This window comes from Streptomyces sp. NPDC005141, assembly GCF_053599975.1.
This window is the reverse complement of sequence record NZ_JBSFYW010000015.1, coordinates 113,109-158,199: the sequence shown is the minus strand read 5'-3', so window position 1 is coordinate 158,199 and position 45,091 is coordinate 113,109. Positions and strand designations below refer to the sequence as shown.

The window sequence follows — 45,091 nt, the reverse complement described above, 5'->3', positions numbered from 1 at the left end:
GCCGGGCCAGATGCGGCGACGCTCCGCGTCGCCATCATCAGATTCGCTTCACCCCCGGCGTGAACGCCGGGGCACTGCGAATGAATCCCGGTAGCAGCCCCACCGGGCGTTGCAGGTGACGCAACGCGTGTTGCCGTTGTTGCACTTCCGGGGTGTCGCACGCCAAGGTGGCTGTCACAGCCGAGGCAACCGATACCCCGAGGTGCAGGCATGAGCAGTGGTGCAGAGCCGTCGCGATGGGCGGGCGGCGGCTGGACCAGGCGCCGCTTCGTCGGCGCGCTGGCGGGAGCCGCCGCGATCACGACGGTCCCGGCGCCGGCCGCTCCGCGGGCGGACCCCGCCGTGGCGACGCCGCCCCCGAAGGCTCCGTCGGCCGGCCCCTCTCCCTCGGCGCCTCCGTCCGCGTCCTCGTCCCCGGCGTCCCGCTCCGGCCCCCGCCCGCTGTTCCTCGGCACGTACACCTCGGTCGACGGCGGCGGGAAGGGGATCGGTGTCGCCACGTACGACGCGGCGACCGGCGCGATCACCGGCGGCGGTGTCGTGACGGGCGTCGGCAACCCGTCGTATCTGGCGGTGCATCCGGACGGCCGCACGCTGTACGCCGCGGACGAGCGGACCGCGGGCGCGGTGACGGCCGTCCGTCTCCCGCGGACCGCGGTGCTCGGCACGCGGGCGACCGGTGGAGCGGGCCCGTGCCATCTGTCCGTGCATCCGAGCGGGCGCTGGCTGCTGAGCGCGAACTACGCCTCGGGGAGCGTCGGGGTGCATCCCGTCGACGCGTCCGGCGCGCTCGGCGAGCGCACCGATCTGGTGACGCACGCCGGCCCTGCGCCGGGTCCCGGCCAACAGGGCCCGCACGCCCACCAGTTCATCACCAGCCCGGACGGCGGCCACCTGCTCGCCGTCGACCTGGGCACCGACACGGTGTACACCTACCGTCTCGACGACGCCGAGGGCACCCTCACCGAGGTGTCGCGGGCGCGGACGGAGCCTGGCGCGGGCCCTCGTCATCTCACGTTCCACCCCGGCGGCAGGTACGCCTATCTCGCCAATGAGGTCGACAACACCGTGACCGTCTGCGGCTACGACCCGGCCACCGGTCGCCTCACCGTCGGCGAGCCGCAGTCCACGGGCACGGGCGGCGGGACGAACTACCCGGCGCAGATCCTGGTGACGTCGAACGGCTCGTACGCCTTTCTCGCCAACCGGGGCCACAACAGCCTGACGCGGTACGCGATCGAGGCGGACGGCGCCCGTCTGCGGCTGCTGGACACGGTGCCGGTCGGCGGCGACTTCCCGCGCCACATCGCCTTCTCCCCGGACGGACGTCTGCTGTTCGCGGCGAACCAGCGGTCGAGCACGGTCAGCGTCTTCCACGTCGACGGCGAGAGTGGTGAACTCCGGCGCGCGGGCGAGCCGTTCGCCTCACCCGTCGCGGTCTGTGCGCTGCCGCTGTAGGGCTCGCGGGCAGGAGGCCGCGCTCGCCTGCGTGAGCAGGACGTGCATGCGCTCGGTGAGCTGGGAGACGTCGTCGGCGGGTGCGTGGAACGGCAGGCGTACGTCGCCGTTGCCGCGCGCCCGCTCGATGCGCAGGGTCAGTCCGTGGCGGTCGACGGCCAAGGGCTGGACGCGCACCGCGCCGTGCAGGCTGTCCGGTTCGACGAGCCGGGTGAGCCGCTCGACGGCGTCCGGGTGGGCATCGGCGAGATGGGTGAGCAGCTGCGCCTCGGCGAGGGCGAGCGGGTCGGGCTCGGCGTCCGCCAGTTCGTCCAGGTCGACCACCACGGTCCCGCCGGGGCGGCGCAGCACCGCGCGGGTCGGGCGGAACGACAGATGTCCGTCCTCGGGGAGGAACCAGCCGGCGAGCCAGAGCCTGGCGCGGATCCGGTTCCGTACGGGAACCGGCGCGACATCGGCGAATTCCAGGACGGCGGACGGCTCTCCGCGCGGCGAGCAGATGGCGGCGGCGAGCAGCGCGCTGTCCTCCGGCGCCCGCAGGAGCACCCGGCCGTCCGCGGCGACGGTGTGCGCGCCGACGAACTCCTCCCGGCCACCCTCGGCGGTCACCGCGCAGGACCAGGCCGCGGCGAGCACCGAGCGGGCGTGCTCCGCCGCGGCGGGCGCGGCCGTCCAGGTGTGAGGGTCACCCATCAGTTCCTCCTTAGGTAAGGCTTGCCTAAGCTATCGAAGATCCGGGTGTACGCCAACCACGCCTCACCAAGACATCGGAACATCCGTCGGATCGCGGCCGTCGAACAGGCCGCCACTCAGGGCGCGATCGCTCCGAGCAGCGCCCGCGCACACAGGTCCCGCACCTGGGCGCGGGTCAGGTCCGCGCCCCTGAGCCACTCCAGGCACACGGCCGTGGTGAAGGCCAGCCACCCGCGGACCGCGATGCGGAGCTCGGGACGGTCCTCGGGTGCCCAGCCGAGTTCGGGATCCGCGGCCAGCGCCTCGAGGATCTGCAGCTCCTGGGCGGCCAGCGCCTCCCGGTAGACCCGGCGGACCGCCTGGTCACCGGCGGCGTCGGCGCGATGGAAGGCACGGAACCCGTGCGCGTGCTCCTCCACGTACCCGAGGAAGGTGTCCAGGCCCGCGCCGAGCTGCTCACGCACCGGAACGCCGGGCACCGCAGCCGTCAGCCGGAGCATCCGCCCGCTCTCCCGTTCGACCACGGCCGCGAAGAAGTCCCGCTTCGTCGGGAAGTAGTGGTAGAGCAGACCGCGCGAGACGCCGGCGATCTCGGCGACCTGCTCGATCCATACGTCGTCGTACGGACTCTCCGAGAACAGGCGCGCCCCGACCGAGAGCAGCTGCTCCCGGCGCTCCTCGGTGCTGAGCCGCCGCCGTGCGCGCTCTCCCTGCTTCCCGGCCATGCCCGCACTTTACTTGACGTCGGTTCAACAAGGGCAGCAGACTGAGTGCCGCTATTGAACTCGCGTACAACAGAGTCAACGCGCCCGGGAAACAAGGGAGATGGCGTCATGGCGGAGACGACGGAGGCCGCGCGGCCCAAAGGGTTCCGCAGCGCGGAGCTGGGCTGGCCGGAGCTGCACCGCATTCCGCACCCGCCGCGCCGCGTCCCCCTGGTCGGTGATCTGATCGGCGCCCATGTCCGTTCTCCGTTGCAGGACTCCATGAAGTTCGGGCGCATGCTCGGACCGATCTTCCGGCGCAAGGCCTTCCGCAACGAGATCGTCTTCGTCTGGGGCGCGGACCTCGCCGCCGAACTGGCCGAGGAATCGCGGTTCGCGAAGCACGTGGGCCTGGGCGTCGCCAATCTCCGTCCGGTGGCCGGGGACGGACTGTTCACCGCCTACAACCACGAGCCCAACTGGCAACTGGCGCACGACGTCCTCGCCCCCGGTTTCAGCCGCGAGGCCATGGAGGGCTACCACCCGATGATGCTGGCCGTGACCCAGCGGCTGACGGACCGGTGGGACCGGGAGCAGGCGGCGGGGCGGGCGGTGGACGTGCCCGGCGACATGACGAAACTGACGCTGGAGACGATCGCGCGGACCGGCTTCGGCCATGACTTCGCCTCCTTCGAGCGCTCCCGGCCGCACCCCTTCGTGAACGCGATGGTGGGCACGCTGACCTACGCCCAACGCCTCAACGTCGTCCCGGTACCGCTGGCCCCCCTCCTCCTGCGGGGCGCCTCCCGGCGCAACGCGGCGGACATGGCGTACCTCAATCGCACGGTCGACTCGGTGGTGGCCTCCCGCCGGGCGGGCGGCGGCGAGGGCGACCTGCTCGACCGCATGCTGGAGACCGCGCACCCGGAGACCGGGGAGCGGCTGAGCCCCGAGAACATCCGCCGCCAGGTGATCACCTTCCTGATCGCCGGCCACGAGACCACCTCCGGCGCCCTCTCCTTCGCCCTGCACTACCTCGCCCGGCACCCGGAGGTCGCCGCCCGCGCCCGCGCCGAGGTCGACCGCGTCTGGGGCGACACGGACCGGCCGGGTTACGACCAGGTCGCCAAGCTCCGCTACGTCCGCCGGGTCCTCGACGAGTCGCTGCGCCTGTGGCCGACGGCACCGGCGTTCGCGCGCGAGGCCCGGCAGGACACGAGGCTCGGCGGCGTCCATCCGATGCGGGAGGGGGCGTGGGCGCTGGTCCTCACCGCGATGCTGCACCGGGACCCGGACGTGTGGGGCGCCGACGCGGAGGCGTTCGACCCGGACCGCTTCGACGCGAAGGCGGTACGAGCCCGGCCCCCGCACACCTTCAAGCCGTTCGGCACCGGGGCGCGCGCCTGTATCGGCCGCCAGTTCGCGCTGCACGAGGCGACGCTGGTCCTCGGACTGCTGCTGCGCCGCTACGACCTGCGGCCCGAACCGGACTACCGGCTGCGGGTGGCCGAGCGGCTGACCCTGATGCCGGAGGGCCTGCGCCTGCACCTCGAACGGCGCCCGCCCGGGATGCCGGAGCGGAAGGCGCCCCTGGCCCGTGCGGCCGACTGAGGCCCCGCGCAACGGGTCAGGGCGGGCCCCCGGCCGTGAGCCCCCGCTCGGCCCTCGCGGGTCCCCGGCCGAGAGCCGTCCCCTTCCCGGCCCGGACAGGCGCCCGCCCTCAGCCCTGTGAAGTCCAGTGGCCGGGGCGTTCCACCGATTCCGGGAGCCGGGTACCGGCGCTGCCGCGCGCCGCGTTCAGTTGCGGCTGGGTGAGGAAGAAGGCTCCGGTCAGATCGGCGTCGGTGAGGTCGGTGTCCCTGAGGTCGGCACCGATCAGATCGGCGCCGCGCAGATCGGCCCCGGTCAGATCGGCCGCGATGAGGTAGGCGCCGCGCAGACTCGCGCCCCGCAGGTCGGCACCCTTGAGGCGGGCGCCCATCAGGTCGGCGCCCCGGCGGTCCTTCTTCCTGCCCCGGCCGGTCCCCGCCCGTACGAGTTCGCTGGTCCGCAACAGCACTTCGTTGACCTCCTGCCGGTGCGCGCCCACATCCAACCGGCCCAGTTCCTCGGGGGTCTGCCGCGCGAGGCGTTCCGTCGTGGCGAGCAGGCGCCGGACGTCCTCGTGCACCGGCCGCGCCGCGGGGAGGGTCAGTGCCTCGTTCAGGTACCAGAGCAGTTCGTGGAGCGCGCGTACGACGGGGAACACGTCGAACATCTGCCGGGCGCGCTCCGGGGACCCCGAGCTCCAGTCCACGCCGCCGAAGGTCACCTGGGAGACCCGCTGGCCGGCGCCGAAGCAGTCGTAGACCGTGCAGCCCGTGAAGCCCGTCTCCCGCAGCCGGGTGTGGATGCCGCACCGGAAGTCGCTCCGCAGATTCGGGCAGGGCTTGCCCGCGTCCTTGTCGATCGCGAAGTCGGCCGAGCGGGCGAAGGGCAGGGCGACACAGCACAGTCCGAAGCACTGACCGCAGTCGGCTCGCAGTTCGAGGCGTGGGTCCGGGTCCGTGGTGCCGTGTTCTCGCATGTTCCCCAGCCTACTGAGCCGGGACGCACGCCCTGAACTGCGCCGACACCACGGCCCGACGCCCGCGCGAGGTGATCGGTACGTCTGGACGACCAGTTGAGCCACGCCACGCTCGTGCAGCGACCGGGCAAGAGCGGTGACGGCCAGGGCGTGCTCGGGTCCGGTGATCGCCTGGTCCAGGCGGAAGGGTCGGCCATTGGCGAGGTGTTCGATCAGGCGGGCGACGTGGGTGGCGTCGGGTTGGCGGCTCATCGCACCGAGGGCGAACAGGAGGCCTGTGCCGTCGCCGGTCCGCAGAAGGATGACCGGGCTGTCCGGTCGGCCGCGCAGGACGCTGTCCGCTGTCAGTTCGGGCGCTTCGCGGAGTACTCCGCCACCGCCGATGACGCCCGGTCATCTTCATCGATGCCATCCACGTGAAAATCCGCGACGGTGCGGTCGCCAACCGTCCGATCCACGTGGCCCTGCCGTCACCCCGGAGGGCCGCCGGGAAATCCTCGGCCTGTGGGCCGGTGAGGGAGGCGAGGGCGCAAAGCACTGGCTCCACATCCTGACCGAGATCAGAATCGCGGCGTGGGTGAAGTCCTCATGCTCGTCTGTGACGGCCTGAAGGGCCTGCCCGACGCGGTCGGGACCGTCTGGCCGGCCACGATCGTCCAGACGTGTGTGGTCCACCTCCTGCGGAACTCGTTCCGCTAAGGACTGTCCCGCAAAGATCTTGGCTCCGAGTATGGAGCAGCCTGAAGAGCGGGTGAGGTGCTCAGCCGGTGGTTCGTGAGGTGGCCAGGGAGTGGGCGAAGTCGGCGAGTGCGCGGAAGTCGTTCTCCCGTAGGCCGATCCGTGGGTTGACGTGGTGCAGGAGCCCGGGCCCTTGGTGGTGGGCGCTCATGTACGTCTGATCCAGCTCGCTCTGCTCGTCGCCCACCCAGGCGAAAGGACGGCCGTTGGCGTAGTTCACCAACGGTCCGGTCTTCCAGTGGACTCCATCAGGGCGTTCTTGGAGCAGGGCGTCGCCGAAGTCGACAAAGGGTAGTTCCGGAAGGCCGAGGACCGGTGCGATCCACCGGTTGGCGTCGTCCATCCATGTGGTGGCCCAGCACAGCTCGAAGCCCAGCCGCAGCAGGCTTCGTCCGTGCTCCGGGTTGAGCCAGACACGTAGGGGGCGTCGTCGGGACGAGAGGCCCCTGTTGTCCTCATGGGCGTCGTTCCGGGGAACTCTGAGTGTGGTGTAGCCGTCGGGGCGCCTCTCCGGCTGGGCCGCGTAAGGGTTGAGCGGTCCGTCCACGTCGAGGAACAGCAGCGGTTGGTTCACGGTTTCCCCCGGGTCTTGCTCACCGTGGACTGCCCCGATCAGCGTAGCTGTGGGATTGTCTCGGCGTTGGGTCGTCCTGCGTGATGATCACGCTGTGGCCAGTGTGATCACGGCATCGGAGCCGTCCTGGATAACCCCGTTTCGCGGGGCTGAGCCCGCGCTGCTTCGGCAAGCTGCTGACCACGCTGCGGCGTGATGGAGCAGATCTGGTCCACCGAGGCCGGCCGTGGAGCCTGCCGCTGGAGGACCGGGTGTTGCTGGTCACGGCCTATTGGCGTACCAATCTGACGTTGAGGCAGCTCGCTCCGCTGTTTGGCGTCTCGAAGTCCACGGCTGGCCGAGTCGTCAACCACCTCGGCCCCCTGCTCGCGCTCCGGCCCCGCAAGCGGTTCGCCAAGGACACCGTTCTCATCGTGGACGGCACCCTGGTCCCCACCCGCGACCACACCATCGCCGAGCGATCGAAGAACTACCGGTATTCCACCAACCATCAGGTCGTCATCGACGCAGACACCCGCCTGGTCGTCGTGGTCGGTCGACCGCTCGCCGGGAACCGCAACGACTGCAAGGCGTGGGAGAAGTCCGGTGCCAAGGCTGCCGTCGGCAAGACCCTCACGATCGCGACGGCGGCTACCCGGGAACCGGACTCGTCATCCCGCACCGTCGCGACCGCGGCCAGACCGAGCTCCCAGTTTGGAAAGAAGACCACAACAGGACCCACAAACAGGTCCGAGCCCGTGTCGAGCACGTCTTCGCCCGCATGAAGAAGATCTTTACGGGACACCCCTTAAGGCACGGTGAAGAGGACCTTGTCCTCGTCCGCGGCGGGGTCCGCCTGCTTGAGCCTGGCCCTGATGCTGGATCCGAGCTGGAGATCCAGGCCGTTGGTCGAGACGACCTTGGCCAGCACGGCGGGGTCGGCCAGGAACACTTTGCCCTCGCGCGGCCTGCCCCGCTCCGCGTCGGTGTCGATGACCGCGGCGTCGAACACCTCGCCCACGCGGTCCTTGAGCACCGCGGCCTCGACCAGGTCCACGGTCTGCCGGTCCGCCAGGCCGCCCTTCCCCCGTGCCGTGTCGCACGGGATGCAGGACAGGGCGTCGAGCACCCAGTTCGGCGGGGCCTTGTCCGCGCACGCCATCACGCACAGCTCACCGGTGTACCGGTCGACCAGGCGCCGCAGCGGAGCCGTGCAATGGGTGTACGGGGCCGCGATCGCTGCGTGCATCGTGTACGCCGGCTTCTGGTTGTCGCGGAAGACGGTGTACTCCGCCTTGAGCATCGTGCTCGTGGCCTCGGTGAGGAAGGCCATGTGCTGCTGGTTCTGGGGATCGAGCTTGCGGACCAGCGTGGCGTACGAGATGCCGGGCCGCCAGACGATGCCCAGGGCCTTCGCGATGTCGTGCAGGCGCTTGATCACGTTCTGATCGGCCTGCTCCTTCTGGGTCCGCAGGATGCCGGTACCCGTGTCGAGCATGATCTGGGCCGCGGACATCCCGGTCATGAGGGAGATCTGCTCGTTCCAGCCCTCGACCGGCAGCGTCGCCACGTAGCGCAGCCGGAACGATCCGTCCTCGAGGGTGACCTCCTGGTCCGGCAGATTCACCGAGATGCCGCCGCGCGCGATTTCGACGGCCTCCCGCAGCTCGCCGATCTCGCGCAGCAGGGCGAGGGACTCCTCCGCCGTGCCGTTCTCGATGGCCTGCTGGGCGCCGGCGTAGTCGAGCTGGGCCCGGCTTCGGATCATGGCCCGGCTCACGGACGAGTCGGTCAGATTGCCGTGGGCGTCGAGGTCGTGCTGCCACAACAGGGCGGGGCGGTCCTTGTTCGGCAGCAGGCTGGCCGCGCCCTCGGAGAGGACAGGCGGGTGCAGGGGCACCTTGAGGTCGGGGAAGTACAGCGTTTCGATCCTGTCGTGCGCCTCGATGTCCAGAGGGCTGCCCGCCCTGACGAAGGTCGCCACGTCCGCGATGGCGTAGTACACGCGGTAGCCGCCACCGGGCCGCCGTTCCAGGTGCATGGCCTGGTCGAGGTCCTTCGAGGTCGGCGGATCGATCGTGAAGAACGGCAGGTGGGTGGCGTCCTTGTCGGGCAAGCGCGCCTCACCCGCGGCCTTGTCGGCCGCTTTGAGTACGCGCTTGGGGAAGCTCAGGGGGACCTTCAGCTCCGCGCGGAGTTCCTCCAGCGCGGTGCGCAGAGCGTCCTGGGCCTCGGCAGACATGTGCATCGGGCGGCGTTGCATGCCCCGAGCGTAGGGCGGCGGTCACGAACCGGCGCGGCGAGCGGGGCCGGGCGGCGGAGGGGACCGGGGCGACGGCGGCCGCGCGGGGAGGGGACATCGCCGGAGGGCGCGCGACGACAGCTACGGCATCTCGCCGCGTTGTCGGATCGCCCGAATACGCCCACTATGAGGACGACCCTCCGCCTTGCGATGCACCGCATCTGACGCCGCGCGCTGATCCACCGCTACAACTTGCGAAATGGAAGGGTGCACGCGTCATCGCGGTGGCATCAGGCGCGCATGAAGCGTTCCTGAAGGAGCTGGGCGCCGACGAATTCATCGACTACACCAAGAACCGTCCCGAGGCACTCGTGAACGACGTCGACCTCGTCGTCGACGCCGTCGGTGGCCCCCACAGCAAGCGCTTCCTGCGCACGCTCAAGCGCGGTGGCTCTCAATTCCCGGTGTTCTTCGGCGAATTCGACGAAGAGGAGACGGCCAAGCTTGGCGTCACCGTCACCGGCACCCAGGTCCGCTCGAACAGCACGCAGCTTGCCGAACTGGGACGCCTACTCGACGCAAAAACGGTCCGAGTCGCGATCGACAGTATGTTCGAGCTCGCGGACGCGCGAGCCGCTCACGAACGCGCTGCCCGAGGGCATCTCCAGGGCAAGATCGTGCTCACGGTCGCTTAGCCCTGGCCATTCAGCGGGATGGGTCGAGTTGACGCCCCGACAGCGAAAGGTGCCGCCGGTCGGCCAGGATGTGATCGCTGAGGTCAAGGCCCACAGCAGACGTCCGAACGGATCGGCGAGGACCTGCACGTTCATGCCGTGGCGTTTGTGTTTCCCGGAGTAGTACGGGGTGTCGGCGGCGATCCGGTCGATCGGCAGCAGCGTGCCGTCCAGGATGACAAACGCCTTCGTCCGGGCCGTCGTCATCGCCTCGGCCAGGGTGGGAGCCAGTGTGGTCAGAACCTCGACAGCCTCGCGTATGTAGCGGTAGACCGTCGCGATCCCGATGCTGAACCCGGCAGCGAGCTGGGCATAGGTGTCACCGCACCGCCGGTGGGCCAGGGCGAGCAGGGCTTGACGCCCGGCCGCCTGCCGCCGCCACCGGGTACCGATCTCCCTGCGGCGGCCTGCGAGCTGCCCGGTCAGGTACCGCAGAGCGCGACTGGACAGGTCGATCGACGACGGGTGAACAAGCACGCGAAGCTCCTGGCGGTACGGGTGATCTTGGTTGAGAACCCGTCTACCAGGAGCTTCGCCGCTTCGCTGAACCGTCCAACTGTGCCGAGGCTCGATAGTTGTCACCGGCGGAGCCGAAAAGGCCGGCAGAAGGGCCGGGCCGAAGCAGCCTGGTTGTCACCTGGAAGGCAGGCTGCTTGTCACAGACGCTCGGTGCCTTTCGATCCCTGACCTCGTGGTCCGCCGGCGGCTCGGGCTCGACGGCCGTACCGGCATGGCGTGACGGCGCCGGTCACGAGGACGCGTATGCGCCTTCTCCCCGGGGTGGCGCGAACCGGAAGCGCGTCACCAGGGCACCTCTCCCTCGTCGTCGAAGAAGCGGCCCGTCGGCCCGTCGGCCGATACGGTGGCCAGCCGGATCGCGGCGGCTGCGCCCTGCTGGGGGGTGCGCACTCCCCGGAAGCCGTTGAGGTCGGTCGCCGTGAAGCCGGGGCAGACGGCGTTGATCAGGATGTGGGTGTCGGCCAGTTCCCTGGCGTACTGCACGGTGACGGCGTTGAGGAACGTCTTCGACGGAGCGTAGGCGATGGCGATGGGGCCCGTCTCGGCGCCAGGCGTGGTCTGGAGTGTGAGGGAGCCGACGCTGCTGGAGACGTTCACGATCCGCGGCGACGGTGAGCGGCGCAGCAGAGGGAGCAGGGCGTTGGTGACGCGGATGACGCCGATCACGTTGGTCTCCACGGCCGCCCGTACCCGGTTCACGTCGACCGTGGTGGGCTCCTGCGGTCCGCCGCCGGTGATCCCCGCATTGTTGACGAGCGCGTCGAGCCGCCCGGCCCGCTCCTCCATCAGCCGAGCCGCCGCGGTCACGCCGGCGTCGTCGGTCACATCCAGCGGCACGCCGAACGCGTCGGCTCCGGCCGCGCGCAGCTTGTCCACAGCGGCCTCGCGCCGCTCCTCGTTCCGTGCGCCGATTCCGACGGACCAGCCGAGGGCGCCGAGCCCGGCGGCGATCTCGTACCCGATGCCCTTGTTGGCCCCGGTCACCAGCGCGACCTTGTGGTGGTTCACGGTGTTCGTCTCACTCATGACATCGATACTTCTCCCCCTCCGGGCAGGGCGTCCAAGACCGACTGGGTGGACGGCGATACCGCCCGGGTATCGCTCCTGGCCGGTCCGGCTAGGCTGGCGGGGTGGAGACACGTGAGCTGCGGTACTTCGTCGCGGTCGCCGAAGAGCTGCACTTCGGCCGGGCCGCGCAGCGGCTCGGGATCGCCCAACCCCCGCTGTCGCGGGCGATCGGCGGGCTCGAACGGCGCCTGGGCACCCTCCTGCTGGAGCGCGGCAGCCGGGGTGTCGCCCTGACCGGGGCAGGGGCGGTGCTGCTCCGGGAGGCGCGGGCGGCGCTGGACGCCGTCGAGGCCGCCGAACGGCGCACCCGCCGGGCCGCCCTCGCGGCGACCGGCCGCCCCGCCGTGGTCCTGGCCGCGAAGGCGGGCGCCTCCGGTGAACTGCTGGCGAAACTCCTCGACGCCTACGCCGCCGAGCCCGGCGCCGTCGCCGTGGACGTCGTGCTGTGCGGGCCGGGCGAGCAGGCACGGTTGCTGCACGACGGCCGGGCCGACGTAGCCCTGCTGCATCGGCCGTTCGACGACACGGCCGGCTTCGACACCGAGGACCTGCACTCCGAGGGTCAGGTCGCGATCCTCCCGGCGGGCCACCCTCTCAGCGCCCGCCCCCACGTGCGGCTCGCCGAGATCACCGACCTTCCCGACCTGCCCCTGCCCCGCTGGCCTCGCCCTGACGGCACCTTCCCGGACGGCCCCGGACCGCAGGTGCGCGACCACACGCAACTCACCCAGCTCATCGCCCTCGGCCGCGCCTGCGCGGTCGTGCCGGAGTCGGGCCGCACCGGCCTGCGCGAGGACCTCACCGCCGTACCGGTCCCCGACGCCCCCCACGTCACCACGGTCATCGCCTGGCCCCCACACAGCCGCTCAACGGCGGTCGCGGGGCTGGTCCGCGCCGCCACTGCCCTGTGACCGACAGCGGTGAACGCCGGGACACCGTGCTGGATCTCGGGGACAGCGTCCGGTCTGCCATCAGCTCCCGACACATCGTGCGGTACGAGGTGACTGGCCTGCACCGGCGTTGCCGGAACCGCGCCCCTGGCACAGCCAGGCTCCGACGCGAAGTGACAACAAGCCTGCCTTGGTGACACCTATCGCGCCTCGGCTCACCAACACGCGGACACCATCGGCAGGTTGGAAAAGGCTCATTGCCTCTAAAGCCCCAGCACCTCGCCGTACTTGATGGCCCCGTGGGGCAGCGCGAAGCCGAAGGGGGTCAGCGACTTGCCCTGCGGGTACGTCTCCTCGGTGCTGCTCGGCACGAACCAGACGCCACCCGACGTGGGCTCACCGGCGTTCTCCCCGGGCGCGCTCACCGCGGTGTCCCACAGTCCGTCGCGGTTGTAGTCGCCGACGGCCACCCGGGCGCCGAAGCGGTCGCCGGCCTCGGCCGTGCCGGGCATGTTCGTGGTGCTCTGGCTGCGAGCCAGACCGCCGTAGAGGCCGTGCTCCGTGCCGTTCATGGTGACGAACCCGCCCGCGTCCTTGACGGTGCCCACGTCCTCGCCGGGCACGCCGATCACCAGTTCCGGACGGCTGTCGCCGTTCAGGTCGCCCGCGGCCAGCGCGGCGCCGAAGTCGTCGCCCTCCTCGGCGGTGCCGCCGACCTCCGGGTTCGACTGGGTGATGCACTCGCTCTCCGTGCCGAAGTTCGCGGTCTTCGAGCCCTTGAGCAGGAGCACCGCACCGCCGAGCCGGTCCTCGCAATGCGTGGTCTCCGACTCGGGGTTGGGCTGTACGAGGCCGACCGCGAGGTCGTCCGTGCCGTCCCGGTCGAAGTCGGCGGCGGCGAGCGAGCTGCCCCGGTCGGCGTCGGCGTACCACTGGGCCGGCTCGGCCCGGTCGTCCCAGCGCGTGATGAAGGTGCTGGAGTCCTCCAGACCCTGCCAGGTGGCGGCGAGGTCGTCCCGGCCGTCGCCGTCGAAGTCGCCGGTGGCCAGGTCGCGGGTGGCGCCGCCCATGCCGTAGCGGCGCAGGGTGGTGGTGGTCACCGGGTCGGCGGTGAGAGGGCCCGGGCGGAACCGGAGCGCGCCGTGCTCCTCGCCGTTCTCGCCGTACGCGAGGTCGGTGTCGCCGTCGCCGTCGTAGTCGCCCGTGGCGATGGTGCGGCCGATGCTGCTGTACTCGGACGTGCCCCTGGCCACGGTGAAGCCCTTGGCGTTCCACTGCGAGCCGTCCAGGACGGTGATGGTGCCCTCGTCCTTGAGCTGGTCGGAGGTGAGCGACTCGCCGCTCGCGCCGACGACAAGCTCGAAGACGCCGTCGCCGTTCACGTCGACGGGTGCCACGGAGGAGCCGAAGCGGTCGCCCGCCTCGGGCGTGCCGGGTATGCCGGCCTCGGCCTGGCTGATGACGCCGGTGGACTGGTACGGGCTCTGCGGGCCGCCGTAGATCACGCTGACATAGCCGGCCTTGGCCTTGCCGTTCACCGTGGCGTTGGGCATGCCGACCGCGATGTCCGCGTATCCGTCGCCGTTGAAGTCGAACCGCGGAGTCGTTGCGGCCGCGGCGCTCCCGGCGAGTGGCAGGGTCAGGCCGACGGCGGTGAGGGTTGCTGCGGCGGCGGTGGCGGCCAGGGTGCGTGCACGCACGGTGGAACTCCCGTAGTCGAAGGGGGTGTTGAGAGCGATGGCTCTCGGAGATGTGACTCACGAGGTGTACGAAGGGTTGTGTGAAGGCGGCGGAACGCGCGCGGAGCGCACCGGCCGGATCGCGTTCCGGCCCCGCCTGAAGGCCGGGATTCCCTGCGAAAATCCAGGGATGGATTCCACAGCGCTCCCCGGCCTCCCCGCTCCTCCCCCGCTGGGCGCGAGCGCCCTGCCGGCCGGGACGTACGACGGCTCGCTGGTGCTGGTCACCGGTGGCGGTACCGGGCTCGGGAGGGCGATCGCGGCGGAATTCGCCCGGCTGGGCGCCGATCTGCTGATCGTCAGCCGTCGCGAGCGGCATCTCGCGGCCGCCCGCGCGGAGTTGGCGAAGCTGGGCACCCGGGTGACGTCCGCCGTCTGCGACATCCGGGACCCGAAGCGCATCTCGGAGGTGTTCGACGAGAGTGCGCTGCCCGACGTGCTGGTCAACAACGCGGCGGCCAACTTCCCCGTCCCCACTGAGGACATGTCCCCCAATGCCTGGCAGGCGGTCGTCGACATCACCCTCACCGGCACCTTTCTGATGACCCGTGAGTTCGGGCGGCGGCATCTGACCGCCGGTACACCGGGATCGGTCATCGACGTGGGCGCGTCCTACGCCTGGACGGGCGGTCCCGGTTTCGCGCACAGCGCGGCGGCCAAGGCGGGCGTGGAGAGCCTCGTCCGGACGCTGGCCGTGGAGTGGGGCCCGTACGGCATCCAGGTCAACGGTCTGGTGCCCGGGCTGATGCCGCACGAGGACATGACGGACGACATCCGCGGCAACCTGGCCCGGGCCTCGGCCCGCGCGGCCACCACGGGCAGCGGGGACAGCGGGGGCGGAGGGGACAGCGGGGGCAGCGCCGAGGGCGAGAACGGGCCGGCCGGCGCGGCGCGTCACGCGCACGACCCGCGCCAGCCCGCCCTGCGCGTCGGCGCGCCCCGCGAGCTCGGCTGGGCCGCCACCTTCCTGGCGTCCCCCTACGCCCGCTTCATCACCGGCCACACCCTCGTGGTGGACGGTGCGAACTGGCAGCGCCGAGAGCTCGTCGGCCCGCCGGTCACGACGGTGCGGGACCAGCTGGGGCGCGGTCCCTTCACCGGCTGACCGTCAGTCCCCCGCCTCCGCGAGGCCGAGCCGGGCGAGCCGGTCGGGGTCGGCCAGGATGTGCATCGCGACGATCCTGCCGTCGGCGACGGTGACGCCCATGACCGACATCGGCCGGCCGTCGACGAGTGCGACGACGCCCGCCTCCCCGTTGACCTGGACGAGCCGTGAACTCGCCGCGAACCGCGCGAAGGTGAGCGCCTGCCGGGCCACCGCCGCCGCGCCGCGGACCAGCTTGGACGCCGCAGCGCCACCGACCAGCGGGCCCGCGTCGGCGCGCAGCACGACATCGGGGTCGAGGACGGCGACGAGGCCCTCGAAGTCCCCGCCGCGCGAGGCAGCCAGGAAGGCGTCGAGGACCTTCCGCTGCCGGATGACATCCCGCTCGGGCTCCGGGGCGTTTCCCTTGACGCGCCGGCGAGCCCGGCTCGCGAGCTGCCGGGTGGCGGCCGGGGAGCGGCCCACGATCGGCGCGATGTCGTCGAAGGGCACCGCGAACATGTCGTGCAGCACGAAGGCGAGCCGTTCCGCGGGCTCCAGCGCCTCCAGGACCACGAGGAGGGCCAGCCCGACCGAGTCGGCCAGCAGCACCTCCTGTTCGGGGTCGATCCGGTCCAGGGGGGTGACGACGGGGTCGGGGACGAAGGTGCCGGAGGGTTCCAGGGGGTCCTCGCGGCGCGCGGCGCGTGAGCGGAGCATGTCCAGGCACACCCGGCCCACGACGGTGGTCAGCCAGGCGCCCAGGTTCCTGATCTCGTCCGGGTCGGCGCGGCCGAGCTTCAGCCAGGCCTCCTGGACCGCGTCGTCCGCCTCGCTGAGCGATCCCAGCATGCGGTAGGCCACAGCTCTGAGATGCGCGCGGTGCGCCTCGAACCGGTCCGCCAGGAGTTCGCTGTCGTCCATCGGTCCCCCTGCCTCGTCGTACGGAACAGGAACCGATCAAAACACGGCGGTCACTTTCCCTCGAAGCGGGGCACGCGGCGGGCGCTCTTGGCCGCGTATCCCTCGCCCGCGTCGTCGGAGGTCAGGGTGAGCGCGGCCGACAGGGCGGTCCGGTCGAGGGCCGCGCCGAGACCGGCGTCGGCGTAGGCGTCGATGTCGTGCTTGACACCTTGCACGGCGAGCGGCCCGTTCGCCGCGATCTCCGCGGCGACGGCGCGGGCCGCGTCGTCCAATGCGCCTTCCTCGGTGACGAGTTGGACGAGATGCAGGCGTTCGGCCGTCGCGGCGTCCAGCCGTCTCCCGGTCAGCGCGAGGAACTTCGCCCACCCGGCGCCCGCCTCGCGGGCGATGCGCAGGTCCCCGCCGGCGTCGACCGTGATCCCCAACTGGGCCTCGGGCAGGGCGAACACGGCGTCCTGGGAGGCGATCCTGATGTCGGCCATCAGCGCGAGTTCGAACCCGAAGCCGAGGCAGTAGCCCTGCACGGCCGCGACGACGGGCTGCGGCAGCCGCGCGAAGGCGGCGAAGCGCTCGTGGGCCCAGCGGATGCCCTCGTAGTACGCGCGGGCCCGCTCGGCGCCCGATCGGCCGGTGATCGCGCCGCCCGGGGCGGTCACGTCGATCCCGGCGCAGAAGGCGCGCCCCTCGGCCCGCAGCAGGACCACCCGGATCGACGGGTCGAAGCGGATCCGGTCGGCGAAGAGGCCGAGTTGGCGTGTGGACTCCCAGCTCCACGCGTTGAGTTTCGCCGGACGGCAGAGGGTGAGGGAGCCGATACCGCCCTCGGTGTCGAGGCGCAGTCGCTCCTCGCCCTTCGGGATGTCCGTACGCGTGGTGTCGATCATCCGTGCCCCCTCGGCTTTCTGACAGACCGTCAGGATACCGAGGGGGCACGTCGAAAGACCCGGATGCCGGGGGCGGCGGAGGGCTCAGACGTCGTCGCGTGTGAGCGCGAGCAGCCGGTCCAGGACGCGGGGGCCGCCGGCCCGTACACCGTCGTGCTCGAACTCGTCGGTCACCCAGGTGCGCAGGCCCCGGACGGCACGCGCGGTGCGCAGGGAATGGTCGGCATCGACGTACATGTCGTCGTGGTAGACGGCCGCCGCGACCGGTACCTCGTTCGCGGCGAGCCGGGCCGGGTCGTACAGCGGCGCCCAGTCGGTGCGGGCGGCCAGTTCCTCGGCGGTCTCCCGCAGCGGGCGCAGCGCCGGGTCGGTCTCGAAGGTCCAGGGGTGCACGGACTCGCCGGTGAACAGCAGCGGTCCGTCGTCCGCGAGGGTCTTGGCCGCGTCGAACTGCGGGAAGTCGGCGCGCACGCGTTCGGCGGACCAGGCGGTGGGGCGGCCGCCCTGGGCGTAGCAGGCCTCGTGGACCAGCGCGTACAGCGGGTGGCCGGCGTACGAGAGCAGCCCCTGGACGTCCTCCTGGAAGGCGTCGGAGAGCGCCGGGCCGTGCGGGGTGCGGACGAAGGCGTCCTCCAGCAGGAAGTGCAGCCGGTGGCTGCCCTCGCTGCCGCCGAGGAGAATGCCCAGCGACTGGAACGCCTCGACGGTCAGACGGTAGCCGCCGCTCAGGACCGGCTCGTGCTGGAGCAGGTACTCCGCGATCCGGCGGGCGCGCTCGACGTCCTGCGGGTAGCGCGCGTAGTGCGCGGCGACCTTGCGTTCGATGCGCGGGTACGCCGCGCGGTAGACGTCGTCGGCGTGTCCGTCGAGGGTGGGCAGGCCGCCGGTGATGACGGCCGCGCTCAGCCCTTCGGGGGCGCTGGACAGGTAGTGCACGGTGCAGAAGCCGCCGAAGCTCTGGCCGAGGACCGTCCAGGGCGCTCCGCCGGTGAGTCCGGGCCGGATGGCCTCGCAGTCCCGGACGATGGAGTCGGCGCGGAAGAGCGCGAGGTAGTCGGCCTGCTCGCGGGGGCCGCCGCGCAGCGGGAGGGTCTGCCGGTTGGCGGGCGTGGAGTGTCCGGTGCCGCGCTGGTCCAGCAGCAGGACACGGAAGTCCTTCAGGGCCCGGTCGAGCCAGGCCTGCCGGCCGACGAAACGATTCGCCCCGAACCCGGGGCCGCCCTGGAGGTAGACCATCCAGGGCAGGTCCTGATGCGCCTTGTCGCTCGCGACGACCTCGCGGGCGAACAGTTCGATGGTCTCCCCGGCCGGGGAGTCGTGGTCCAGAGGCACGGTGAAGCGGTGGTCGGTGAGGACGACACCGGGCTGGCGGTAGCTGACGGTCAACAGGGCTCCCGAGACGTACGGATTCCAGACTGCGTCCCAGTTGAGCACATGCACCCCGGGCTTCGCGGCCCGGGGATCAAGAAAATGAACTGAACAGTGACTCAGCAGGCAGGTGGCGGGGAACTGAACCGCCGCTCAGCGCGCCGCGAGGCTGGAGTGGCGCACCACCAGTTCCGGCTGGAGCACGACGCGCCGGTGTTCGTGCGGTGCGGGCGCGGTCTCGGAGTCGATCTCCTCCAGGAGCAGCTCGGCCGCGAGGGCGCCCATGGTCACGGCGGGCTGGCGCACGGAGGTGAGCGGGACGGCCGCGGCGGCGGCGAACTCGATGTCGTCGTAGCCGACGATCGCGAGGTCGTCGGGGACGCCGACGCCTGCCGCGTACATGGCCTGCAGTACGCCGAGCGCGAGCAGGTCGTTGGCGCAGAAGACGGCGGTGGGGCGCTCGGCGAGGCCGAGGAGCCGGGCGCCGGCGTCGCGCCCGGCGGCCACGTCGAGGCGTTCGGTCGGCAGCTCGCGCAGACTGCCCGGGCCGAGCCCCGCCTCGGCCAGGGCGTTCAGCGCGCCCGTGCGGCGGTCCCTGACCTGGCTGAGGCCGGGCGGACCGCTGACGTACGCGATCGAACGGTGTCCCGCGTCCACGAGGTGCCGGACGGCGAGGGCGCCGCCCGCCACGTCGTCGACCGAGACCGAGCACTCGGTGGTGCCCTCGGCGACCCGGTCGACCAGCACGAACGGGATGCCGTTGCGGCGGAACGCCTCGATGTTGCGCCCGCTCGCGTCGGACGGTGTCAGCAGCACCCCGCGCACCCGCTGCTCGGCGAAGAGCGACAGGTAGTCCGCCTCCTCGCTCGGGCTCTGCGCGCTGTTGCAGACCATCACCCCGAGTCCGGCGTCCCGTGCGGCGCGCTCGGCGCCGCGCGCGACGTCCACGAAGAACGGGTTTCCCATGTCGAGGACGAGAAGCCCCATGATCCGGCTGCTCCCGGCCCGCAGTTGGCGTGCCGACTCGCTGCGCACATAGCCGAGCCGGTCGATGGCGGAGAGGACGCGCGCCCTCGTCTCGGAGGCCACCGAGTCGGGGCGGTTGATCACGTTCGAGACCGTGCCGACGGAGACTCCGGCGGCACGGGCGACGTCCTTGATACCCACCGACTGGGCCATCAGGCGGGAACCTCCAGGAGAAGAACGAGAAGCGGCGGGCAGGCCCTCACATTACCCGCGAGCGGGCCGGAACCAGTGGTCATGAGGGCAGCCGGAAATCGATGACGCGCAGCGCCGAGGGTGTGGTTCCGCTGGACTTCTCCTGGTACATCACGGACAGCGTTCCGTCCTGCGAGACGCGCGTCTCGTCGATCACGACCTCGCCGAAGGCGTTCAGGCCGCTGCCGTCGAACAGGAGCTTCCAGTCGGTGTGTCCGGAGGACTTCGAAGCGCCGGCGATCCGCCCGAACGGCAGGATCGCGTAGGCGTTGTCGTACCGGTCCAGGACCAGCCTGGTGCGCTGGCTGGAGTTCAGCGCGATCGGGATCTCGGTCTTGGTCCAGCCGCCCGAGGCGTTCTTGCGCAGATGGAAGGCCCGGCCGTTGGCCGTGCGGTCCGTCACGTAGTTGGTGGTGCACTGTCCGAAGCGCCCGGGCACATAGCTGATGATCGCGTGCGGGAGGCCCGCCGAGTCGGTGGCCTGGCTCTCCTGGTTCATCAGGGAGTGGTCGGGGTCGAGGGAGTCGACGACGAGTCCGGCGTCGGTGACGGCGACGGTGCCGGAGCCGCCGGTGGTGCCCACGAGGGTCCCCGCGTCGTTGCGCCAGCTGCGGCCCCGGTCGGTGGAGTAGACGTAGCCGGTGTCGTGGTTGGTGATGCCGCCGGCGTTGCACATCACGGCGGCGTTCTGCTCGCGCCAGGTGAAGAAGGAGTGCAGCCGGCCGTTGACGTCGTAGTCGATGCCGTGCAGGTACATGTTGCGGGCCGTGCTGGACCCGTGCGAGCTGGTGTACGTCCCTGTCGAGGCGGACCACTCGCCGAGAGCGGACCAGGCCGAACCGTTGTACTCGGCGAGGGCGTTGCGTCCGTTCCCGGAGACGCCGACGCGGTAGCTGAGCTGGAGTCCGCCGGACGGGGTCGCGACGAACTGCGGGTAGGTGAACTGCGTGGTGAGGGCGAGTCCGTCCAGGGAGGTCCGGACGGTCCCGAGGACGGCCGAGGTCCAGGCCGTCGACGCGGCGTTGTCGAGCAGCCCGGCCACCGATTTCACGTAGAAGAAGCCGTCGCTGTGCGAGTCCATGTTCAGATGCAGCCGGCCGTCGGTCCTGGAGACGCCCATGGAGATGACGTTGTGGGAGTCGCTGCTCTTGAGCTTGTGGGCGAGCGTGACCTTGGACCAGGTGGTGGCGCCGAGCGCGCGGCGGGCGACGACCGCGCTGCGGTCCGCGGTGTACCAGGCCGCGTACTGATAGCCGCGGTAGGTCAACAGGCCGTTCTTCTGGAACGAGTTGTTGTTGACCAGACCGTCATAGGAGACGAAGTAGAGGGCCTGGGAGTCGAGTTGGGTGGTGCCGGACAGGGTGACGGAGGGGCCGGGGTCGGCCGCCCGCGCCGTCCCCGCGGTGAGGGCGGGGCCTGCCACGGCGCCCAGCAGGGCCGTCGTCAGCACGGTGCGTCGTCTCATCTACGGGCTCCTTGATCGGGCTGCGGGCGGGTCAGGCGAGGTGGAACACCTCGGTGAGGGGCTTCATGGCCTCGTCGGGTCTGGCGCCGTCCAGCGATGTGAAGAACGGCGCCATCTCCGCCTGCCAACGGGCATTGACGTCGGTGGCTTCCATGGCGGCCTGCGCGGCCGCGAAGTCCTCGGTCTCCAGGTAACCGACCAGCAGGCCGTCCTCGCGCAGAAAGAGCGAGTAGTTGTGCCAGCCGGTGGCCGAGAGCGCGTCGAGCATCTCGGGCCACACGGCGGCGTGCCGCTCGCGGTACTCGTCGAGGCGGTCCGCACGGACCTTCAGCAGAAAGCACACGCGTTGCATCAATGACCCTCCGGGGCCTGGGAGTCGGGCCGACGAGACGGTCGGAGTGCCGGAACCCGACCGCCAGAACGCCGGAACCCGAGACCGTCAGAAGTCGAACTGGTCGATGTTCTTCGCGTCGAAGACGGTCGGCTTGCCGAGGTTGATGACACCGTCCTTGCCGATGGTGAAGGAGCCCATGTCACCGGCCTTGAAGGTCTCGCCCTCCTTGCCGGTGATCTGCCCCGAGGACAGCGCCACGGCGGTGCGGGCGGCCAGCTCGCCGAGCTTCGCCGGGTCCCACAGCTCGAAGCCCTCGACGGTGCCGTTCTTGACGTACTTGCGCATGTCGTTGGGGGTGCCGAGGCCGGTCAGCTTGACCTTGCCCTTGTACTTGGAACCGGACAGGTACTGCGCGGCCGCCTTGATGCCGACGGTGGTCGGGGAGATGATCCCGGCGAGCTTGGGGTGCTCCTGGAGCAGGCCCTGGGTCTGCTGGAAGGACAGTTGGGCCTCGTCGTTGCCGTAGGCGACCTTGACCAGCTTGATGTCCTTGTACTTGGGGTCCTTCAGCTCCTCCTTCATGAAGTCGATCCAGGTGTTCTGGTTCGTCGCGGTCTGCGCGGCGGACAGGATCGCGATCTCGCCCTTGTAGCCGATCTGCTCCGCGAGCAGCTGGACCTCGGTGCGGCCGAGGTCCTCGGCGCTGGCCTGCGAGACGAACGCGTTGCGGCAGTCGGCCTTGGTGTCGGAGTCGTAGGTGACGACCTTGATCTTGTTCGTCATGGCCTGCTTGAGCGCGGTGCACAGGGCGCCCGGGTCCTGCGCCGAGACCGCCATGGCATCGACCTGCTGCTGGGTGAGGGTGTTGACGTAACTGACCTGGCCGCTGGTGTCGGTGGCGCTGTTGGTGCCGACCTCCTTGTACTTCGAGCCCAGTTCGGTCAGCGCCTTCTCGCCGCCCTTGTCCGCGGAGGTGAAGTACGGGTTGTTGACCGCCTTGGGCAGGAAGCCGACGGTGAGGCCCTTCTTAATGGCCGCGTTCGGGTCTGCCTTGCCGCCGGCGGCGGCGTTGGAGCCGCCCGACTCCTTGACGTCGTCCTTGGTGGTGCCGCCGCAGGCGGATACGGCCAGGGCGAGGGAGGTGACGGCGGCGAGCGCCGCACAGGTGCGGCGGATCGATGACTTGCGCATGGCTGAGGGTTCCTTTACGGGGGTGAGCGGAGCGGTTACGAGATCGGAGTCGAGGCGGCTCTGCGGCCCGCCCTCGCTACGGAGATCTGCCGTGCGACCCGGGGGCCGAGCACGGAGACGACCAGCAGAACGCCGGTGACGACGATCTGCGACTGCGCGGAGACATTGAGGAGGCTCATCACGTTCTGCAGCGCGCCGAGCAGGAAGACTCCCGCGATCGCGCCGCCGAGCGTGCCCTTGCCGCCGTCGAAGTCGATCCCGCCGAGCAGGACGGCGGCCACGACGGAGAGTTCGAGCCCGTTGGCGTTGTCATAGCGGGCGCTGGCGTAGTGCAGGGCCCAGAAGACGCCGGTCAGGGAGGCCATGAGGCCGGTCGCGACGAACAGGAGCAGTTTCTGCCGCTTGACCCGGATGCCGGCGAACCGGGCGGCTTCCTCGTTGGCGCCGATCGCGAACGCGGACCGCCCGAAGGGGGTGGCGTGCAGCACGACGACGGCGACGGCGAGGAGGACCAGGAAGGCCGGGAGGGCCTGCGGGACGAAGGTGTCGCCGATGCGTCCGGCCGCGAAGTCCTGGTACTGGGTGGGGAAGTCGGTGACCGCGTCGGAGCCGAGCACGATCTGCGCGATGCCGCGGTAGGCGGCGAGCGTGCCGATGGTGACGGCGAGGGACGGCAGCCCGAGCCGGGTCACCAGGAGGCCGTTGACCAGCCCGCACACCACACCGAGCAGCAGACAGATCGGGATGATCGTCTCGATCGACATGCCCTGGTTCCACAGGGCGCCCATCACCGAGCCGGAGAGGCCGGCCGTGGAGGCGACGGACAGGTCGATCTCGCCGGCCACCACGAGCAGGGTCATCGGCAGGGCGATCAGCGCGATCGGCAGGGTGTTGCCGATCAGGAACGACAGGTTGAGCGCGTTGCCGAAGCCGTCCACGAAGGAGAAGGAGAAGAGCAGCAGGACGATGAGGAGGGCGCCGACGACCGTGTCCCAGCGGACGGCGCGCGCGAGAGCGGAGTCAGCCATGGCGGGCGTTCCTCTTCTTCAGGGCGGAGGCCACGCGCAGCGCGACGATCCGGTCGACCGCGATGGCGAGGATGAGCAGGATGCCGTTGATGGCGAGCACCCAGACGGAGCTGACGCCGAGCGCGGGCAGCACGCTGTTGATGGAGGTGAGCAGCAGGGCGCCGAGCGCGGCTCCGTAGACGCTGCCCGAGCCGCCGGTGAAGACGACACCGCCGACCACGACCGCGCTGACGACGGTCAGTTCGTAGCCGGTGCCGGTGCCGGAGTCGACGTTGCCGAACCGGGCGAGGTACAGGGCGCCGGCCAGTCCGGCGAGGCCGCCGCAGACGACGTACGCGGTCAGGAGGCGGTTGCGGACCGGGATGCCGGCCAGGCGCGCGGCCTCGGGGTTGGAGCCGAGCGCGTACAGCTCGCGGCCGCTGCCGAAGTGCTTGAGGTAGTACGCGGTGACCACCAGTACGGCCACGGCGATCAGGGCGAGATACGGGACCGCCGAGATGCCGCCGGAGCCGAAGTCGACGAAGCTGCCGGGCAGGTCGGCCGCGGTGATCTGGCGGGAACCGACCCAGATGGAGTCGATGCCGCGGATGATGTAGAGCGTGCCGAGGGTGACGACCAGGGCGGGTACCTGACCGAGACTGACGAGCAGTCCGTTGACCAGTCCGCAGCCGATGCCTAGCAGGACCGCGAGGAGCACCGCGACGACGGGGTTGCCGCCGCCCTGGAGATAGGTGCCGGCCGCGAAGGCGCTGATGCCGAGCGTCGAGCCGACCGACAGGTCGACGTTGCGGGTGATGACGACGAGGGACTGGCCGGTGGCGACCAGCACGAGGATGGTCGCGTTCAGCAGCAGGTCCTTGATGCCCTGCTCGGAGAGGAACTCGCTGTTGCCCATCTGGGTGATGGCGATCATCACCAGGAAGACGGCCAGGATGGCGAGTTCGCGCATCTTGAAGACGCGGTCCACCAGCCGGGTGCCGCTCGACTTGGGCACCTCGGTGGCGGGGGCGGGGGTGGGCGCGGTCACCGTCATGCGGCGGCCCTCCCGGTGGCAGCGGCCATCACGGATTCCTCGGTGGCTTCGGAACGTGGGATCTCGGCGGCGAGCCGGCCCTCGTGCATCACGAGCACGCGGTCGGCCATGCCGAGGATCTCGGGCAGATCGGAGGAGATCATCAGGACGGCGACCCCGTCGGCGGCCAGCTCGCTGAGCAGCCGGTGCACTTCGGCCTTGGTGCCGACGTCGATGCCCCGCGTCGGCTCGTCGACGATCAGCACCTTGGGGCCGGTGGCCAGCCACTTGGCGAGGACGACCTTCTGCTGGTTGCCGCCGGAGAGCGTGGAGACGCTGTCGGCGATCCGGGCGTACTTCACCTGGAGCTTGACCGCCCAGTCGAGGGAGCGGCTGCGCTCGGCGCCGCGGTCCATCAGGCCCGCCCTGACCGTCGTACGCAGCCCGGTCAGGCCGATGTTGCGCTCGATGGACATGTCCATCACCAGGCCCTGGGCGCGCCGGTCCTCGGGGACGAGGGCGAGCCCGGCGGCCATGGCGGTGGAGGGGGCGCCGTTCGTCAGCGCGTGGCCGTCGACCTCCACCTCTCCGGCGTCCCAGCGGTCCACACCGAACACCGAGCGCGCGACCTCCGTGCGTCCGGCGCCGACGAGCCCGGCGAGTCCGACGATCTCGCCGCGCCGGACGTCGAAGGAGACATCGGTGAAGACGCCCTCCCGGGTCAGACGGCGCACGCTCAGGGCGACTTCGCCCGCTTCGACGTCCTGCTTGGGGTAGAGCTCGTCGAGGTCGCGGCCGACCATCCGGCGGACGAGGTCGTCCTCCGTCATGCCCTCGAGCGGCTCGCTGGAGATCAGGGCCCCGTCGCGCAGGGTCGTGACGTGCTGGCAGATCTGGAAGATCTCCTCCAGCCGGTGCGAGATGAACAGCACCGCCGAGCCCTGCTCGCGCAGGGTGCGGACCACGCCGAACAGCCGGGCCACCTCGCTGCCGGTGAGGGCGGCGGTCGGCTCGTCCATGATCAGGACGCGGGCGTCGAAGGAGAGCGCCTTGGCGATCTCGACGATCTGCTGGTCGGCGATGGACAGACCGCGTGCCGGGCGCTCGGGGTCGAGTTCGACACCGAGGCGCTTCATCAGGGCTGCGGTCGCCGCGTGGGTCGCCTTGTGGTCGATGCGGCCGAGCGCCCGCCGGGGCTGACGGCCCATGAAGATGTTCTCGGCGATCGAGAGGTCGGGGAAGAGCGTGGGCTCCTGGTAGATCACCGCGATGCCCGCGTCGCGGGCGTCGGCGGGACCGTGGAAGACGGTGGGTTCGCCGTCCAGCAGCACCTGGCCGGCGTCCGGTCGGTGCACGCCGGCGAGCGTCTTGATGAGGGTCGACTTGCCCGCGCCGTTCTCTCCGGCGAGCGCGTGCACCTCGCCGGGGAACAGTTCCAGGGACACGTCCCGCAGGGCGCGCACGGCGCCGAAGGACTTCGAAAGGTCCTTCAGCGCCAGCACCGGGGCCGGTCCCGTGTCGGACGGGTGGGTCATGAGGGGCTCCTCGACGACGTCGGCGGGACGGCCCCCACAGCGTCGTGAAAGGTTTCAATTGGGTTGCCGGGACGTTAGGCAGGTCACCCAGGTCACGTCAATGGGTTCGTGTCGAAATTCTTCGACGGCCATGTGTCACAACAGGGTCACGGCGAACGGTCCCGGCCGGAGGGGTTGACAGCCCTTCGGGGTGCTCATAGCTTCAGCTCCTGAATCGTTTCAGACGCTGTGGTCAGGAAGCCCGGTGAGCAGCATCGCCGGAAGCCCTGCGGGAAGTCCCTCGGAACCGTCCCGGACAGCCGTCGCGACACGGTTCGGCCCGTTGAAGAAGCCGTTCCCATCCGAAGTCGTAGGAGTCCCGAAGTGACCGAGTTCGCCGCGGTGAAGGCCGCGCTCAAGACCCAGGCCGTCGAGACGCCGTCGTGGGCGTACGGGAACTCGGGAACCCGATTCAAAGTCTTCGCGCAACCGGGCGTGCCCCGGACCCCTCAGGAGAAGCTGGACGACGCCGCCAAGGTGCACGAGTTCACCGGCGCGGCCCCGACCGTCGCGCTGCACATCCCCTGGGACAAGGTCGACGACTACGCGGCGCTGGCGAAGCACGCCGAGGAGCGCGGCGTGAAGCTGGGCGCGATCAACTCCAACACCTTCCAGGACGACGACTACCGGCTCGGCTCCGTCTGCCACCCGGACGCGACCGTGCGCCGCAAGGCCGTCGATCACCTGCTCGAATGCGTCGACATCATGGACGCGACGGGCTCCCAGGACCTGAAGCTGTGGTTCGCCGACGGGACGAACTATCCCGGCCAGGACGACCTCCGTGAGCGCCAGGACCGGCTGGCCGAGGCGCTGGCGCAGGTCTACGCGCGGCTCGGCGACCACCAGCGGATGCTGCTGGAGTACAAGTTCTTCGAGCCCGCCTTCTACGCGACGGACGTCCCCGACTGGGGCACGGCGTACGCGCACTGCCTCAAGCTCGGCCCCAAGGCGCAGGTCGTGGTCGACACCGGGCACCACGCGCCCGGCACCAACATCGAGTTCATCGTCGCCACGCTGCTGCGCGAGGACAAGCTCGGCGCCTTCGACTTCAACTCGCGCTTCTACGCCGACGACGACCTGATGGTGGGCGCGGCCGACCCCTTCCAGCTGTTCCGGATCATGTACGAGGTGATCCGCGGCGGCGGCTTCTCCCCGGACGTCGCGTTCATGCTCGACCAGTGCCACAACATCGAGGCGAAGATCCCGGCGATCATCCGTTCGGTGATGAACGTGCAGGAGGCCACCGCCAAGGCGCTCCTCGTCGACCGCGGCGCGCTCGCGGAGGTCCAGCGGAGCGGGGACGTGCTCGCCGCCAACGCGGTGGTGATGGACGCGTACAACACGGACGTGCGGCCGCTGCTCGCCGAGGTCCGCGCCGAGCTGGGGCTCGACCCCGACCCGGTGGCCGCGTACCACCGGTCCGGCTACGCGGACCGGATCGCCGCCGAGCGGGTCGGGGGCACCCAGGCCGGGTGGGGGGCCTAGCCCCCGTACCGGCCGCCTTCTCCGCCCCCGAGGGGGACTCGGCGGGGCTCCGGCGCCGGTTTCAGCCCCTCTGTCCCGCGAGGCGCGGACCCGGCGAGGCCGAGTGCCGGCCTTCCGTGCCGCGTAAGCCCCGCGAGGCGGGCCGGGGTCCGACCCCCGTGCCGCGTCTGCCCCGCGAGGCGGGCCGGGGACTGCGGGGCGTCCTGGGCTGGTCGCGCAGTTCCCCGCGCCCCTGGCCGGCTGCTCCTCGAGTTCGTCTGCCGTGCACGTACACACTCTCCTTAAGGATCAGGAACATGGCACCCCATCCCGAAGCCGCCGCTCTGCTGGCCCGGTCGCGCCGGCTCGGCGCCGATCCCCGCAACACCAACTACGCGGGCGGCAACACCTCCGCGAAGGGCACCGACACCGACCCCGTGACCGGCGGTGACGTGGAACTGATGTGGGTGAAGGGGTCGGGCGGCGACCTCGGCACGCTCACCGAGGCCGGACTCGCGGTGCTGCGTCTCGACCGGCTCCGGGCGATGACCGAGGTGTACCCGGGCGTCGAGCGCGAGGACGAGATGGTCGCCGCGTTCGACTACTGCCTGCACGGCAAGGGCGGTGCGGCACCGTCCATCGACACGGCGATGCACGGGCTCGTCGACGCCCCGCACGTCGATCATCTGCACCCCGACTCGGGGATCGCGCTCGCCTGCGCGGCGGACGGGGAGAAGCTGACCGCCGAATGCTTCGGCGACAGCGTGGTGTGGGTGCCGTGGCGCCGGCCCGGTTTCCAGCTGGGACTGGACATCGCCGCGGTCAAGGAAGCCAACCCGGACGCCGTGGGCTGTGTCCTGGGCGGCCACGGCATCACCGCCTGGGGCGCCACCGCCGAGGAGTGCGAGCGCAACTCGCTGCACATCATCCGCACCGCCGAGGCCTTTCTCGCCGACCGCGGGAAGCCGGAGCCGCTCGGGCCGGTCGTCGAGGGCTACGAAGCACTGGCCGCGGCGGACCGCCACGAGCGCGCCGCGGCGCTCGCGCCGCACATCCGGGCCATCGCCTCCCAGGACCGTCCGCAGGTCGGCCACTTCACGGACTCCGAGGAGGTGCTGGACTTCCTCGCCCGCGCCGAGCACCCGAGGCTCGCGGCGCTCGGCACCTCGTGCCCGGACCACTTCCTGCGCACCAAGGTCAGGCCGCTCGTCCTCGACCTGCCGCCCGCCTCCTCCCTCGACGACGCGATCGCCCGGCTCGGGGAACTGCACGCCGAGTACCGCGTGGAGTACGCGGCCTACTACGAACGGCACGCACTGCCCGACTCCCCCGCGATGCGCGGCGCGGACCCGGCGATCGTGCTGGTCCCCGGGGTCGGCATGTTCTCCTTCGGCAAGGACAAGCAGACGGCGCGCGTGGCGGGAGAGTTCTACGTCAACGCGATCAACGTGATGCGGGGCGCCGAGGCCGTCTCGACGTACGCGCCGATCGAGGAGTCGGAGAAGTTCCGCATCGAGTACTGGGCTCTCGAGGAGGCCAAGCTCCAGCGGATGCCGAAGCCCAAGCCGCTCGCCACGCGGGTGGCCCTGGTGACGGGTGCGGGAAGCGGGATCGGCAGGGCGATCGCCGAACGGCTGGTCGCCGAGGGCGCGTGCGTCGTGATCGCGGACCTGAACGCCGAGGGCGCCGCCGCGGTCGCCGCCGAACTCGGCGGTCCCGACAAGGCCGTCGCCGTCACCGTGGACGTCACCTCCGAGGAGCAGATCGCCGATGCCTTCGCGACGGCGGCGCTGGCCTTCGGCGGTGTCGACCTGGTGGTCAACAACGCGGGCATCTCCATCTCCAAGCCGCTCCTGGAGACCACCGCGAAGGACTGGGACCTCCAGCACGACATCATGGCCCGCGGCTCCTTCCTCGTCTCGCGCGAGGCGGCCCGGATGATGATCGCGCAGCGACTGGGCGGCGACATCGTCTACATCGCGTCCAAGAACGCGGTCTTCGCCGGCCCCAACAACATCGCCTACTCCGCGACCAAGGCCGACCAGGCGCATCAAGTACGGTTGCTGGCTGCCGAGTTGGGCGAACACGGCATCCGGGTCAACGGCGTCAACCCCGACGGGGTCGTGCGCGGCTCGGGCATCTTCGCGGGCGGCTGGGGCGCGCAGCGGGCGGCGACGTACGGCATCGAGGAGGAGAAGCTCGGCGAGTTCTACGCCCAGCGGACCATCCTCAAGCGGGAGGTGCTGCCGGAACATGTCGCGAACGCCGTCTTCGCGCTGACGGGCGGGGACCTGACGCACACCACGGGACTGCACGTCCCGGTCGACGCCGGCGTCGCCGCCGCGTTCCTGCGATGACGTCGATGAGCGCCACGCACACCTACGCCGCGGTCGACCTCGGCGCGTCCAGCGGACGCGTCATGGTCGGCCACGTCGGCCCGGACACGCTGGAGTTGACCGAGGCGCACCGATTCCCGAACCGGCCGGTCCGGCTCCCCGAGGGGCTGCGCTGGGACATCCTGGCGCTGTACGCGGGGGTCCTGGACGGACTGCGCGCGGCCGGGCAGGTCGACTCCGTCGGCATCGACAGCTGGGCGGTGGACTACGGCCTGCTGGACGCGGACGGAGCGCTGCTCGGCAATCCGGTGCACTACCGCGACGCCCGCACCGAGGGCGTCGCGGAGAAGGTGTGGGCGAGTGTGCCCGCCGCCGAGCTGTACGCGGCGACGGGGCTGCAGTACGCGCCCTTCAACACCCTGTACCAGCTGACGGCCGCCCGCTCCTCCGGCCAACTGGCGTCCGCACAGCGCCTGTTGCTGATCCCGGATTTGCTGTCCCACTGGCTCACGGGCGAGGCGGGCACCGAGCTGACCAACGCCTCCACCACCCAGCTGATCGATCCGAGGACCCGCGACTGGTCGTACGGCCTCGCGGAGCGGCTCGGTATCGACCTCGGACTGTTCGCCCCGCTGCGCCGCCCCGGCGACCCGGCCGGGACGCTGCTGCCGCGTGTGCTGGAGGAGACCGGGATGACCGGCCCGGTGCCGGTGACGACGGTCGGTTCGCACGACACCGCCTCGGCCGTGGCCGCCGTCCCCGCCACCGGGGAGCGGTTCGCGTACATCTGCACCGGCACCTGGTCCCTGGCGGGCCTGGAGCTGGACGCTCCCGTACTCACCGAGGCGAGCCGGGCCGCCAACTTCACCAATGAGCTGGGCCTGGACGGCACGGTCCGCTATCTGCGCAACATCATGGGCCTGTGGCTGCTCCAGGAGTGCATGCGCGAGTGGGGCCACCCCGACCTCGGTGAACTCCTCACGGCCGCCGCGAAGGTGGCGCCGCTGCGCTCCGTCGTGGACGCGGGCGACCCGGCTTTCCTCGCGCCGGGCCGGATGCCGTCGCGGCTCGCGGACGCCTGCCGGAACTCGGGGCAACCGGTGCCCGGATCCCGTGCCGAGATCACCCGCTGCATCCTCGACTCCCTCGCGCTCGCCCACCGCCGCGCGATCGAGGAGGCGCAGTCCCTCGCCGACCATCCGGTCGACGTCGTGCACATCGTCGGCGGCGGCACCCGCAACGAGCTGCTGTGCCGGCTCACCGCCGACGCCTGCGGGCTGCCGGTCGTGGCGGGCCCGGCGGAGGCCGCCGCGCTCGGCAACGTCCTCGTCCAGGCGCGGGCGCACCGACTGGTCGGCGAACGCGCCGAGATGCGCGGTCTCGTGGCGCGCACGCAGCCGCTCCGCCGCTACGAGCCGCGGGGCGACACCGCGGCGTGGCGCGCGGCCGAGGCGCGGCTCGGCGCGCGGTGATACCCGGCCTGTTCGGCGGGCGCGCGCTGCCTCCCTCGTCGCGCGCCCGCCGCGTACCCTGCACCCATCCGATGATCGAGACCAAGGAGCTGCGATGCGTGTCGCACTGTTCCTGACCTGTGTCAACGACACGCTGTATCCGGAAACCGGCCGCGCCGTGGTGATACTGCTGACCAGACTGGGTGTCGACGTCGATTTCCCGATGGGGCAGACCTGCTGCGGGCAGGCGCACTACAACACCGGGTACCGCCATGAGGCCGAGCCGCTCGCCCGGCATTTCTCCGATGTATTCGGGGACTACGAGGCGATCGTGACGCCGTCCGGATCGTGCGGGGCGATGGTGCGGGAGCTGTATCCGCGGATGGGCGAGCGGGCCCGCGCGGAGGGGCGCGGCGACACCCTGGCCCGGACCCTGGCACCGGTCGTGCCGAAGACGTACGAGCTCACGGAGTTCCTCGTCGACGTCCTCGGTGTGACGGATGTCGGCGCGTACTACCCGCACACGGTGACCTATCACCCCACCTGTCACGGCCTGCGCAGCCTGGGCCTCGGTGACCGGCCGCGCCGGCTGCTCCAGGCCGTCGAGGGACTCGAGCTGCGCGAGCTGCCCGGCGCCGACGAGTGCTGCGGCTTCGGCGGGACGTTCGCCGTCAAGAACTCCGACGTCTCCGCGGCGATGGGTGCCGACAAGGTGCGCAACGCCGAGTCGACGGGCGCCGAGGTGCTGTGTGCCGCCGACAACTCGTGCCTGATGCACATCGGCGGCACGATGGGCCGCCTCAGGACGGACATGCGGCCGGTGCACATCGCGGAGATCCTGGCGAGCACGGAAGAGGAGCCGAGCGCATGAGCGGAACGTTCGTCGGTATGCCGGCCTTCCCGAAGGCGGCGCACGAGTCCGTGCACAACGCCACCCTGCGCGGCAATCTGCGCCACGCCACCCACACCATCCGCGACAAGCGCGCCAAGGCCGTGGCCGAGGTGTCCGACTGGGCGGCGCTGCGCGACGCCGGCAAACAGATCAAGGACCACACGCTCCGTCATCTAGACCGCTATCTGGTGCAGTTGGAGGAGGCGGTGACCGCGGCCGGTGGAGTCGTGCACTGGGCCGCCGACGCCGAGGAGGCCAACCGGATCGTCACGGCCCTGGTGAAGGCGACCGGCGAGAGCGAGGTCGTCAAGGTCAAGTCGATGGCCACCCAGGAGATCGGCCTCAACGAGGCACTGGAGGCCGAGGGCATCCACGCGTACGAGACCGATCTCGCCGAACTCATCGTGCAGTTGGGCAAGGACCGGCCGTCGCACATCCTCGTCCCCGCGATCCACCGCAACCGCGGCGAGATCCGTGACATCTTCGTCCGCGAGATGGGCGCATGGGGCCGCCCGGCGCCCGAGGGACTCACCGACACGCCCGCCGAGCTGGCCGAGGCGGCGCGCCTGCACCTGCGCGAGAAGTTCCTGCGCGCCAAGGTCGGCATCTCCGGCGCCAACTTCATGGTCGCCGAGACAGGCACCCTCGTCGTCGTCGAGTCCGAGGGCAACGGCCGCATGTGCCTGACACTCCCCGAGACCCTGATCTCGGTCGTCGGCATCGAGAAGATCGTGCCGAGCTGGCGGGACCTGGAGGTGTTCCTGCAGACCCTGCCCCGCTCCTCCACTGCCGAGCGCATGAACCCGTACACCTCGACCTGGACGGGCACCACGGACGAGGACGGCCCCCAGGCCTTCCATCTGGTCCTGCTGGACAACGGCCGTACCGACACGCTCGCCGACGAGGTCGGCCGCCAGGCGCTGCGCTGCATCCGCTGCTCGGCCTGCCTCAACGTCTGCCCGGTGTACGAGCGGGCGGGTGGCCACGCCTACGGTTCGGTCTACCCGGGCCCGATCGGCGCCATCCTCAGCCCTCAACTGCGGGGCACCGGCAGCGAGATCGACGCCTCCCTCCCGTACGCCTCGTCGTTGTGCGGCGCCTGCTACGAGGTCTGCCCGGTCGCCATCGACATCCCGGAAGTCCTCGTCCATCTGCGCGAGCGGATCGCGCAGGGCGGCCGGGCGACGCGGGAGGGCAACACGGTCGTCCTCAAGCCGGCCAAGGGGCACGCCGCCGAGCGGGCGGCGATGCGCGCGGCGCGCTGGGCGTTCAGCCATCCCGGCGCGCTGCGCACCGGGCAGCGGCTGGCGTCCCGGACCCGCCGCTTCCACCCGCGGACCCTGCCGGGCCCCGGCCGGGCGTGGAGCGAGACCCGTGATCTGCCCGCGGTTCCGGCGGAGTCCTTCCGCGACTGGTGGCAGCGCACGCGGGGCGGAAAGGACGCGACGAAGTGAGCAGCAGGGATCTGATCCTCGGCCGGGTGCGGCGGGCCCTCGCCGACGTACCCCCGGACGACACTCCCCCCGTGCCTGAACGCCCTGGGAGGGACTCCCGGTACGAGCAGGCCGTCGACCGGAGATACCTGCGCGAGCACGGCGCGCGCGATGTCGCCGAGACGGTGGATCTGCTCGCGGAGAACCTGGCGGACTACCGGGCGATCGTGCACCGCGCCACCGACGAGGAGCTGCCGTACCTCGTCATGCGGCTGCTCGCCGAACGCGGGCCCCAGTACGTGCTCGTGCCTCCGGGGCTCCCGCCGGAGTGGATGTCGGCGGCGGACCCCACCCGGGTCCACGACCGTGCCGTGAGCACGCCCCGCGAGCTCGACAAGGTGGGGAGTGTGGTGACCGGCTGCGCCCTCGCCATCGCCGAGACCGGCACGATCGTCCTCGACGGCGGCCCGGACCAGGGCCGCCGCCGGATCACCCTGATCCCGGACCATCACATCTGCGTGGTCCGGGTTCCCGACCAGGTGGTGGCGTCCGTACCGCAGGCCATGGAGCGCCTCGATCCGGCGCGCCCGCTGACCTGGATCTCCGGCCCCTCCGCCACCAGCGACATCGAGCTGGACCGGGTCGAGGGGGTGCACGGTCCGCGCACCCTGGAGGTGGTACTGGTGAGCGCGGAGTGACGGGCCCGGTCAGCGTGAGTCCGTGATCCGGTTCGAGCAGGTCAGCAAGCGCTACCCGGACGGTACGACGGCCGTGGATCCGTGAGCAGCAGCCGGAGGGGCCCGTAGCCCATGCCGCGGACCGCCTGCCGGGGCTCCTCGGGCACGGCGCGCAGCCCCGCGAGGATGTTCCGTACGAGGAGGGTCAGCGAGTACAGATACGCGCCGCAGATCCACTCGTTGCGCGCGAGGCAGTCGTCCGGGGGCGCGGTCACGCGTCCGTTGCACCGGGCGGGCCGCGCGTTGTGGTGACCCGTACGGGGTGGCGCGGGATGCGTCGCGCGCCACGGATCGGTGAGGATCGGTGCCGGATGACGCGCTCGACATGTACGAGCCACGCGGTTTCCCGCTGTCCGCCCACCGGTCCGTGAGCCGCGCGGTCCGGTCCCTCGGCCGCTCGGGGACCAAGAGCAGCACATCCGTGGGGCGAGAGGTGTTTGGAACGAGCCGACCTCGGTAGTGCGAACAGTGGCGGCACACCGCCCAACCGTTCCCGGGAGGGTTCGGCAGTGAGCTCGCCCCCCGGCCGCCCGGGCCGAGGAGAAGGGCCCGGGCGGCCGGGCGAGCACTCCCCGCTCTCCCGCGCCGCGCGACCGCGCTACACGCTGTCGGCCAGTGCCTGTTCGCGCACCGTGTCGCAGGAGGTGCTGATCAGCCGCGACACGTGCATCTGCGAGATGCCGAGTTCCTCGGCGATGCGGCTCTGCGTCATTCCACGGAAGAACCGCAGGTAGAGGATGGTTCGCTCACGCTCGGACAGTCCGCCGAGCAGCGGCTTCACGGCTTCGCGGTCGACGACCAGGTCGAAGCCCGCGTCGGGCTCGCCCAGGGCGTCGGCCAGCGCGTAGCCGCCGTCGACGCCGGGCTGCTCGGCGTCCAGTGAGAGGGCCGCACAGCAGTCCAGTGCCTCCAGAGCGGTACGTACGTCGTCCTCGTCGAGGTGCGCGCAGGCGGCGATCTCGGCGACGGTGGGGCGACGGCCCGGCACAGTCTGGGACAGTTCCGTGAGCGCGGCGCGCACCTGGTTGCGCAGGTCCTGGACGCGGCGCGGTACATGCAGGATCCACATGTGGTCGCGGAAGTGACGCTTGATCTCGCCCGTGATGGTCGGGATCGCGTAGCTCTCGAAGGCGTGTCCCCGGTCGGGGTCGTACCGGTCGACGGCCTTGACCAGGCCGAGCGCCGCCACCTGGACGAGGTCCTCGACGGATTCGCCCCGGCCGCGGAACCGGCCAGCGATGCGTTGCGCCATGGGCAGCCAGGACCGGACGATCTCGTCGCGCAGCGCCCTGCGCTCGGGGCCGTCGGGCAGCCCGGCGAGCCGGGCGAAGGCCGGGTCGGTGTCGGGGGCGTCGTCGTGCGGGTGCCGCTTCGTTCTGACCGGGACGCTCATGGCTCTCACGTATCCCTCAGGAGGTGCCGTGTGGACAGTCACCATGGGAGGGCGCGCTGACGGCCGACAGGAGACGGTCGCGGTCCGGTGCACCCGGATCCCACGGGCGTGCCTCCTGTCCGAAGCACTGACAGATCATCTACCCCGTATCAACATACGCAAACGAATTCGTGAATCAGATCACGCATGGCTATCGGCCGACCCTGGAGCGCGACGACGCCCCGCGAGCCGGGCGCTCCCGACGTGTCGGCGGAATCACGGCGCCGACGGCTGCGGAGCACGAGAGAATCCGACGGTGCCCGAAGACAGTCACCGTCCTGACCGACGTCTCGCGCTACGTCCGCCAGGAGATCGACGCGTTCCTCTCGGCACCACCCGGGGAGGATGCCTGACACCCTCCGAGCTCACCCCCAAAGAATGCCGGGCGACCAGGTCTTGCCATCCCGCAGAGAACCCTTCGCCGCAAGGGGCCCGCATCCATGAACGCCCGTCCGGCCAGCCCGAAGACGACCGGATACAGTGCGCGAGACGGCAGCCTCGTCAGAGAGGGGAAGTGTGACCGACACCAGCAACACCCGACCCGCCGACAGTGAAGTGCAAGCGCCGCGGCAGAGCCGACTGCACCGCCTGATGCGCTACATCCCCCTGATCGCCCCCGTCCTGCTGTGGGCCGTGCCCTGCTGGGTGCTCCTGCACACCGGCCAGCACTGGTCGCTGCCCGTCACGCTGGTGGGCACCGCTCTGTTCGCCCTCGGCCTCATTGGTATGCCGCTCGCGATGGCGCGCGGACACGGCCGGCGCCAGCGGGACCGGGCGGCGATCGTCGGTGACACCCTGCTGGGCGCCAGCTGGGTTCTGTTCACCTGGTCCGTTCTGCTCGGCGTCCTCTTGCGGCTCGCCCTGACCATGGCAGGCGTCGACGAGAGTCAGGACCGGGCCCGAATCGTCACCTGGGCCGTCCTCGGCGTAACCGCCGTACTACTCGCCTGGGGGTACGCCGAGGCCCGCCGCGTGCCACGCGTGCGCCGACTCGACCTACAACTCCCGCGACTGGGTGCCGGGTTGGACGGCCTCCGCATCGTCCTCATCACCGACACCCACTACGGCCCACTCGATCGCGCTCGATGGTCGGCACGGGTATGCGAGACGGTGAACACCCTGGAGGCCGACCTTGTCTGCCACACCGGCGACATCGCGGACGGCACTGCCGAACGCCGCCGCGCCCAGGCCGTTCCACTCGGTACCGTGCGGGCCACCCGGGCCCGTGTATACGTCACCGGCAACCACGAGTACTACAGCGAGGCCCAGGGCTGGGTCGACCTGATGGACGAGCTGGGCTGGGAGCCGCTGCGCAACCGCCATCTGCTGCTCGAACGCGGAGGCGACACCCTCGTGGTCGCCGGCGTGGATGACGTCACCGCCGAGTCCTCCGGCCTGGCAGGCCACCGCGCCCACCTCGCCGGAGCTTTGAACGGCGCCGACCCCGACCTACCCGTCCTGCTCTTGGCACACCAGCCCAAGTTCGTCGACCGGGCGGCAGCCGACGGCATCGACCTCCAGCTCTCCGGCCACACCCACGGCGGCCAGATCTGGCCCTTCCACCACCTGGTCCGCATCGACCAGCCCGCCCTCGCCGGCCTTAGCCACCACGGCACCCGCACCCTCCTCTACACCAGCCGCGGCACCGGCTTCTGGGGCCCGCCGTTCCGCGTCTTCGCCCCCAGCGAGATCACCCTGCTCGTGCTCCGCTCCCCGCACCTGCCCACCTCGCCGTAGCACTGGGCGGGCCAACACATCCGCTTGGAGCCGTCCACGAGCTGAGGGTGCGGCGTCGACAAATGACCAGGCTCGTCTCGCTGAGGACTGGATCCGGACCGTTCCCGGGCCGACGGCTCCAACGAGCCACACGTGGCCACGTCTTACGCAGGTCAGCGACGCGTGACGCCTATACCACCAGCAGACGAAGAACATTCTTTGTTCTTAGAGGGCGTTAAGTCCGTTTCTGGTAGCGGCCGCGTCCGGGTTGTTCGAGGAGTCCTTGGCGGACGAGTCGTCCCAGGCGGGAGCGGGTGACGTTGATCGAGGGCTCGTCGGTGGGCAGGCCGAGGTGCTCGTGCAGATCGCGGACGTGGAACACCTTCCCGGGGTGCTCGTTGAACGTGGTGACGATGCGCTGGTAGACGGTGGCGGTGGCGGTCTGTGCGAGGGTCGTTGCATGGTCGGGAGGGGTGAGGCCGTCGATGACCTTGCGGGTGGCGGCGAGCTCGGCCAGGCGGGCTTCGGTCCCGGCGAGGGCGGTGGTGAGCTGCTCGATCTGCTCACGCAGGTTGCCGGCTCGTTGGGCGCTCTCATCGTGTTCGGTCTGCAGCAGCCGCAGGAGTTCGTGGACGTTCACGCGGCCAGCTCCACGTCGTCCCGCCAGTTGGGGGCAGGGGTGGTGAGGCGGCGGAGCATGCCGGCGGTGGAGGCCCAGTAGATGCGGGAAGCCGCGTTGTCGGGCCGGTGGTCGTAGTCACGGGCGAGGCGCCGGTGCAGCATGCGGGTGCCGTTGACCTGCTCGACCACCCACCGCTTCGGTTGCGGCACGAAGCCCCTGGCTATGTCGTCGGGGTTGCGCCGGACCACCTCGACGGTGATGTCCTTCACTGCCCCGTGGATGATCACGGCGTCCTTGAACCCCTGGTCGACCAGGACCTTCTCCAGGCGCATCCCGCATCGTTCGGCCGCCTGGTCCAGCAGGGCGATGCCGGCCTCGTTGTCGTGCGCGCTCGCGGCCAGGACCACCACACCGATGATCAGGCCCAGCACGTCGACGGCGAGTCCCCGCTTCCTGCCGGGCGTCTTCTTGTTCGCGTCCAGTCCCGTCGTCTCCTTCGGCACCCCGGCCGCCGCGCGGACGGACTGGGTATCGATGATCACCAGGGACGGGTCCTCTAATCGTCTGGACCGCTCCCGCACCTGGCAGCGCAGGATCTCCTGGATCCGCTGGTCAAGGCCGTCCTGGCGCCACAGCGTGAAGTAGTAGAACACCGCCGACCAGGCCGGGAGGTCGTGCGGCAGCAGCCGCCACTGACAACCCGTCCGATTCTGATAAAGCAGCGCGTTCACGACCTCACGCAGATCGCAGGATCCCGGGTCCCCGGTCGCCGACCGCGCCACCCGCTCCTGCTTCCACGCGGTGACCAGCGGCTCGATCAACACCCACTGCGCGTCGGACAAGTCGGTTGCGTACGGCATCCGTTCCATACTCGCGACCCCATCATGCACACGACATGATGCGAGCGTGGAACCGTCCCATCACCCACGAACGGGTGACGCCACATCATCAGGAACGGGACTTAACGTCCTCTGAGGCCGACAGGGAATTTCCGCCAGGGATGTGCTTGATCTGAGGCCCATTACCGCTTCGTCGACCGTTGTTGGAGCTCCTTGGAAATGACTCTGTCCGCGGGTCTGTGAAGCGGCCAGGTGACGTTATCCGAGGTTCTCCGGCACTGGTTGCTTGCTGCCCTAGCCCACCGCCGCTTGCCTTACCTGCCGCCCGAGGGCGTAGTCGTATGTCTGCGCCCTCGTCGGTAGGGGAGCTCCGATCGGTGGGCATGTTGGTCAGGAGGCCGCTTCCTCCGTCAGCGCGTTCACGTTGTCCCGTGTCACCTTCACTGCGAGGCGGCGGCCTCTCCGAGGGGCGGGTCCATGGAATCGTGCTCGATGCCCTCTCTTGCAAGGCACTGGAGCAGTTCGGGTCTTTACATGGGCGGATCCGCCAACAGCGTCGGGCACTCATGGACATTACGGCAGAATGAGCCCCACGAACATCCGACTGCGAGTGGCGCGCCAGAGGTGACCAGTGGGGGATACGGCCGATGGAGAAAGCCCTGCGGCAGGCTGGGAAGCCATCGATGACAACCATCCTCTTGCGGCACCACCTGCGAGGATCGCTCCGCCGCTAGTGACGACTGCCCCAAACCAGCTGAACATCCATGGGATCGGTTGGGACAGCTTCGAGAAGCTGATCACCGAGATCGTCCGCAAGGTCGAGGGTCGCGAGGCTCGGCGCTACGGCCGCCCTGGCCAGGCACAGGACGGTATCGACATCGTCGGCTTCCGTCCCGGCGCCCCCACCCGCGTCTACCAAGCGAAAAACTATGCAAGGTTCACCGCCCGTGTCCTTGAGCAGGCGGTCGAGAAGTACGCCTCGGGCAGTCGGCCGTTCAATGCCAGCGACTTGGTCGTCGCGACGTCCGACGACGCCAGTGACGCCGAACTGTTAAATAAGCTGGCGGAGTTGAGGACGAAGCACAGCGACCTGTCGATCGACTTGTGGGGGCGCCAGGAGCTGTCGGACATGCTCTACGACCACCCGCGCACTGTGACGAGGTTTTTCGGCCACGCATCAGCCGACGCCTTCTGCTGCCCCACAGCCCCCGCCGACTCGGGGGCTGCGGCACCCGCCTCTGCCAGGTACTGCGCCTGGATCGAGCAGCACGTCCTGCCTGCTCGCTTGTTGGACAGAGAGGATGAGCTTCAGGAGTTGGCCGCTTTCAGCGGACGGACGGACCTGCCGGGCACGTCCGCGTACATGTGGTGGCAGGCGGCCCCCTGGGCGGGGAAGTCGGCCCTGGTCTCCGAGTTCGTGTTGCGGCGCCGGCCGGAGGAGGCAAAGATCGTGAGCTACTTCATCACCGATCGCCTCGGCCAAAATGACCGGGAGGGGTTCCTTGAGACGGTGACAAAGCAGCTGGCCCCCCTTGCCGGACAGAACCCCGGGACTGCGGGCGCCCGCCCGGAGGACTTCCCTGCCCTCTGCAAGGTCGCCGCCGAAGCTTGCCAGCGCCGCGGCCAGCGCCTGGTACTTGTGGTAGACGGCCTAGACGAGGACCACGGAGCCGCCTCTGGCAGGCGGAGCATTGCCGCTCTGCTTCCGCGAAATCCGCCAGCGGGCATGCGCGTCGTGGTCACCGGCCGGCCCAACCCACCGATCCCGGACGACGTGCCTCACGACCACCCCCTGCGCACCCCGCACATCGTCCGCACCCTTGCCCCCTCGCCTCACGCCACCGACATCAGCACCATGGCCCGGCACGAACTGCACCGGCTTCTGGACGACGAGCGGGTCGGGGTCCCCCTTCTCGGTCTGCTGGTGGCGGCGCGAGGCAGCCTGACGACAGCGGATCTGGCCGGACTTGTCGGGGTACTCCCATACCGGGTCGACCAGCTGCTGCGCGGGATCACCGGCCGCAGCTTCATCCCCGCAACCCGCGGAAGAACCCTTACCGCAGACCTGCCGGCCAGCGCGCGCTCCCTCGCGCTGGGGCACGAGGAACTGCGCCAGAAGGCCCTCGCCGCCCTAGGTGACGTGACGACATTCGAAGATCAGCTGCACACCTGGGCGGACGGATACCGCGCTCAGGGATGGCCGCCCGACACTCCCGCCTACCTGCTCTACGACTACCCGCGCATGCTGCACAGCACCGACAACAGCGAGAGACTGATCGCGATTGCCCTCGACCCGCGTCGCCAGCATGCTCTGCTAAGGCACGCGTCACTCGATGCGGCGTTCTCCGACATCGAGCTAAGCGCCCAGATGATCCGGCGTCGACGCCCGGACGACCTGACGGGCTTGGCCGGGCTCGCCGCTTCCCGGGCCATACTGGCCGAGCGGGCCCGGGCCCTGCCTGAGAGCCTTCCGGTGGCGTTCGCTCTTCTCGGACATCCACAGCCCGCCATGCAGTTCGCGCTGCTGGCAGCGTATCCCGCTGAGAAAGCCGTCCGTTTGGCGGACGTGGCGCGGGCACTGGCGGGTGCCAGTGCCCAGCATGCCCTCCAGGCAGCGCGGGAAGCCGCGGAGTGGGCCGAGCGAGCCCGTGCGGAATCGGCTCCAACGAGCGGGGACGAGGATGAGGTCGAAACGGCGATAGCGACAGCCGCCGTAGCGCTGATCACCGTCGGTGACCACCACCAGGGACGCGAACTGCTCACTTCAATCCGCTCTCCGGCGTCGTACGGGGATGTCACCCTGCTCTCTGTGATGACTGCGAGGGCGGCCATCGCCGCCCGTCCGCACAGTCCTGTGCTCGCCGAGGAGCTACTGGAGCAGGCCGAACAGCACGCCAATGACTTGGCATCCGACTCTCCGGCCGACCCGAGCACACCCGTGACTGCATGGGCCGCCGTCGCCGCCGCCACTTCCGACGCCACACGAGCCGCCCGGCTGTATGAACGCATCGCCCAATACACACAGGGGTTTCCCACTAGTCTCCTGGCCTGCCTGGTCGATGCCGCAGCGGCCTCGGCCCTGTCCGTGGACCGCCCTGAGCAGGCACGTGCCCTGGCTCAGCAAGCGGCACGGCGCCTTAGGGCTGCGCTGAGCGCCCCCGAAGCACTGCCGAGCGACGACGCAGAAAACCTGACCATGCTTCTGGGCCCTATGCTCGGCGGTGTCACGCGGGCCTTGGTGGACACAGGCTGCATAGACGACGCCCGCCACCTCGCGGCCAGCGTGCCCGAAGCGAGGCACACCATATTCGGCATGGACACACTCGCCGGAGCCCGCGCCGCGATCACCGAGCTCAACGACTCTGCCGACGAGGAACCTTCCGCGGAGGCACTGGCCGGGCAGGCATGCCGTCTCGCGGAGCAGAACCAGCCCGACGAGGCAAACCACCGTCTGCAGCAGGCCCTGGAAGCACTCGAATCCTCCCAGCCCGCCATCGGGCCACGCGAGACCTGGCTGATCACCCTATGCACGGCACTCGCTTCCATGGGACGGCACGCCGACAGTGCGCAGCTGGCTCGCACTCTGCGGGATCCGGCAGAGCAGGTGCAGGCACTCGCTGTGACCGCCATCTCGGCTGGCGCAGCAGGGCATGTCCCGGACGCACGACGGCTGGCGCACGAGGCCGCTGACGGCACCAAGAACCTTGAAGGCGCCGGAAACTTCTCCCTCCTCGATGGCGCTCCCGGCACGATCGTGAGCAACGCGAAGGGCGCTGCTGCACAAGCTCTGGCCCACGCAGGCGACCGCGACCGGGCCCTGTCGCTCGCTGAGGAGACGGACGACACGGACAGCGACAGAAGGCGACACGCGCTCGTAGCGGTCGCGGCCGGGCTGCGCTCTTATGACCCGGCCACCGCCACGGGCATCATCGACCGCCAGCTTGAGCGCCTCCTGGCCGCGGACGCCTCACCGCGGGGGCCGAGAGGACGCATTGCCGAGCTTGCTGAGCTCCTCGCCGCCCTCAGTGACGCGGACCCGCAGTGCACGGCGCGGCTTCGTCAGGGAGTGGGCCAGGTGTGGGCAACGCTGAAAGCCTCGAAGACGCGACTGGGCGCGGAGGACTTCCTCGTCCTGCTTCTCCTCAACGCCCCTGAACAGCGCGCGGACGCCGAGCGGACATTGGCGGCTTGGGAGAACAACTGCGCGAGCATTCCTCCATGGGAGCTGCCGACCGGCGCTATCGCGATCGCTCACGCGGCCTTCGATGGCTTCGGTGCCGCCCGAGAAACAGCGAACAGCCTCAACGTCCCGTACGACCGCGCGGAGGCGTTGGCCGCCGTGGCCGGTTACCTGACCGGCACACCGCCGAGCCTTCGGGCGGTCTCGGAATCCACCAGCACCGCCTTCACCCAGACGTTCCACACCCTCGCCCTATCACATGTACCTCCCGACACAACACGGTCAGCGCAGGCGGCGCTGGCCTTCACCACCGACGTGCTCGCTGGCGACGGCTGGTACCACGCTCTCCCGGTTCTGGCCCGTATCGCTCCGGCCGCCGTGCAGCGAGTGCGGGACATCGTCTTTGCTCACCGCCAGCTCGATGACGAGGCTGAGAACATCCCTCAGCCGCTCCGATAATCCTCCGTCCTGCCCTGGCCTCTTGTTTCGCGGAACCCCGGCCAGAGCAAGCTTCAAGCATCCTCATCACCGTCAACCGGATACGGCCTTGTGGTCCGCCTGCGAAGAACACTCGGCTGCCCCGCTGTCCGGCGAGGGGTTCTCGTCGGAATTTGCCTGGGCGGGAACGCGGCCGGTGCGCTCGTTCTGTAGATCCCACAGCTCACGGAACAAGCCGTCCTGCTGGGCCAGCAGTTCCTCGGGAGTCCCGTGCTGGATGATGCGGCCCTTGTCCAGGACGACGATGCGATCTGCGATCGTCACGTTGGTGAGCCGGTGGGTGACCAGGACGACCGCCCGGTCGGCGGCGAGGCGGCGCAGCCCGGTGAAGATGCGGTGCTCGGCTCGTGGATCGAGGGCCGCAGTCGGTTCGTCCAGGACGAGCAGTCCGGCTGGGCGGTGGAAGGCGCGGGCGAGCGCGATCCTCTGCCACTGCCCGCCGGACAGTTCCTGCCCGCCCCACCATTCCTTGGCCAGCAGGGTGTTCAGGCCGCTCCGCAGATCGTCGATGACCTCGTCGGCACCCGCGGCATGCGCTGCGGCGAGCACGGCGGCATCCCCTTCCTCGGTGGCCTGGCCGAGAGTGATGTTCTCCCTCGCCGACAGGGGCCAGCTCGCGTAGGACTGCGGCACGACAGCGACGCGCGCCCAGGTGGCATGCGCGTCCAGGTCCCTGGTGTCGGTGCCGTCCCAGGTAACGGCTCCCTGATCGGGCAGGTACAGAGCCGACAGGATCTTGCTGAGGGTGGTCTTGCCGGAACCGTTCTCGCCCACCAGCGCGACGACTTCGCCGCGCCGGACCTCCAAGGAGATGTCGTCGAGGGCGGGACGCTCTGCGCTCGGATACTGGAAGGTGATGTTCTCGGCGCGTACGAGTGTGGGCGCGACCGGCGCCCGAGGACCGCGGTCGATGCGGTGTCCGCCGGCTTCGTCGATGAAGTCCGCCCAGTCGTCCAAGTACATGCCGGTACGGAAGAGTTGGGCTCCGTAGCCGACGATCCCGTCCAGTCCTGCGCTGACGCGGCCCAGAGCGAGGAACGCGGTGCCGAGGGCGGCGACCGAGATCTGCCCGGCGGACACCAACAGCGCCAGGGCCACCCACACCACGGCGTGGGCGAGACCTCCCGCAGCCCCGCCCACCAGGGAGATCCTGGCGGAGCGCCAGGTGGCTTGGTCGGTCGTCGTGTCGATCCGTGCCCCGGTCGTGCGGTACTTGTCGAGCAGGAACGGTGCCATGGTGCCCGAGCGGACCTGGTCGGCGGTCTGCTTGTCGACCGTGTACCAGCGCAGCATGCCCAGTAGCCGCCGGTCCTTCGTGGTGGCGAGCGAGGCGATGTAGCTGATGCGCGCCGCCCGTACGCTGGCCACCCCCTTCGGCAGGGCCGCCAGGAGGAGGAGTGGCAGCAGGATCGGGTGCACGGCGGTCAGGACGCACGCCGAGGCGACCAGCGATGCTGATGCGGCAAGGATGTACTGGGCTTCGGTGAGAAGGTCCCTGGAGACCT

General features: G+C 70.5%; 34 protein-coding genes and 5 pseudogenes (1 of these 39 running past the window's edge). 16 read left to right on the top strand and 23 right to left on the bottom strand.

What is annotated here, in order from left to right:
• Nucleotides 1–210 precede the first annotated feature (210 nt).
• A complete protein-coding gene (locus tag ACWD68_RS15080; RefSeq protein WP_451806856.1) occupies nucleotides 211–1,458 on the top strand; it encodes a lactonase family protein in 1,248 nt (415 codons plus the stop codon).
• Here the strand turns inward: ACWD68_RS15080 and ACWD68_RS15075 are convergent.
• Both ACWD68_RS15075 and ACWD68_RS15070 read right to left on the bottom strand, forming a co-directional pair.
• Nucleotides 1,426–2,151, bottom strand: coding sequence for a DUF2470 domain-containing protein (locus ACWD68_RS15075; RefSeq protein ID WP_451806855.1), 726 nt, complete (start codon nucleotides 2,149–2,151; stop codon nucleotides 1,426–1,428). The genes ACWD68_RS15080 and ACWD68_RS15075 overlap by 33 nt on opposite strands.
• A gap of 116 nt (nucleotides 2,152–2,267) precedes the next feature.
• The gene (locus ACWD68_RS15070; protein WP_451806854.1) at nucleotides 2,268–2,876 is read right to left on the bottom strand and encodes a TetR/AcrR family transcriptional regulator; all 609 of its coding nucleotides are present in this window, start codon (nucleotides 2,874–2,876) and stop codon (nucleotides 2,268–2,270) included.
• A gap of 108 nt (nucleotides 2,877–2,984) precedes the next feature.
• Here ACWD68_RS15070 and ACWD68_RS15065 point away from each other — a divergent pair, with 108 nt between their 5' ends.
• Nucleotides 2,985–4,466 (top strand): cytochrome P450, encoded by a 1,482-nt coding sequence (locus tag ACWD68_RS15065; protein WP_451806853.1) that lies wholly within the window; start codon nucleotides 2,985–2,987, stop codon nucleotides 4,464–4,466.
• A 109-nt stretch (nucleotides 4,467–4,575) separates the two neighbouring features.
• Here ACWD68_RS15065 and ACWD68_RS15060 read toward each other — a convergent pair whose 3' ends face one another.
• The gene (locus ACWD68_RS15060; RefSeq protein WP_451806852.1) at nucleotides 4,576–5,421 is read right to left on the bottom strand and encodes a pentapeptide repeat-containing protein; all 846 of its coding nucleotides are present in this window, start codon (nucleotides 5,419–5,421) and stop codon (nucleotides 4,576–4,578) included.
• Between the two features lie 96 nt (nucleotides 5,422–5,517).
• Between ACWD68_RS15060 and ACWD68_RS15055 the strand changes: the two genes are divergently transcribed.
• Together ACWD68_RS15055 and ACWD68_RS15050 are read left to right on the top strand one after the other, a co-directional pair.
• A complete protein-coding gene (locus tag ACWD68_RS15055) occupies nucleotides 5,518–5,841 on the top strand; it encodes a hypothetical protein (RefSeq protein WP_451806851.1) in 324 nt (107 codons plus the stop codon).
• A pseudogene (locus ACWD68_RS15050) lies at nucleotides 5,817–6,117 on the top strand (transposase); the annotation flags it as partial. The gene ACWD68_RS15055 and the pseudogene ACWD68_RS15050, both read left to right, overlap by 25 nt.
• A gap of 64 nt (nucleotides 6,118–6,181) precedes the next feature.
• Here ACWD68_RS15050 and ACWD68_RS15045 read toward each other — a convergent pair.
• Complete coding sequence (locus tag ACWD68_RS15045) at nucleotides 6,182–6,733, bottom strand: hypothetical protein (RefSeq protein ID WP_451806850.1); 552 nt, start codon at nucleotides 6,731–6,733, stop codon at nucleotides 6,182–6,184.
• A 94-nt stretch (nucleotides 6,734–6,827) separates the two neighbouring features.
• Between ACWD68_RS15045 and ACWD68_RS15040 the strand changes: the two are divergent.
• A pseudogene (locus tag ACWD68_RS15040) lies at nucleotides 6,828–7,499 on the top strand (transposase family protein); the annotation flags it as partial.
• 21 nt (nucleotides 7,500–7,520) lie between these two features.
• Here the strand turns inward: ACWD68_RS15040 and ACWD68_RS15035 are convergent.
• Complete coding sequence (locus ACWD68_RS15035) at nucleotides 7,521–8,975, bottom strand: RNB domain-containing ribonuclease (protein ID WP_451806849.1); 1,455 nt, start codon at nucleotides 8,973–8,975, stop codon at nucleotides 7,521–7,523.
• A 224-nt stretch (nucleotides 8,976–9,199) separates the two neighbouring features.
• On the opposite strand from ACWD68_RS15035, the pseudogene ACWD68_RS15030 reads away from it, so the two are divergent.
• A pseudogene (locus ACWD68_RS15030) lies at nucleotides 9,200–9,649 on the top strand (zinc-binding dehydrogenase); the annotation flags it as partial.
• Nucleotides 9,650–9,736: 87 nt separating this feature from the next.
• Here the strand turns inward: ACWD68_RS15030 and ACWD68_RS15025 are convergent.
• Nucleotides 9,737–10,165, bottom strand: a pseudogene (locus tag ACWD68_RS15025) (transposase family protein); the annotation flags it as partial.
• Nucleotides 10,166–10,489: 324 nt separating this feature from the next.
• Nucleotides 10,490–11,233 (bottom strand): SDR family oxidoreductase, encoded by a 744-nt coding sequence (locus ACWD68_RS15020; protein ID WP_451806848.1) that lies wholly within the window; start codon nucleotides 11,231–11,233, stop codon nucleotides 10,490–10,492.
• A gap of 104 nt (nucleotides 11,234–11,337) precedes the next feature.
• On the opposite strand from ACWD68_RS15020, the gene ACWD68_RS15015 reads away from it, so the two are divergent.
• Entirely contained in the window at nucleotides 11,338–12,186 is an 849-nt protein-coding gene (locus tag ACWD68_RS15015) for a LysR family transcriptional regulator (protein ID WP_451806847.1), read from the top strand.
• Between the two features lie 242 nt (nucleotides 12,187–12,428).
• On the opposite strand, the gene ACWD68_RS15010 is transcribed toward ACWD68_RS15015, so the two are convergent.
• Entirely contained in the window at nucleotides 12,429–13,865 is a 1,437-nt protein-coding gene (locus tag ACWD68_RS15010; protein ID WP_451806846.1) for an FG-GAP repeat protein, read from the bottom strand.
• Between the two features lie 169 nt (nucleotides 13,866–14,034).
• On the opposite strand from ACWD68_RS15010, the gene ACWD68_RS15005 reads away from it, so the two are divergent.
• Nucleotides 14,035–15,009 (top strand): SDR family oxidoreductase, encoded by a 975-nt coding sequence (locus tag ACWD68_RS15005; protein ID WP_451806845.1) that lies wholly within the window; start codon nucleotides 14,035–14,037, stop codon nucleotides 15,007–15,009.
• A gap of 3 nt (nucleotides 15,010–15,012) precedes the next feature.
• Here ACWD68_RS15005 and sigJ read toward each other — a convergent pair whose 3' ends face one another.
• From sigJ to ACWD68_RS14955, 10 genes are all read right to left on the bottom strand, one after another.
• The gene (sigJ, locus tag ACWD68_RS15000) at nucleotides 15,013–15,912 is read right to left on the bottom strand and encodes an RNA polymerase sigma factor SigJ (RefSeq protein ID WP_451806844.1); all 900 of its coding nucleotides are present in this window, start codon (nucleotides 15,910–15,912) and stop codon (nucleotides 15,013–15,015) included.
• A gap of 50 nt (nucleotides 15,913–15,962) precedes the next feature.
• On the bottom strand, nucleotides 15,963–16,796 hold the full coding sequence (locus ACWD68_RS14995) for an enoyl-CoA hydratase/isomerase family protein (protein ID WP_451806843.1): 834 nt from the start codon (nucleotides 16,794–16,796) through the stop codon (nucleotides 15,963–15,965).
• 84 nt (nucleotides 16,797–16,880) lie between these two features.
• Nucleotides 16,881–18,182 carry an alpha/beta fold hydrolase gene (locus ACWD68_RS14990; protein ID WP_451806842.1) on the bottom strand — a complete coding sequence of 434 codons (1,302 nt, stop codon included), beginning with the start codon at nucleotides 18,180–18,182 and terminating at the stop codon, nucleotides 16,881–16,883.
• A 135-nt stretch (nucleotides 18,183–18,317) separates the two neighbouring features.
• A complete protein-coding gene (locus ACWD68_RS14985; protein ID WP_451806841.1) occupies nucleotides 18,318–19,343 on the bottom strand; it encodes a LacI family DNA-binding transcriptional regulator in 1,026 nt (341 codons plus the stop codon).
• A 79-nt stretch (nucleotides 19,344–19,422) separates the two neighbouring features.
• Nucleotides 19,423–20,847 carry a BNR repeat-containing protein gene (locus tag ACWD68_RS14980; protein WP_451806840.1) on the bottom strand — a complete coding sequence of 475 codons (1,425 nt, stop codon included), beginning with the start codon at nucleotides 20,845–20,847 and terminating at the stop codon, nucleotides 19,423–19,425.
• A gap of 31 nt (nucleotides 20,848–20,878) precedes the next feature.
• Nucleotides 20,879–21,199, bottom strand: a complete 321-nt coding sequence (locus ACWD68_RS14975; RefSeq protein ID WP_266764286.1) for an L-rhamnose mutarotase — start codon at nucleotides 21,197–21,199, stop codon at nucleotides 20,879–20,881.
• Between the two features lie 87 nt (nucleotides 21,200–21,286).
• Complete coding sequence (gene rhaS, locus ACWD68_RS14970) at nucleotides 21,287–22,372, bottom strand: rhamnose ABC transporter substrate-binding protein (RefSeq protein WP_451806839.1); 1,086 nt, start codon at nucleotides 22,370–22,372, stop codon at nucleotides 21,287–21,289.
• A 35-nt stretch (nucleotides 22,373–22,407) separates the two neighbouring features.
• Entirely contained in the window at nucleotides 22,408–23,400 is a 993-nt protein-coding gene (locus ACWD68_RS14965) for an ABC transporter permease (protein ID WP_451806838.1), read from the bottom strand.
• Entirely contained in the window at nucleotides 23,393–24,433 is a 1,041-nt protein-coding gene (locus ACWD68_RS14960; protein WP_451806837.1) for an ABC transporter permease, read from the bottom strand. Before ACWD68_RS14960 ends, ACWD68_RS14965 begins: the two co-directional genes overlap by 8 nt.
• Nucleotides 24,430–25,947 carry a sugar ABC transporter ATP-binding protein gene (locus ACWD68_RS14955; protein ID WP_451806836.1) on the bottom strand — a complete coding sequence of 506 codons (1,518 nt, stop codon included), beginning with the start codon at nucleotides 25,945–25,947 and terminating at the stop codon, nucleotides 24,430–24,432. Before ACWD68_RS14955 ends, ACWD68_RS14960 begins: the two co-directional genes overlap by 4 nt.
• Before the next feature lie 363 nt (nucleotides 25,948–26,310).
• Between ACWD68_RS14955 and rhaI the strand changes: the two genes are divergently transcribed.
• The 6 genes from rhaI (at nucleotide 26,311) to ACWD68_RS14925 (ending at nucleotide 34,260) form a co-directional block, all read left to right on the top strand.
• The gene (rhaI, locus tag ACWD68_RS14950) at nucleotides 26,311–27,471 is read left to right on the top strand and encodes an L-rhamnose isomerase (protein ID WP_451806835.1); all 1,161 of its coding nucleotides are present in this window, start codon (nucleotides 26,311–26,313) and stop codon (nucleotides 27,469–27,471) included.
• 296 nt (nucleotides 27,472–27,767) lie between these two features.
• Nucleotides 27,768–29,807, top strand: coding sequence for a bifunctional aldolase/short-chain dehydrogenase (locus ACWD68_RS14945; RefSeq protein WP_451806834.1), 2,040 nt, complete (start codon nucleotides 27,768–27,770; stop codon nucleotides 29,805–29,807).
• Between the two features lie 5 nt (nucleotides 29,808–29,812).
• Nucleotides 29,813–31,258, top strand: a complete 1,446-nt coding sequence (locus tag ACWD68_RS14940) for a rhamnulokinase (RefSeq protein WP_451806833.1) — start codon at nucleotides 29,813–29,815, stop codon at nucleotides 31,256–31,258.
• A 94-nt stretch (nucleotides 31,259–31,352) separates the two neighbouring features.
• A complete protein-coding gene (locus tag ACWD68_RS14935) occupies nucleotides 31,353–32,108 on the top strand; it encodes a (Fe-S)-binding protein (protein WP_451806832.1) in 756 nt (251 codons plus the stop codon).
• On the top strand, nucleotides 32,105–33,583 hold the full coding sequence (locus tag ACWD68_RS14930) for a LutB/LldF family L-lactate oxidation iron-sulfur protein (protein ID WP_451806831.1): 1,479 nt from the start codon (nucleotides 32,105–32,107) through the stop codon (nucleotides 33,581–33,583). Before ACWD68_RS14935 ends, ACWD68_RS14930 begins: the two co-directional genes overlap by 4 nt.
• The gene (locus ACWD68_RS14925) at nucleotides 33,580–34,260 is read left to right on the top strand and encodes a LutC/YkgG family protein (RefSeq protein WP_451806830.1); all 681 of its coding nucleotides are present in this window, start codon (nucleotides 33,580–33,582) and stop codon (nucleotides 34,258–34,260) included. Before ACWD68_RS14930 ends, ACWD68_RS14925 begins: the two co-directional genes overlap by 4 nt.
• A gap of 50 nt (nucleotides 34,261–34,310) precedes the next feature.
• Here the strand turns inward: ACWD68_RS14925 and ACWD68_RS14920 are convergent.
• Nucleotides 34,311–34,514 (bottom strand): annotated as a pseudogene (locus ACWD68_RS14920) (hypothetical protein); the annotation flags it as partial.
• Between the two features lie 383 nt (nucleotides 34,515–34,897).
• The gene (locus ACWD68_RS14915) at nucleotides 34,898–35,692 is read right to left on the bottom strand and encodes a SigB/SigF/SigG family RNA polymerase sigma factor (RefSeq protein WP_451806829.1); all 795 of its coding nucleotides are present in this window, start codon (nucleotides 35,690–35,692) and stop codon (nucleotides 34,898–34,900) included.
• 555 nt (nucleotides 35,693–36,247) lie between these two features.
• Between ACWD68_RS14915 and ACWD68_RS14910 the strand changes: the two genes are divergently transcribed.
• Nucleotides 36,248–37,468 carry a metallophosphoesterase gene (locus tag ACWD68_RS14910; protein WP_451806828.1) on the top strand — a complete coding sequence of 407 codons (1,221 nt, stop codon included), beginning with the start codon at nucleotides 36,248–36,250 and terminating at the stop codon, nucleotides 37,466–37,468.
• Nucleotides 37,469–37,682: 214 nt separating this feature from the next.
• On the opposite strand, the gene ACWD68_RS14905 is transcribed toward ACWD68_RS14910, so the two are convergent.
• Together ACWD68_RS14905 and ACWD68_RS14900 are read right to left on the bottom strand one after the other, a co-directional pair.
• Nucleotides 37,683–38,087: a hypothetical protein gene (locus ACWD68_RS14905; protein WP_451806827.1), complete on the bottom strand. Its 405-nt coding sequence runs from the start codon at nucleotides 38,085–38,087 to the stop codon at nucleotides 37,683–37,685.
• Nucleotides 38,084–38,938: an IS5 family transposase gene (locus ACWD68_RS14900; RefSeq protein WP_451806826.1), complete on the bottom strand. Its 855-nt coding sequence runs from the start codon at nucleotides 38,936–38,938 to the stop codon at nucleotides 38,084–38,086. The genes ACWD68_RS14905 and ACWD68_RS14900 overlap by 4 nt, the downstream gene beginning before the upstream one ends.
• 703 nt (nucleotides 38,939–39,641) lie before the next feature.
• Here ACWD68_RS14900 and ACWD68_RS14895 point away from each other — a divergent pair.
• Complete coding sequence (locus tag ACWD68_RS14895; protein ID WP_451806825.1) at nucleotides 39,642–43,547, top strand: hypothetical protein; 3,906 nt, start codon at nucleotides 39,642–39,644, stop codon at nucleotides 43,545–43,547.
• 72 nt (nucleotides 43,548–43,619) lie between these two features.
• Here the strand turns inward: ACWD68_RS14895 and ACWD68_RS14890 are convergent, their stop codons facing one another.
• A protein-coding gene (locus ACWD68_RS14890) for an ABC transporter ATP-binding protein (protein ID WP_451806824.1) crosses the window boundary here: on the bottom strand, nucleotides 43,620–45,091 show its 3' portion. Its footprint extends 481 nt past the window's final position; 1,472 of the gene's 1,953 nt are visible here — the last part of the coding sequence; its start codon lies beyond the right edge, outside the window — the gene reads right to left on this strand; it ends in the stop codon at nucleotides 43,620–43,622.

Bases quoted from the DNA above. Each gene is read 5' to 3' on its own strand.
- ACWD68_RS14960 (WP_451806837.1), bottom strand. From the start codon at position 24,433: ATGACGGTGACCGCGCCCACCCCCGCCCCCGCCACCGAGGTGCCCAAG.
- ACWD68_RS14985 (WP_451806841.1), bottom strand. From the start codon at position 19,343: ATGGCCCAGTCGGTGGGTATCAAGGACGTCGCCCGTGCCGCCGGAGTC.
- ACWD68_RS14965 (WP_451806838.1), bottom strand. From the start codon at position 23,400: ATGGCTGACTCCGCTCTCGCGCGCGCCGTCCGCTGGGACACGGTCGTC.
- ACWD68_RS15070 (WP_451806854.1), bottom strand. From the start codon at position 2,876: ATGGCCGGGAAGCAGGGAGAGCGCGCACGGCGGCGGCTCAGCACCGAG.
- ACWD68_RS14935 (WP_451806832.1), top strand. From the start codon at position 31,353: ATGCGTGTCGCACTGTTCCTGACCTGTGTCAACGACACGCTGTATCCG.
- ACWD68_RS14975 (WP_266764286.1), bottom strand. From the start codon at position 21,199: ATGCAACGCGTGTGCTTTCTGCTGAAGGTCCGTGCGGACCGCCTCGAC.
- rhaS (WP_451806839.1), bottom strand. From the start codon at position 22,372: ATGCGCAAGTCATCGATCCGCCGCACCTGTGCGGCGCTCGCCGCCGTC.
- ACWD68_RS14995 (WP_451806843.1), bottom strand. From the start codon at position 16,796: ATGATCGACACCACGCGTACGGACATCCCGAAGGGCGAGGAGCGACTG.
- sigJ (WP_451806844.1), bottom strand. From the start codon at position 15,912: ATGGACGACAGCGAACTCCTGGCGGACCGGTTCGAGGCGCACCGCGCG.
- ACWD68_RS15065 (WP_451806853.1), top strand. From the start codon at position 2,985: ATGGCGGAGACGACGGAGGCCGCGCGGCCCAAAGGGTTCCGCAGCGCG.
- ACWD68_RS15060 (WP_451806852.1), bottom strand. From the start codon at position 5,421: ATGCGAGAACACGGCACCACGGACCCGGACCCACGCCTCGAACTGCGA.
- ACWD68_RS15080 (WP_451806856.1), top strand. From the start codon at position 211: ATGAGCAGTGGTGCAGAGCCGTCGCGATGGGCGGGCGGCGGCTGGACC.
- ACWD68_RS14980 (WP_451806840.1), bottom strand. From the start codon at position 20,847: ATGAGACGACGCACCGTGCTGACGACGGCCCTGCTGGGCGCCGTGGCA.
- ACWD68_RS14955 (WP_451806836.1), bottom strand. From the start codon at position 25,947: ATGACCCACCCGTCCGACACGGGACCGGCCCCGGTGCTGGCGCTGAAG.
- ACWD68_RS14900 (WP_451806826.1), bottom strand. From the start codon at position 38,938: ATGGAACGGATGCCGTACGCAACCGACTTGTCCGACGCGCAGTGGGTG.
- ACWD68_RS14940 (WP_451806833.1), top strand. From the start codon at position 29,813: ATGAGCGCCACGCACACCTACGCCGCGGTCGACCTCGGCGCGTCCAGC.
- ACWD68_RS15075 (WP_451806855.1), bottom strand. From the start codon at position 2,151: ATGGGTGACCCTCACACCTGGACGGCCGCGCCCGCCGCGGCGGAGCAC.
- ACWD68_RS14930 (WP_451806831.1), top strand. From the start codon at position 32,105: ATGAGCGGAACGTTCGTCGGTATGCCGGCCTTCCCGAAGGCGGCGCAC.
- ACWD68_RS15035 (WP_451806849.1), bottom strand. From the start codon at position 8,975: ATGCAACGCCGCCCGATGCACATGTCTGCCGAGGCCCAGGACGCTCTG.
- ACWD68_RS15005 (WP_451806845.1), top strand. From the start codon at position 14,035: ATGGATTCCACAGCGCTCCCCGGCCTCCCCGCTCCTCCCCCGCTGGGC.
- ACWD68_RS14915 (WP_451806829.1), bottom strand. From the start codon at position 35,692: ATGAGCGTCCCGGTCAGAACGAAGCGGCACCCGCACGACGACGCCCCC.
- ACWD68_RS14945 (WP_451806834.1), top strand. From the start codon at position 27,768: ATGGCACCCCATCCCGAAGCCGCCGCTCTGCTGGCCCGGTCGCGCCGG.
- ACWD68_RS15020 (WP_451806848.1), bottom strand. From the start codon at position 11,233: ATGAGTGAGACGAACACCGTGAACCACCACAAGGTCGCGCTGGTGACC.